Raw genomic sequence first — 55,769 nt, 5'->3', positions numbered from 1 at the left:
GATGAAATGAACGGTCATTGTCTTTTCTTGTCGTAGCCGCGCGGCGTGTAGACGAAGCGCCGGCCGTCCTGCAGTTCGATGGCGCGGCTGGCGCCGCTGCCGACCAGCACCACGGTCAGCATGTCGACTTTTTCGACATCCAGCTCGCCCAGCGTGGTCAGCGTAATCCGCTCGCCTTCGCGGCCCAGATTGCGTGCCAGCACCACCGGCGTCTCGGCCGCGCGATGCTGCAGCAGGATGTCTTTCGCCATGGCAAGCTGCGTGCGCCGCCGCTGCGATACCGGATTGTAGAAGGCTATGACGAAATCCGCTTCCGCCGCGCTTTTCACCCGCTGCAGGATCGTCTCGATTGGCGTGAGCAGATCGGACAGCGAGATGGTGCAGAAATCATGGCCCAGCGGCGCGCCAGACCGCGCCGCCGCGGCCTGCATGGCGGACAGTCCGGGCATCACCTGCACGGCAACGCGCTGCCAGTCCTTGCGCGCGGGCTCTGCCTCCAGCAGTTCGAAGACCAGCGTCGCCATCGCATAGATGCCGGGATCGCCCGAGCAGACCAGCGCCACCCGCTTTCCCTGCGCCGCCAGGTCGAGGGCTGCGCGCACGCGGACTTCCTCCTCGCCGAGATCGTAGCGATGCAGCGTCTTCTCGACCGCCAGTTCCGGATAGAGATCGAGATAAAGGCCATAGCCGACCCAGTCGGTCGCCTCCGACAGCGCAATCCGCACCTCCGGCGTCAGCCAGGCTGAATCGCCCGGACCCGTGCCGACGACATGCAGTTCGCCGCGTGCCACGCCCCGCAATGCGCCGTCAAAAGGCGCGGGCGCCAGCGCGATGGCGCAGGTGGCGCGCTGGGATTTCACCTTCGGCACGATCAGTTCAGCCGCTTCGCCTGCTGCCGCCAGCGCCGCGCCTTCAGATACGCCATGGCAGCCGACTTCGGCAAAGACAGTCGCGGACGGATTTTTCAGCCGCGGTGTTTCACGCTCCAAGGTCGCCGCATCGAAGAAACGGATAGGCACGTCGAGCCACCGCGCCAGTTCATGCATGGCGGCTTCGTCGGCCTTCAGATCGAGCGAATAGATGCCGGCAATCGCTTCCCGCGCCAGGCCATGCTCGTCCATGGTCGATTGCACCAGCCGGATCAGTTCCACCGGCGAGGTGCCGCGCTCGCAGCCGATGCCGATGCTGAGAACGCGCGGATGATAGACGAGCTTCGTTTCGCCGCCGTCTTCCGCCTGATGCGTCACGGCGATGGTCAGCGCAGCATTCTCCTGATCGACGGGCAGATTGCTTAGCTTAAGCCAGGGTGCTTGGCCTTCGATGCGCAGCTTTTCGCCGCGCAGCAACGCCGCCATGAAGGGCTTTGCATCTTCGGGATTGGCCAATTCATAGCCTTCCGGCGGCTCGTCCAGGCCAAGGCCGAAAGCCAGATCGCCCGCTGTGGTGATCGCCGCCTGTCCCTGCAGAACATGGGCAATGCGCCGCGCCAGCAGATTGGCGCCGTGATGCCCGCCCAGCAGCGGCACAACGCTCGATCCGTCTGAAGCAACGGCAATCACCGGCGGCTCGCTGTGCTTGTCGCGCAGATGCGGCGCTACCGCGCGGATCAGGATGCCGGCTGCGCAGATGCCGATTACGGGACGGCCATCGGCAAACAGCCGCGCGATGGTCACGGCCGCTTTGCCAACCGGCAGGGTATGCGGCAGGGCCACGTCGTCGGGCGCATAGACTTCCCAGGCAGGGAAGGCGGCCATCAGCAACTGCGCGGCGGGCCTAGCCTGCGGCGTCAGCAGGATGAGGGCTGGTTTGCCGCTCATATGCCCTTCTCCATGAAATGGGCCTCGCCCTTCTTGTGGATCAGGATCATGGCAAAATAGGGGATGCTGGCGGGATCGATCTCGGCAAGCGGCAGAACGCGCTGCGCCGCCATGGTGGCGCGTTCGATATATTGTGCGCGCGATGCCAGCCCCAGCCGCTGCAGCAGCGCAACGATGCGCGGCCCGTGACGGCCAAGCTTCATGATCGCGGCGGCATCGGTCTGCTGCAGTTTTGCGGCGATCTCATCATCCGGCAGCGGCGCGGGAATAATGCTCAGCACATCGTTGCGCGCGGCCAGCGGATGCCCTGAAGCTGCGGCGCAGGCGGTCAGTGATGACACGCCCGGCACGACCTTTACCAAAAAGCGTTCGGCCAGGCGGCCGAACAGATACATGAACGAGCCGTAGAAAAACGGATCGCCCTCGCAGAGCACGGCTACATCGCGGCCTGCATTCAGATGCGCGCCCAGTTCTTCGGCCGCCTTGTCATAAACCGCCTGAGCCGGAAATCGCTCGACCGTCAGCGGCATGCGGATGGCGAGTTCGATCTGCCCGCCCGGCAGATGCGGGGCAACGATGCTGCGCGCGAGGCTGTCGCCTTCTTCCGGCGCCGGATAGGCCACCACCTGCGCCGCGCGCAACAGCCGCAGCGCTTTCACCGTGATCAGTTCGGGATCGCCGGGGCCGATCCCGAGGCCATAAAGCCTGCCGGTCATTCCTTGATTACGCTCCACTGCGTGACCGGCATCATGCCATGCCAGCCATGATAACGGCCGACGGGTTGGGCGCGCTGCACATTCAGCCGCACCAGATCGCCGCCATAGGCGCGCCGCGCCTGGCTGACGACTTCTTCGCCTTCCGTCGTGACGACATTGGCCACCAGCCGTCCGCCGGGCTTCAGCGCATCCCAGCAGCGCAGCACCATATCCTCGGCAAGAATGCCGCCGCCGATGAAAATCGCATCCGGCGCCGGCAGGCCATGGAGCGCGGCCGGCGCGACGCCGCTGCGGATGTCGAGCCCCGGCACGCCAAGCGCCGCCGCATTCTGCGCCATCATGGCGCGCCGGCCGTCATTCTGCTCGATCGCAATAGCGCGGTTGCGCGAATGACTGCGCATCCATTCGATGGCGATCGAGCCCGAGCCCGCGCCGATATCCCACAGCAGCTCGCCCGGAAAGGGCGCAAGGCGAGACAGCGTCACGGCCCGCACTTCACGCTTGGTAATCTGACCGTCATGCAGATAGAGATCGTCGTCCAGCCCGGGCAGGCGGCTGATGCCAGGGCCATCATGCAGTTGAACGGCGATGGTGTTCAGATCGGCGCAGTGCGCATGCGGCCAGGCATCGGCGCGGCCGCTGCGGATCGCCTGCTGCGGCCCGCCCAGATGTTCCAGCACGGTCACTTCTGCCGAACCAAAGCCGCGCTTGGCAAGATAGGCGGCAACCTGCGCTGGTGTTTCGCCATTCTCGCTCAGGATCAGCAGCCGCGCATTCGGATAGAGATAAAGCCCAAGCTGATCGAGCGGTCGGCCGTGCAGAGTAATGCATTCGACAGAATCAAGCGGCCAGAGCATCTGCGCCGCGGCCAGCGAAAACGCGCCGGGATGCGGCAGGATCAGCATGTCCTCAGGCGAGACATGGCGCGTCAAGGTCGCGCCGATGCCGCACCACATCGGATCGCCGCTCGCCAGCACCACCACGCGCCGGCCCTTATGCTCGCCGATCCGCTCCAGTGCGGACAGCAGAGGCTTGGGCCAGACGACGCGCTGCTGGCCTGGCTTTTCGGGCACCATCGCCAGATGGCGTTCGCCGCCGATCAGAAGTTCGGCTGTGTCGATCAGCGTACGCGCCGCCGGGCTTACGCCGTTCAGGCCATCCTCTCCAATGCCAATAACATTGAGCCATTTCATCGTGGCGGCTCCCAGCTTGCGAGTGCGTTGATCGCTGCGGCTGCGATGGCGCTGCCGCCGCGCCGGCCTTTCAGGGTCGCATAGGGCACGCCTTGCGCATCCTCGATCAGCGCCTGTTTCGATTCCGCCGCGCCGACGAAGCCGACGGGAAATCCTAGGATCGCTGCCGGTTTCGGTGCACCGTCATGCAGCAGCTCCAGCAGGCGGAACAGCGCGGTCGGCGCATTGCCGATCACCACCACCGCATTCTCCAGATGCGGCAGCCACAACTCGACGGCTGCGGCCGAACGGGTGATCTGCTTGCTTTTGCCGATCTCGCGCGCTTGTGGCGTATTGAGGAAGCTCAGCACCGGATTGCTTGCCGGCAAGCGCGAGCGGATCACGCCATAGGCGACCATGTCGACATCGCTCAGGATCGGCCTTCCGGCCTGCAGGGCGTCATGCACGGCGCGCGGCAGGTCCGGCGTCCAGACGAGATCGGGCAGGATGTCGGGCATGGCGCAGGCATGAATGAGCCGCAGCGCCAGCTCATCGATGCCCGGCGGCAGGGCCGAAAGATCGACCTCGCGCCGGATCATATCGAACGAAAGCCGGTAGATCGCGTCCGGATCGCGCAAGTAGTCGTAGTGCTTCATCCCGCTAACGTCTTCGGTCCCAGGGGATGATCGGCATGGGGATAGGGATGATGGCCGTGATTGTGGTCATGCCCATGATGATCATGGTGATGATCCTGGCCATGATGATGGTGATGGTGATGGCGGGTGCCGATCCCTTCCACATGATGATGATGGCTTGCCTGCGCAAGCCCAACCTCGTCCTCGAAGCCCAGCACCTGCGCCCGGTATTTGCACATCTGGCAGTTCATGTTGTTGCTGCCGTTAAGAATCTCCTGCAGGCGATCCTCGAGGACCTCCAGCACCAGCGGGTGATCGTTCAGGTAGTCCGCCTTGACGAATTCGATCTCCGGATGCTCGGTGGCGACCTTATCGGTATGCTCGTAGATGCGCTCGACCAGCACGCCGGTGAACAAAAAATACGGAAACACGATGACGCGCTTGTAGCCCAGCTTGGCGACATGGCGCAAAGACGGCGCCACCAGCGGGAAGGTCACGCCCGAATAGGCCGTCTCGCCCCAGCCGAAGCCGAAGCCCTCCCACAGCATTCGCATCACCTTGGCGATGTTGGAATTGGCATCCGGATCGGAAGTGCCGCGGCCGACCACGACCAGCGCCGTATCGTGCCGCGCCACATGCTCGCCGGCTGCATCGATCGCCTGCTGCACGCGGTCGCCGGCGGCACGCAGCATTTTCAGATCAATGCCAAGATCGCGGCCGTAAGCAATCGTCACATCCGCATGCTCAGCCTGATAGCGGTTCAGGACGCTCGGGATGTCGTTCTTGGCATGACCGGCCGCGAACAGCATGCCGGGCAGGGCGAGGATTCTGGTATTGCCCTTTGCCCGCAACGCATCCAGGCCGTCGCGGATGATCGGGGTGGCAAATTCCAGAAAGCCGTAATCGACATCGTATTGCGGCAGGCGCCGCTTCATATGCTCGGCGAGTGCCCGAAACTCCGCGACGGCGCGCTCGTCGCGGCTGCCATGGCCACACAGCATGATGCCGGTTTTCTCCAGCTTGAACGCGGCGCTCGCAGAAGCGGGGACGGCAAAGGCGGGATTGTGCAAGGTCTTCATGTCAGAATTCGATGCCTTTCTGCGCCTTCACGCCGGCCTGGAAGGGATGCTTGATCTCGGTCATCTCGGTCACCAGATCGGCGGCCTCGATCAGCTCCGGCTTGGCATTGCGGCCGGTGACCACGACATGCGTCATCGCGGGGCGCTGGCTGAGCGCGCGCACGACTTCAGCGATATCCAGATAGTCATAGCGCAGCACGATGTTCAGCTCATCGAAGATCAGCAGATCGTAGGCCGGCTGCGGCCCGCGGCAAGCCTCGATCATGCGCTGCGCTTCCGCCCAGGCGGCTTTCGCGGCGGCGATGTCGCGGGCGCGGTCCTGCGTCTCCCAGGTAAAACCTTCCCCCATGGTCCTGATCGTCACCTGATCGGGGAATTTCTCCAGCACCACGCGCTCGCCGGTCGACCATTTGCCTTTGACGAACTGCACGATGCCGACCTTCATGCCGTTGCCGAGCGCGCGGATCGCAAGGCCGAAGGCAGCCGTCGATTTTCCCTTGCCCTTGCCGGTATGGACGATCAGCAGGCCCTTCTCGATGGTCTTGGTCGCCAGCATGCGCTCGCGCACTTCCTTGCGCTTGCGTGCCTTCTCATTGGCGCGGGCGTTGATCTCGTCTTCGCTTAAGCCCGGGTCCTTGATCTTCATGCGGCACTCATTTTGTCGAGCAGTTCGGCCACCGAATTGGCGCGCGGCCGCCACAGATTGCGCTGGATCGCCTCGCGGAAGCGCTCGGCGATTTCGCGCGCGGCAGCGGGATTGTTCTTCTCGATGAAGGCGCGCGTCTCGGCATCGCCGAGATAGGCATCATACAGAAGATCGAAATGATGATCGCCCACCAGCCGCGTGGTGGCGGCGAAGGCAAACAGGTAATCCAAGGTCGCGGCGATCTCAAAAGCGCCCTTATAGCCATGGCGCTTGACGCCATTGATCCATTTCGGATTGGCCGCGCGGCCGCGCACGATGCGGGCGATTTCTTCCTCCAGGCGGCGGATGCGCGGATTCTCTGGCCGCGAATGATCGTTGTGATAAGCCACCGGTGCCTGGCCAGACGCATAGGTCACGGCAGCGACAGCGCCGCCTTCGAACTGATAGTAATCGTCCGAATCCAGCAGATCGTGCTCGCGGTTATCCTGATTCTGCACCACCGTATCGATCTGGCGCAGCCGGTCGGTGAAGGCATCGCGGTCCTCCACGCCCTCTTCCTCAACGCCATAGGCATAGGCGCCCCAGGCGATATAGGCGCGGGCGAAATCGTCGGCCGTCTCCCAGCCCTTCTCGTCGATCAGGGCCTGCAGGCCGGCACCGTAGGCGCCCGGCTTGGCGCCGAAGATGCGATAACCGGCGCGGCGCTTGGCTTCCGCCGGCGCCATGCCCTGCGCGATGAGCCGCGCCGCTTCCGACTTGGCGCGCGCAGCCAGCGGATTGAGGTAATCCGGTTCGTCCAGGGCTTGCACGGCGCGCACCGCGGCATCGAACAGGGCGACCTGCGCGGGGAAGGCATCGCGGAAGAAACCGCTCACCTTCAGCGTCACGTCGATGCGCGGGCGATCTAAAAGATCCAGCGGCACGATCTCAAAGCCGGTGACGCGGCCGGATGCACCTTCCCAGGTCGGGCGCGCGCCGATCAGCGCCAGCGCCTGGGCGATATCGTCGCCGCCGGTGCGCATATTCGCCGTACCCCAGGCATTGAGCAGGATCGCGCGCGGCCATTCGCCATGCTCCTGGCGATGGCGCTGCAGCAGCGCATCCGCCGAACGCCAGCCCAGGGTCCAGGCCGCCGGCGTCGGCAGGCTGCGCGCATCCAGCGAGAAGAAATTGCGTCCTGTCGGCAGCACGTCGGGCCGGCCGCGGGTCGGCGCGCCGCTCGGGCCCGGCGGCACGAAACGGCCATCGAGGCCGCGCAGCAGATTCTGCATCTCCTCGCGGCCGCAGCGCAGCACGGCGGGACGCAGGCGGTAATCCACCTCCCGCAGCACGGCACGCGTCGCCGTCCAGGCATCGTCCGGCAGGCGGCGGTCGCTGATCAGCTGCTTGGCCAGCACCTCCAGCCGCTCGAGCGTGTCGCCAAAATTGCGCCAGGGCGAGGGCAGCAGATCGTCCATCAGGGCCGGCCGCGGCCCCGTCCAGGGTGCGGCGTAATCGATGTCCAGCGGATCGCAGCCCAGTTTCAGATCCTGGCTCAGCGCGCGCAGGATCGACTGATTGCCGTCCTTGCCATCGCCGCGCGGCAGCCGCACCAGCGACACCAGCAGGTCGATCAGCGGCTCGCCATGCGGCTTCTGGCCGAAGACATGCAGGCCATCGCGGATCTGCAGTTCCTTCAGATCGCATAGATGATTGTCGAGCTTCAGCAGGGCCGCCTCAGGCGGCTCGTCGCCGGTAATGCCGCAATCGGCATCCAGCCCGATGCGCCGCGCTTCCGCCAGGATGCGGTCGGTCAGCAGCGGCAGGCGCCGGCGATCCAAGCCGGCAGCTTCGTAATATTCATCGACCAGCTGCTCCAGCGCGGCGAGATCGCCGTAGATCTCCGCCCGCGTCAAAGGCGGCGTCAGATGATCGATGATCACCGCCGCCGTGCGCCGCTTGGCCTGGCTGCCCTCACCGGGATCGTTGACGATGAAGGGATAAAGCTGCGGCAGGGGGCCCAGCACGGCTTCCGGGATGCAGCCGGCCGACAAGGCCAGGGCCTTGCCCGGCAGCCATTCGAGATTGCCATGCTTGCCGCAATGGATCACCGCATCGGCCCTGAAGCCCTCGCGCAGCCAGGCATAGGCGGCGAGATAGCTGTGCGGCGGCACCAGATCGGGATCGTGATAGGTCTTGACCGGATCGATATTGTAGCCGCGCGCGGGCTGGATCATCACCACCACATTGCCAAGCACTAAGGCGGGCAGGGCAAAGCCATTGTCGCGCAGATGCGGATCGTCCTCCGGCTTGCCCCAGCGCGCTTCGATGGCGGCTTGCACATCCGGCGGCAGTGCCGTGAAGAAGCGGCGGTAGTCTTCCAGCGGATAAACCACGCGCGCCTGGCGCTGCGGCAAAGCGGCGAGATCGTTGGTGACGCCCTCGCGCAGGGTTTCGATCAGGCGGTTGCCGCTGACCGGAATGGCGTTCAGCACATAACCGGCGTCCTTGAGGTCGCGCAGGATGCGCACCACGCTTTGCGGCGTGTCCAGGCCGACGCCATTGCCGATGCGGCCGTCACGGTTCGGATAATTCGCCATCACGATGGCAATGCGGCGTTCCGGCGGCGACAGACGCGCCAGCCGCGACCAGCGTGCGGCAAGCTGCGCCACGAAGCGCGCGCGCTCCATATCGGGCTGCAGACGCACGATGCTGCATTCGGTGCGCGGATCGAAGGCGGCTTTTGCCTTGAAGGCAATCGCGCGGGTCAGGATGCGGCCATCGATCTCGGGCAAAGCCACGGCAATCGCCAGGTCGCGCGCATTCAGGCCGCGCATGCCCTCCTGCCACTGCTCCTTCGGATTGCTGGCAAAGACGACCTGCAGTACCGGACAATCGGCAGCCGAGAGCGGATCGTCGCTTTCCCGATCATCGACATCGCGGTTCGGGCTGCCGACGGCAAAGCTGGTGGCGTTGATCACCACATCCGGCGGCGCCTGTTCCAGCAAGGCGGCGACGATATCGGCCGAAAGGCGATCCTTCAGGCTTGTCACATAGATCGGCAGCGGATTGAGCCCGGCTTCTCGCAGCACATCGATCAGCGCATCCACCGGCGCCACATCGCCTGCCTGCAATAGCGCGCGGTAGAAGACGATGGCGGTCACCGGCTGCGGTCTGCCCCAGAGGCGGCGCAGGCCTTGCAGATCGGGATCGCTCTGTCCGGGCCAGTAAAGTCCGGCCGGCGGCAGCGGCCTGGCCGGCGCGTAATCCACCGCATGGCCGATCAGAGCGGCGCAAAAGCGTAAAGCCTGGCCCAGATTGCTCACGCCGCCTTCGCGGAAATAGGCAAAAAGCTGTTCGCGGGCGAGATCGTCGATGGTGGAGAAGCCATCCAGTCCCGGATCGGCCTGGCGGTCGCCCGGCAGCATGGCGAGCGCAATGCCCCTGCTGCGGCACAGATCGCTCAGCCGCTCGACGCCATAGGCCCAGTAGCTTTGTCCGCCCAGCAGGCGGACGATCACCAGCTTGGCCTGGCTCAAGGTCTGCTCGACATAGAGATCGACCGAGAATGGATGCGACAGCTGCAGCAGATTGGCGATCCGCAGGCTCGGCATGTCGTCCGGCAGGGTGGCATAGGCTGCGCTCAAGGCCGCCAGTTCGCTGTCGGCGGCACTCAACACCACGATATCGCCGGGCGATTGCCTCAGGTCGACGGCGCCTTCTGCCGACACCTGGCCGCCTGGTATGGCATTGAGCAGATGCAAGCGCGCCCCCGCTTCGTGTTTAAGCCGCGAGCGCGGCGCGGATCGCCGCTTCGTCCAGGCCGGCGCGGCCGATCAGCACGAGCCTTGTGGCGCGCTTCTCGTCCTGCCGCCAGTCGCGGTCGTAATAATGGCTGATCCGCGCGCCGACGCCCTGCAGCACCAGCCGCATGGTCTTTCCCGCCACCGCGGCAAAACCTTTGACGCGCAGGATGTCATGCTGGGCGATCACCGGCGCAAGCCTGGCCAGCAGCGCATCGGGCGAGGGAAGTTCAGGCAAGGTCACCGCAAAGCTCGCGAAATCCTCGTGGTCGTGTTCCTCTTCCTGATCGTGATGCGATTTGCGCGCGGCGAGATCGTCTTCCGCCGCTGCGCTCAGGCCCAGCAGGATTTCCGGCGCGATCTCGCCGTGGCGCACCGGCAGCATCTTCACGCCGGGCCGCATATGCGGCGCGATGTCCGCCTGCACGCGGGCGGCGGCCGCGGCATCCAGCAGGTCGGCCTTGCTCAGCAGCACCAGATCTGCGCAGGCAAGCTGATCCTCGAACAATTCCTCCAGCGGATTGTCGTGATCGAGATTGGGATCGGCTGCGCGCTGCGCCGCCAGCGTTGCCTCATTGTCGGCAAAGCGGCCTTCGGCGACGGCCGCGCCATCGACGACGGTGATCACGCCATCCACCGTGGTGCGGTTCTTGATGCCGGGCCAGGCGAAGGCCTGCACAAGCGGCTTTGGCAAGGCCAGGCCCGAGGTTTCGATGACGATGTGATCGGGCGGCTGCGGCCGGTCGAGCAGTTTGTGCAAGGTCGGCAGGAAATCGTCAGCGACCGTGCAGCACAGGCAGCCATTGGCAAGCTCGACGATATCGTCTTCCGTGCAGCCGGGCGCGCCGCAGCTTTTCAAAAGGTCGCCATCGACGCCGACCTCACCGAATTCGTTGACGATCAGGGCGATGCGCCGGCCATTGGCATTGCTGATCAGATGACGGATCAGCGTGGTCTTGCCGGCGCCGAGAAAGCCGGTCACCACGGTTGCCGGTATCTTCGTGGCGGAGTTTGTGCGGGAAGAAGTCGTCTGCATGACTTGCGAGCGCCTGTTTGCATGACGCCGTTGCGGAAAGGTCGGCCATTCCCTTAAGCGGCGGGACAGAATGGCACAGACCGGGCGCCGACACACCCCGTTCGGCGTTTCCGCTTCGACTAAAGGTGATGGCAGGTCTCCGGGCTCGCGGGTCATCGCGGATCGCGCGCCTTCCCGGGTCCATGCGAGATGGAATGCCAGTGGCTTGATGCGCGCCGCTCGCCGCCTACCGTAGCGGGGGCTGCCGCGGCCTTGGCGCCTGATGATGCATGCGCCGCACCGCGTTCCCTTTTCATCGCCGCATTCCGCTGAGGGATGGGCGAACCATCGCGCTGGACGGTAAGCCGAGGCCGGAAGCTTGTCAAACCGGGCTGGCTTGGGCACAAAGAGAGAAGGTGGGGACGAAACATGCCGCAAAGAGGTTTATTGTCATGCCGTTGATCCGCACGATGTTGTCGAACCGCGCGTTGCGCATGTCCGCCCGTATTGCGGCTTCGGCCGCGGCGCCGCTTGCGATGCTGGCCGCCGGCGCGGCTTTCGCGCATCCCGGCCATCCGGGCGGCGAACACCAGGCCGGTTTTGCCGCCGGTTTCGCGCATCCCTTCGGCGGCCTCGATCACCTTCTCGCCATGCTCGCCGTCGGCCTCTGGGCCGTGCAGCAGGCCGCCAGGAGCGGCACGCGCCGCGCCCTGTGGCTGCTGCCGGCCGCTTTCGTGGCCGCGATGGCGCTGGGCTTTGCACTTGCCGATGTCGCGCTGGAAGGCGTTGAAACCGGCATCGCCTTATCGGTGCTGATCCTTGGGCTGATCGTTGCTTTCGCCGTGCGGCTGCCGCTGGTCGTTGCGATGGCGCTTACCGCTGGTTTTGCGCTGTTCCACGGCCATGCCCATGGCACCGAAATGGCGGATGCGTCGATGGCGCTCAGCTATGGCCTCGGCATGGTGCTGGCCACGGCGCTGCTGCATGGCCTTGGCCTTGTTGCCGCCGCGGCATCGCAGCGCATCGCGCTGCCCGTGCTGACCCGTGCCGCCGGTGCGGCCACGGCGCTGGCCGGCATCGTTATTCTGGTCGGCTGAGCCAGGCCCAAACCGCTTTTCTGTCCAAGCCGCGCTGAGCGGGCTGTGACGGCCTGCAGCGCGGCTTTTTTGCGGCTTTCTTTACATGGAGTATTCCGGATGGCGGTGCTCGGCGCGCAGCCGTCCGGTCTGGGCCTTGATCACGCTCATGGCCGCGGTCGGGCCGAGCACGCGCTCGACCGTTTCCGCGTTGAGCAGGAAGCGGTTGATGCCGCGGCCCTGGAAGCGGCGGATGCCCAGGCGCAGGCCGCGCTCGACCACATCGCTGTGATCGCAGCGGATCAGCACGATCTTGTTGCTGCCCACGCGCTCCAGCGTCGTGATCATCGTTTCCGCATCTTCGGTGCCAGCGATCGCCGTCATCTGCGCGGCCACGGACGGCCAGAGCAGCTTCAGATAGGCGGCATGCTGCGTGATCGTCTCGGGCAGGGTCTCAAGGTCCTTCCATTCCATCCGGTCGATGGCGAGGCCGATCTCCTGGTCTTCCAGGATTTCAACCGCTGCCGCGAAGGCATCCGGATACTGGCGGCATTCCTCCGCCGATAGCTCCACGATCACCTCGGGCCGCCGTTTCATGCCCGTCAGCTGCTTGGACCGCGCCGTATTCAGGCTGGTGACGAAGCGGCGGAAATCGCCGGTGAAGATCGTCGCCAGATGCAGGTTGATGTTGTAGGGCAGCGGGAAGGGCCGGCTGACATGCTGCATGTAATTCAGCACGCGGTGGTCGGCATACTGGGTCATGCGGTCGAACAGCCACGGATCCCGCCCGATCCGGATATGCAGCAGGGACTCTATGGCGTTCACCGACAGCCAGAATTCGCGGCCGATGGTCACCGGCGAGGCATCCGGCGGGAAGAACCAGATATCCTGGTTGCGCAGCAGCATCGAGATATCGGCCTGGCCGAAGGTGCGGCCGATGCTGATCAGCTGATCCAGCGCCTCGATGCTGGGTGGCGCCTCCTCCTTCAGGCACAGGCTCCGGTCCGGCGGGGGGACGGGCCGCTGCTCCATCAGCTTGCGGCAGGTCTCCCCGAACTGGCGGTGCTCGCGCCGCAGGTCGAAGCAGGTGACCTGGAAAGTGCCATGCCGCCGGTAGCGCAGGAAGCTCGACAGCTTCCTCATCTCGCTGAGGATCTTGCGGGCGTTGTCGGGATCGGTGATCAGCACCACGCAATTTTTGGCAATCGGCGTGGCAGGATGCCGCCGCTCGCTGGTCCGCTCTTCGACGAACCGGGTGATGGCGCGGAAGAACAGACGGTTGGTGATCTCCGGTATCCCTGAGAAATCGAACAGCAGGGCGGTACGGGAATTGTCGCTGCGCGCCATTTCTTCGGCGAGGCGAAGCAATGCCTGGCGGGTGTCGTCTTCAGCAATGACGCGGCGCGCCAGGGCTGTGATGTGAAATCCGGCCATTGAGCTTCCAGTCCTTTGTTGGTGTTCCCGTTCGAAACACTGCGACTTAGGGGGTACTTTCAAGCACTGACCTGGAACCGAATCACCCTTAGGTAGCTTGTGGATTTGTGGATTTGTCAATCAAATAAAATCGTTAATTTGAAAAATTGACCTACTTCAATTTACATTTTTGCTTCACGATTACACCTGCACGGGAAATTTCCGTTCAACCTGTTGATGAAAGCCCCATGGGAAATATCGAGTCCAAATTATGCGGATTGTATTGTTAAATCAGTATATTCAATAACTTATGATGATTATCCGCTGCCGGACGGCCCTGTCGCCGCCAAGTGCATCATGTATAGGCAGCAAAAATAATCGGCATGCGCCCTTTGCATATCCTATCGCAAAGGTTGTGGATATTTTTTGCGAAAAGACCGCTTAAGAGCGGAATCAAAACGGGCTTAGAAGCGGGCGCGGCTGCCTTTATGGCGCGCGGTGGCCTGCCGCAGGGCATCCAGCAGGGCCCTTTCGGTGCGTCCGCCGGAGCCTTGGAGATGTTTGGCCAGGACCACATAAAGCGCATCGATCTGCGCCGCGATGATGTCGAGCTGGACCGGCGTGGGGTAATCGATGCTGTTGGTGAAATCGTTCAGCGATTTGGCGAAGGCGGTGAGCAGCGGATACTTGAACATGCCGCCCATGCCCTTGATGTCGAGCGAAAGCGAGCGGATCGCGCGCATGGCCTGATCGGCGCGGTCGCCTTTGGCGACATCGTTCAAGGCGGCCCGCAGCAGACGCAGCTTCTCGGCGGTTTCCTTGTGCAGTGCATCGGCTGCCCGTTCGATGACGGATTCCAGGCGGCGCAGTTCTGCCGGCTCAAGCTTGAGGGGATAGCCCTTCTTGAGATTGACCGCTTTAAGGCGCAGATCCTGCGCCGGCGGCAAAAACACTGGTTTTTGTCTCTTAGCCATGAACAGCGATAACGCTACGGAAGATCAATTCGGCTCGGCCGGGATGCGCCGCTCGGGGCCGTCATAGGTATCGCTGCTGCGGCGCCGGCGGTCGGGGCCGAAATAGTCTTCCACCCGCACGAAGCGGCGCGGCCGCGCGATGGCTGCCGCCAGCCGGGTATAGAAGCCCTGCACCGTATAGGGCTTGGCGACGAATTCGGACACGCCGGCATCGCGCGCGCGGCAGACATATTCCTCTTCCGAATTCGCGGTCATCATCACAATGGGCATGAAGGGGTTGGGCGAGGCCGGGTCGTTGCGGACCCAGTGGACGATATCCATCCCGTTCTTGCCGGTGACCTCGTGGCTCAGGGCCCATTCGGTGATCATCACATCGATGCGGCCGACTTTGAGCAGCTGGATCGCGCTCTGATAGTCGCGCGCGCGGTCGATGTACTGGGCGTCGAGCATCAGCAGGACATCGCGGACCATCTGGCCCATCAGACGATTTGGCTCGACGACAAGGAAACTGATCTTCGAGAAATCGATGCGCTCGAGGTCTGCCATGGGGGCGTTGCTCATGAAGGGTCCTTCCCCGCCAAGGGTGCAGGAGCAAACTGTACTAGAACGGGACGCAATCAAAAATACGCAAAAGTAGTATTCCTGAGAATAGCCAGCCCAAGGATTCCATTGCTTCCAGAGGATCTCCCAGAGGATGAGGGGATCAGTTGACCGGCGGCTGGAAACTGGCCGGCGCCGGATCGATGACGCGGCTGCCGCGGCGCTGGATTTCCAGCACGGCCAGGCCGCGATCCACCAGGCCGTCGCTGCGGAAGCGGAAAATGCCGTCATATCCGGCAAATCCGTCGGGGTTCGTCAGCATCTCTTCGCTGAACATAGTCCCGTCTTCCTGCTTGGCGAGGATGCCGGCCAAAGCGGTTGCATCATAGGCCAGGCTGGCAAGCCGGGGCGGCCGGCGGCCGAAAGCCTGCTCAAAGCGGCGGGCGAAATCGGCAAAGCCCTCCGGCGACGGGCCGGCATACCAGCCACCCACCAGGGCGGGCTCGGATCCCAGGCCGGCATCATCCCACAGGCCGGTGCCAAGGAATTTCACCGCGCGCGGATCGATATCGAAAAAGGGCAGCAGCGGCGCCAGGGCGCGCAGCCGCGCACCGCCTTCAGGCAGCAGCACGGCATCCACCGGGCGGCTCAGACCCTCAGGGTCGGCAGGAGGTGTGGCACCAGAAGCAGCGCCTGGGGCGGAGCCAGTGCCGGGCAATCCAGGGCCAGGCAATCCAGTACCCGGCAATATTGCGGGATTCGCTGCGCCGGCGGCATGCGGCAGGGCGCGCAGGCCATTGGCAAACCGCCGCACCACCGGCGTCAGATCGGCGGTATCGGAGGCATAGCGGTCCTGACGCAGCAGCGACAGGCCGGTTTCCGCTGCAGTGGCTGCGGCGGCCTGCGCGACGGCATCGCCATAAGGGGAATCCGGCGCCAGCAGGGCAAAGCGCGTCATGCCCTGGTTGCGCGCATAGGTCATCACCCGCCGCACCTGCTGATCCGGCATGAAGCCCAGCAGATAAACGCCATTGCCGGCGACGCTGCGGTCGGTGGAGAAGCTCAGCACCTTGACGCCGCGCATCTGCGCCACCGGGCGGACGGCGGCTGCCTCGCTGGAGAAAAGCGGCCCGATGATCAGTTGCGCGCCTTCTGCGATCACTTCGGCCGCAGCATTGGCGGCTTTTTCCGGCATGCCTTCAGTGTCGCGCGGCAGCAGCACGATGCGGTCGTCGGCCAGATCAAACAGCGCCATCTGCGCCGCCTCGAACAGGGCGCGGCCCAGCCCCGCATGGGGGCCGGACAGCGGCGCAAGGAAGCCGATGCGCACCACGGCGGCGCCATCGGGCGCCATCAGGGTCGGCGCGGCAATGCCCGGCAGCGGCATGGTTTCGATGCTGTCGGATGGCATGGCTGGGCGCGGCGCCTGCAAAAGCGGCGGGATGGCACCGGGTGGCGTATTCACCTGTGCCGCAGCGGTGCCGGCCCCGGGGCCGGGCGCAATGCGCTGCGGCGCGCCGCCGAACAGGCCGGGCAATCCGCCGCGTGTCTGCGGGCCGCTTTGGCAGCCGGTCAATGCCAGCAGCAGGAGCAATAAGACGGGCAGCCACCATCCCGCCGCCATGGACTTTGCGGAACGCCCCGCACTAAGGTAACTGACGCTGCACATTCCGATGCCCATGACAGACCCGATCCAGCCGCCGCCCGATGCAATCCTGACCGGGCCGGATGCGGCGCAATTCACTCCCGGCTTATATCTGGTGGCCACCCCCATCGGCAACGCCGCCGACATCACGCTGCGCGCTCTGGCGCTGCTCAAGCGTGCCGATCTGGTCGCCTGCGAGGATAGCCGCGTGACCGGGCCGTTTCTGAAACGCTACGGCATTCAGGCGACCCTGTTTCCATACCACGAACACAATGCGGCGAAAGTGCGGCCCCAGCTGCTGCACAAGCTGCAGTCCGGCGCCATTGTCGCGCTGGTCTCCGATGCCGGCACGCCGCTGATTTCCGATCCCGGCTACAAGCTGGTGCGCGACTGCGTTGCCGCCGGCATTCATGTCACGGCCCTGCCCGGCGCCTCTGCCGTGCTGACGGGCCTGAGCCTGTCCGGCCTGCCCAGCGACCGTTTTCTGTTTGCGGGCTTTCCACCGCCCAAGGCCGCCGCGCGCGAAAAATGGCTGGCCGAGCTGAAACCGCTGCGCGCCACGCTGGTGCTGCTGGAAAGCGCGCAGCGCCTGCCCGAAAGCCTGGCCAGCATGGCCAGGGTGCTGGGAGAGGCGCGCGAAGCCGCGGTGACGCGCGAATTGACGAAGAAATTCGAAGAGGTGCGGCGCGGCAGCCTGGCCGACCTGGCAGCTTATTATGACGAGCATGGCCCGCCGAAGGGCGAGGTCACGCTGGTGATCGGCCCGCCGGCAGAGGATGCTGCTGCGACGGCGGCGGATCTGGACGATGCCTTACGCGCCGCCATGCAGGATGCGCCGTTGCGTCAGGCGGTCGATGAGGTCGCCGGTGCGCTTGGCCTGCCGCGCAAGCAGGTCTATGCCCGCGCCCTGCAATTGCGCGACGCCGGCGATCAGGATTCCGGCCCTGGTGCAGGAGGGGACTAGGGTCGAACGGCTGCGGCGGCCGGCGCGGCGAAGCGCTTGCCGCGTTGTGGCTGTGGTTGTGGCTGAAAAGGCTATCGCATCCTGACCCGCAACTGGGCGCCATCCGGCTGGCAAAATCGATCTGCTGGCGCGCCGCGGCCGCGTGCTGGCGGCGGTCAGGGTGAAATGCCGCGCGGGTTTAGCTGCCGCAGCCGAGGCGGCTCAGCCGCTGCAACGCCGTCGCATTGCCGGCGCGTCTGCGGTATTCTTGAGCCGTCAGCCCGATGCAGGCAGCCTGGCGCTCCGGTTTGATGCGGCTTTGTTGGTTCCTGGCCGTTTTCCGCGCCATATTCCGGATGCGTGGCGGCTCGATCTGGCTTGAAGGTCCATCACAGGGAGTTCTTGCGTGCGTCCTATCCGTTCCGCCCACCGGTCCTGCTCTCGGCCGGCGACCCAGATTTTTGCACTTGTGCTTCTTCTCGCCGCTGCGCCGGTCCTAAGCGGCTGCTGGGGTGTTGCTATCGGTGCCGGCGCCGCCGCCGGCATTGCCGCCGCCGAGGAGCGCGGCGCGAAGAACGCGGCGAATGACAAGGGCATCCAGTTGCTGATCAACGATAAGCTGCTCAAGGAGAACCAATATCTTTGGCGCAAGCTGTCGGTCACCGTCTATGAGGGCCGCGTGCTGCTGACCGGCGTGGTCGGCACCGAATTCTCGCGCGATGAGGCGACACGGCTTGCCTGGGCGGCATCCGACCGCATCCAGGAAGTGATCAACGAAGTGCAGGTTACAGCCTCGGGCGATGTGCTCGATTACGCCAATGATACTTGGATTTCCAGCCAGTTGCGCTTCAAGATCGCCGGCGACCGCGACATCGTCGACATCAATTACTCGATCGAGACGGTGAATGGCGTGGTCTATCTGATCGGCTTGGCGCAGGACGAAGAGGAACTGACCCGGGTGACCGATTATGCGCGCACCATCAGTGGCGTCCGCCGCGTCGTCAGTCATGTCTGGCTGAAGACCGATCCGCGCCGCCGCCCCGTGTAATCCCGCAGGCGCGCATGACGGATCAGGCGGCGATCGAAACGGCTCTCAAGGCTTTCGGCGCCGCCCCCGACGATGGCATCGATGTCGGCGAGGCGGCCTTGCTGCTCGCTGCCCTCGATCGGCCGAATCTCGATCTGGCACCCTATCGCCGCCATCTGAACGAAATCGCCGCGGCGCTCAGCCGCATCGATGCCGGCCCCGAAGTGGTGCCGCGCGCCATGGCGATGGCGGCGGTGCTCGGCGTCGAATTCGGCTATCGCGGCGACAGCGAAACCTATGACGATCCGCAGAATGCCGATCTGGTCAGCGTCATCGACCGCCGCCTCGGCCTGCCGGTCAGCTTAGGCATCCTCTACATCTATGCCGCCAAGGCGCAATCCTGGCCGGTCGCCGGCCTCGATTTTCCCGGCCATTTCCTGATCCGCATCGAAGGCGAGGATGGCGCGCTGGTGCTCGATCCCTTCCATGGCGGCCGCATCGCGGCGCCACCGGAGATGAACGAACTGCTGCGCCAGCTCGGCCAGGGCGATCAGGTGCTGCCCGAGCATCTGCGGCCGATTTCCGGCCGCGAGGTGCTGCTGCGCCTGCAGAACAACATCAAGGCGCGCGCCTGGCGCGCCGGACAGATCGAGCGCGCGGCTGAGATCCTGCGCCGCATGCTGCTGGTGGCGCCCAATTTTGCTGCTGCGTGGCGTGAATTGGGCGTCGTCGAAGGGCGGCTCGGCCGCATCCGCCAGTCCATCGCCGCCACCGAGCGTTTTCTCATGCTGGCGGGCAATGAGGCGGCAAGCCTTGAGGCCGAGGCGTTCCTGCGGCACATTCGGCGCCAATTGAATTAGGCCTCACCATAGCACGAGAAGGACTGCGCCATGGTTCTCAAGGTGGCGATCCAGATGGACCCCATCGAGCATATCGATTTCGACGGCGACAGTTCCTTCATGCTCGGCCTTGAGGCGCAGCGCCGCGGCAACGTGCTGTGGCATTACCTGCCCAAGGATCTCAGCTTTCGCGATGGCCGCGTGCTGGCGCGCGCGCGCGCCATGCAGCTGCGGCTCGAGCGCGGCAATCACTACACGCTGGGCGAGGCCGAGCTGATCGATCTGGCGGAGATGGACGTGGTGCTGATGCGCCAGGATCCGCCCTTCGACATGGCCTACATCACTGCCACGCATATCCTGCAGCATATCCATCCCAAGACTTTGGTGGTGAACAACCCGGTTGCCGTGCGCAACGCGCCGGAGAAGCTGTATGTGACGCATTTCGACGGCGTGATGCCGCCGACGCTGATCTCGTCTGACATGGAAGCGATCAAGGCCTTCCGCGCCGAGCATCAGGACATCATTCTCAAGCCGCTGTTCGGCAATGGCGGCGCCGGCGTGTTCCATCTCAAGCCCGATGACGAGAATCTCGGCTCGCTGCTGGAGATGTTCACCAAGCTGTCGCGCGAGCCGGTGATCGTGCAGAAATACCTGCCCGAGGTGCGCGAGGGCGACAAGCGCATCATCCTGATCGACGGCCGCCCGGCCGGCGCGGTCAACCGCGTGCCGGCCAAGGGCGAGGCGCGCTCCAACATGCATGTCGGCGGCCGCCCGGAGAAGGCCACGCTGACCGCCCGCGAGCAGGAGATCTGCGAGATCATCGGCCCGCATCTGAAGCGCGAGGGCCTGATCTTCGTCGGCATCGACGTGATCGGCGGCTATCTTACCGAGATCAACGTCACCTCGCCGACCGGTATCCAGCAGATCAACCGCTTTGACGGCGTGCAGCTCGAAGCCGAAATCTGGGACGCCATCGAAGACGCGCTGTCGCGCCGGGTGATGGCGTAAGCAGCGATGGCGCAAGGCGGCTCCTCCCGCCTTCAAGCTTGCAGGAATTGATCAGAATCTGCGCAGCCGCCGCAGGGTAAACGCTGCCGCTGCGGCATGCGACTGCTGTTGGTTGCCGCTTGTATAGGCAGGTGATGCATACCGCTGTGCGCATCGCATGGTTAATTCCGCCGCGCCGCATCGATGGTTGCGGCGGCGCGCAACTCTTTACGTGACATTTCGAATTGCGGTGCTATTGTCCGCCGCCAGCGCGAAGGGGGACGGAGCTTCGTGTCCGGGGCATTTCTCAGCATTCAGGATGTCGAGCGGCTGCTGGCGGATCCATCGCCCGCGGCCCGTGCCGACACGGCCGCGAAAGTCGCCCATGCCTTCACCGGCCAGAAGCTGACCGCCACCGAACGTCAGCTCGCCCATGCCATCATCGCCGCCCTGGCGCGCGATGCCGAGCAGATGGTGCGCCAGCAGCTCGCCGAGCACCTGAAGGACTCCCCCGATTTGCCGCGCGACATCGCCCTGCGGCTGGCGCGCGATGTGGCAACGGTCGCCATGCCGGTGCTGCAGTATTCGCCGGTCTTTTCCGATGCCGATCTGATCCAGATGCTGCAGGCTGTCTCGCCGCAGCATCAGACCGCCATCGCCAGCCGCGCGCGGGTTTCCGCGCCGCTGGCCGATGCGCTGGTCACCCATGGGGCTGAGCCCGCCGTGGCCCGCCTGCTCGGCAATCCCGGCGCCGCCGTGAATGCCATGATGATGGAGCGCGCGCTGGACCGCTTCAGCGACAGCCGCGCCGTCGGCGAGGCGCTGGCGCGGCATCCGCGCATGCCGCCCAAGATCGCCGCCCGCCTGATCGCGCAGGTCTCCGATGCAATGCGTGAGGCGCTGATCGCGCGTTATCAGATTCCGCCTTCCATGGCCGCCGACATGATGATGCAGCTGCGCGAGCGCGCGCTGCTCGGCATGCTGGGCGAGGGCGCGGCGCCGCCAGCATTGGCCGATCTCGTCGCCGATCTGCACCGGCGCAACCAGCTCACCGTCTCGCTCGTGCTGCGCGCCATCGCCGGTGGCGATCTTGCCTTCTTCGAACAGGCACTGGCGCAGATCTGCTCCATCCCGCTGCGCAATGCGCAATTGCTGATTCACGATCCGGGCGGCCGCGGCCTGCGCGCAATCTATCAGCGCGCCGCCCTGCCGCCGGACTATTTCGCCATGGTGGCCGCCGTGGTGGAGATGTCGCGCGGCTATCAGCTTGGTGTTTCGGCGGCGGACCGCGCCTTCTATGTCGAAGCGGTGGTCGACCGTATTCTCTCCGAATTCCCTGAGCTGTGGGACAAGCAGGAACAGCGCTGGCTGGAACGCCGCCGCTCACGCGCCCAGGCGGCGCAACGAATGGCGGCCTGAGCGCTGGATAAGGCGCGGCATGACGGCTCCGTCGATAGCATTGCCGGCGGATGTGTTGCTGGGGGAGACGCTGCTGATCCCCAGCCATGTGCAGTGCGAAGCCCTCGGCCGCCCGTTCAATCTGACCGCATCCTTCTACCGGCCGTTCGGCATCGAACGCCCGCCGCTCATCATCTTCAATCACGGCTCCACCGGCCCCGGCGCGATTCCGCCGCGACTGGTGCAGACATTCGATATCCAGGCGCGCTTCTTTCTGGCACGCGGCTTCGCCTTCCTGGCGCCGATGCGGCGCGGACGCGGCGCATCGGAAGGCGATTATGTCGAAGGCTACGACCGCGATCCGCTGAAGCTGGCCGGCGGCCTGCGCCATGCGCTCGATGATCTCGATGCGGTGGTTTCCTACATGCGCCGGCGCGAAGACGTCGATGGCGGCCGCATCCTGGTGGCGGGCCAGTCGCGCGGCGGCATCCTCAGCATCGCCTATGCGGGCCAGCAGCCGCATGGCGTGGTCGGTGGCATCAATTTCTCCGGCGGCTGGATCGCCGAATGCGGCATGATCGAGGACTTCAATCGCGAGGTCTTCGCCCGCGCAGGCGGCAGCGCGGTTGCGCCAACACTCTGGCTCTATGCCGAGAATGACAGCATCTTAGATCCGGCTGCGATCCGCCGCTGGCATGACAGCTTTACAGGCGCGGGCGGCGAGGCGCAGCTCTATCTCTTCGCGCCGCTGGACAACGGCGATGGCCATCACCTGTTCGACCATCCGGCGGTGTGGCAATCGGCGGTCGACGCCTTTTTGCATCAGCTTGGCTTTAGCTGGTAGGCGCTTAAGCTAAAGCGTGCGCCCGGCCGGGAAGGTGGCGATGAAGCAGGTGCCGCGGCCAAGCGCGCTTTCGACGGCCACGCGGCCCTGATGGGCGGAGACGAAGGCGCGCACCAGCGACAGGCCAAGCCCGATGCCGCCATATTTGCGGCTGAGCTGCATGTCGGCCTGCTCGAACGGCTCGAAGATGCGGGCCTGATCGGCCGGCGCAATGCCGATGCCATGATCGCGTACCCACAATTCGATCTCGTTCTTTTCGTTGCGCCTGGCGCCAGCCTCGATCGGCATGCCGGCCGGCGAGAATTTCACCGCATTGGCCATCAGGTTCAGCAGGATCTGGCGGATCAGCCGCGCATCCGCCTTGAGCTGCGGCAGGTCGGAGGCCAGGTCGATCAGGATGGTGCCCGGCCCGCGGCCGAATTGCTGCGAGACCAGCCGCATGCAGGTGGCGATCTCCTCGTCCAGATCCACCGGCGTCTCGTTGAGCACGATCTGGTTTGCTTCGATGCGGGCCAGATCGAGAATGTCGTTGATGATCGACAGCAGATGCTGCGCGCTTTCGTTGATGTCGCGCACGTATTCGTCATATTTCGGCGAGTTCGGCCCGAACATCTTCTGCTGCACGATGTCGGAAAAGCCGATGATGGCGTTCAGCGGCGTGCGCAGTTCATGGCTCATATTGGCGAGGAAGGTGGTCTTCGCCTGATTGGCGCGCAAAGCCGTGTCGCGCGCATGCGACACTTCGCGGAACAGCTCTTCCAGCCGCGCATTCTGCGCCTGCAGGCGCATGCTGGCGATATGCTGGTCCGTGATGTCCAGCAGCACCACGCGATAGCCGCCCTGCGGGGTCCGGGTCAGGCGGCTGCGCAGCCACCGCTCGCTGGGCAGCGCAATGGGACCATCGCTGTCTGGCGGCGGCTGCAGGATCGTCTCCGGCAGGCCGGCCTTGGCCAGTATCTCTGCCAAAGGCAGGCCGCGCTGCAGCTTGTCCTCCGGCAATCCCAGCAGATCAGGGAAGCGGCGGTTCCACATCTGCAGCCGGCCGTCGGCATCGCAGAAGGCAAAGGCCTCGCTGCTTTCGGCGATGTCCAGCAATTCGCGCTGGGCTGCGCGGATGCGCTCGTAGAGTTCGGTATTCTCCTGCCGCAGGCTTCTGCTGCGCCGGATCACGGCATGGACGATGCGGTTGGTCATCAGCATCGCGCCGATGAAGATGATGCCCAGCAGCGCAGTGATGACATTATGCGTGCCGCCTTCCAGCAGCATGAAGCCGATATAGGGCAGGCCGGTGCCCAGGATGTAGAAGACGGCAGCATACGGTATCGTCGCCAGCGTCGCCGAAGACCCGGCCACCATGCCGGCGGCGATCATCAGCAGCAGCACCTGATGCTGCTGGCTCAGATGCGGCAGGAACAGCGCGCCCGCCCCCCAGATCAGGCCGGAGAGGGTCGAGATGACGAAGTCGACGCCGGGCCATCGCCAGTTTCGCCGCCAGCGCAGCACCATCAGGATGGTGACGGCCATATGGGCGCCCCACCACAGCGCAATCCATGGCCCCGGCAAGGCCGGCAGCAGCAGCAGGGTTGCGAGGCTGGAAACTCCTACCGTGACGGCCATGTTGATGGGCAACACATGGCGGAAGCTGCCCAGCGCAGATTTGTGGCCGTCTGGCGAGGCTGTAAGCGCCGCGGCGCCGCCCGGCTGTAGTGAAAGGTCGTCCTGCATAACCCCGTTATCCCCCACCGACTAATCAACCTGAAACGGCGGCGGGTATGCAGGTAAATTTCCGATTACCAGCCGTTAATGCGGTCCCATTCCGCTACGACAGCCACACGGCCATCCTGCCCGTATTCGGTGACGTAATAGCGGTCATACATTGCTGCCGTCATGCAGGAATGGTTCGGCAGGATGCGCAGGCGCCCACCCGGCGGGAAAGCATTGAAATCAAGCACCGCGCTGTCCGGGCCGCCGATCAGGCCATGCTCCTGATGCACGTCGTAAACTGACAGCGCGGGCAGCGGCAGCGGCTCCTCCGCCCGGCAGACCAGACCATAACCGGTACCCGGCCGGTGCTCATTGGCGCCGACATCCTTCGACAGCGCCAGGCCGCCCGCATCGATCAGCAGATGATTGCGGCCGCGATGATGCCCGACCACGCTGGCCAGCACGGAGACGGCGACATCCTCCATGCGGCAGGAGCCGACGCCGACCTGAAACACATCGAAGAAAACGAAATTCCCCGGCCGCATCTCGGTGACGCCATCCAGATGCTCGGCATGCAAGGCTGTTGGCGTTGAGCCGACGCTGACGATGGGACAGGCATAACCTGCTTCGCGCAGCCGCGTGGCGGCTTTGACCACGCCTGCGCGTTCAAGCTCGGCGATGGCGCGGATCTCTGGGATGCTTTTGGCATGATAGGAATGGCCGGCATGGGTCAGCACGCCGGCAAGCTCCGCGCCCGGCTGCGACAGTGCGTCCGCAAGCGGCAGCAATTCCGGCGCGTCCGGCGCGATGCCGGCGCGGCCAAGCCCGGTATCGATCTTGATCAGCACGCGAAATGTCACGCCCACAGCCGTGCCCTTGGCGGCGATCGCGCGCGCCACATCGACATGGTCGGTGATCAGCTTCAGATCGGCGCCGTCGCGGATCAGTGCTGCGGCCTGCTCCAGCTTGCTGGGCGAAACCGGCACCGCATAGGTGATGTCGCGAAAGCCATGGCGCAGGAAATAGGCGGCTTCGGCCAGGGTAGAGACGGTGACCGGTCCGCCGGCGCCGACGGCAAGCTCGGCCACCTTGGCCGATTTCGCCGTCTTCATATGCGGACGCAAGGTCACGCCCAGTTCTTTTGCCCGCCCCTGCATGCGGGCGATGTTGCCCAGCAGCCGCTGGCGGTCCAGCAGCAGGACGGGGGTCGGCAGATCGGCAAGAGTCGTGGCGGGCGTCGTCATGGCAGCCTTCATACACTCACCGCGCAGGCAGCACCATCTGCGTCTGCGTGACGATGGCGCAGAGCTTGCCGTCGCCGCGGCTGATCTTGGTCTGCCAGACCATGGTGGTGCGGCCGCGATGCAGTGGGGTGCATTCCGCCTTCGCCACATCGCCCTGCGGGATCGCGGCGAAGAAGTTGGTCTTGCTTTCGATCGTGGTCGTGCTGGCGCCGTCCCTGAGATTGGCCACCGTGCCGATGGCGCCCAAAGTGTCGGCGAAGGCCATCATCGCGCCGCCATGCAGAACGGCGGGGCGGGTGCAAAGCTCGGCCCGCACCGGCAGTTCGGCCACCACCCGCTCGGGCGTGACCTCCACCAGCTTCAGGCCCATCAGCTCGGAAAACGGCAGGGCATATTGCTGCATCGGTTATCGCAGCGTTGCAAAATATTGAGATGAAGCAAGTGAACGGATCACAAGCCTGTTGGGTCCATTGCACATCAAATTTGAGCTAGGCGGGGCTTAGTCGCTAACTCTTCTTTTCACCGGTATAGCCGCCCTTCACTACGGTTTGAGTTTCAGGAGCTGTTGGCTTGGTCGGTGTTATAGGCGTTGTGGAGGTGGCAGGCTGCGCTGGTTGCGGCTTCTCGCTTTTTTCCGCGAGGGAGTATTCTCCCTTGTCATCACGGCGCAGAATCTTCTCGTTCCAGCCCCACGCCCCTTTCTCGACGAGCCGCATTGCCGGCGGCATCGGCTTTCGGGATTGTAGCATTTGGCGCCTCCGGCGGGTCTATAGGTACCTCAGCCCCTTCACCAAGGGGCGAATGCTCGAATATTCCAGTCTTGTTAATCAAAATAGCGCCAATGAGAATAAATGCGAGCGCAATTCCGACGATAAGGGCTGAGGCAGCGCGTCCCCTGTCGAGGGACCGCTCGGAATTGATTATGCGATTATTCTCCGTCGACGTGGCGTATTGCTTGATGAGATTTTCTCGAAGATCCCCGATGACGGCGTCATCGATCGTCTGTCCGGAAGGAGGGCAATTCGTATAGTACTCTTCCAGCCGAATAGAATATTCGACGAGTTCAGATTCTTGGAGAGATACTTAAAAGATCTTGGGCGAACGGCTTGGTACAGATGAAACAGAACAAATCCTATGGCGACGAATATCAGCGCTATGAGGATCCAAAAGACTAAGGATTCCCTTGTGATATCCAGAGGAGGCGCTTCAGTTCGAATGGCGCCGAGCGTGGCGGCCAGCAGTGCCAGAGATGCTGCAAAGAAGGGCAGGCTGCGCGCGACATTCTCCTCTCCGTCATTCTCTTTTTTGTAGGAGTCGGCCAGCAGCTTCTCGAGGTATTCTTTCCGGGTTACCATCTTGCCACCATATATATTTACTATACAGGACAATATATATTTTTGCGAGCAATTCTTGGTTGCGGTCCTGCTGTCTTTAGGGCAGGGGTGCATTTTAATTATGGAATTTGTCGCAGATTCAGGGGCACCCCCTCCTTGACACTGCCCCCTCCCGTGCTTAGGTGTCTGGCGCTCTCCTCCCGGGAGTGCTAACAACTCGCCGCGATCAGGGGGTAAGTCTTTGATTTTGGCGGGTTTCCCCGAATTTCCTATCTACTCTATGCGACAGAACTTATGGAGGATCGCATGAAGTTTCGTCCGCTGCATGACCGCGTGGTGGTGAAGCGCGTGGCTGAAGAAGAGCGCACCGCTGGCGGCATCATCATCCCGGATACCGCCAAGGAGAAGCCGATGCAGGGTGAAGTCATCGCCGTCGGCCCGGGCGCCCGGGATGAGACCGGCAAGGTTCAGCCGCTGGATGTGAAGGTCGGCGACCGCGTCCTGTTCGGCAAGTGGTCCGGCACCGAAGTGAAGCTCGATGGCGAAGAGCTCCTGATCATGAAGGAGTCCGATATCATGGGCGTCATCGAGGGCGCCGCCAAGAAGTCGAAGGCTGCCTGATAGAGCCAGCCTCTTAACAGTTTCCGTTTAGCCAAGGAGAAGAAGAAATGGCTGCGAAAGACGTCAAGTTCGGCGCCGATGCCCGCACCCGCATGCTGCGCGGCGTCGACATCCTCGCCGATGCCGTCAAGGTCACGCTTGGCCCGAAGGGCCGCAACGTCGTGATCGACAAGTCCTTCGGCGCCCCCCGCATCACCAAGGACGGTGTGACGGTCGCCAAGGAAATCGAGCTTGGCGACAAGTTCGAGAACATGGGCGCCCAGATGGTGCGCGAGGTTGCCTCGAAGGCCAATGACCAGGCCGGCGACGGCACCACCACCGCCACCGTGCTGGCCCAGGCCATCGTCCGCGAGGGCGCCAAGGCCGTTGCCGCGGGCATGAACCCGATGGATCTGAAGCGCGGCATCGATCTGGCCGTCGAGAAGGTCGTCGAGGACATCAAGGCCCGCGCCAAGAAGATCGCCGGCTCGAAGGAAGTGGCCCAGGTCGGCACCATCTCCGCCAACGGCGACACCGAGATCGGTGAGATGATCGCCAAGGCGATGGAGAAGGTCGGCAACGAAGGCGTCATCACGGTGGAAGAGGCGAAGAGCCTGGAGACCGAGCTGGACGTCGTCGAAGGCATGCAGTTCGACCGCGGCTACCTGTCGCCGTACTTCATCACCAACGCAGAGAAGATGATCTGCGAGATGGAGAACCCCTACATCCTGCTGCATGAGAAGAAGCTGTCGGGCCTGCAGTCGATGCTGCCGGTGCTCGAAGCCGTCGTGCAGACGGGCCGTCCGCTGCTGATCATCGCGGAAGACGTCGAAGGCGAAGCGCTGGCCACGCTCGTGGTCAACAAGCTGCGCGGCGGCCTGAAGGTCGCTGCCGTCAAGGCGCCTGGCTTTGGCGACCGCCGCAAGGCCATGCTGGAAGACATCGCCATCCTCACTGGCGGCCAGCTGATCTCGGAAGACCTCGGCATCAAGCTGGAGAGCGTCACGCTCCAGATGCTGGGCTCGGCCAAGAAGGTCACCATCGACAAGGAAAACACCACCATCGTCGGCGGCGTTGGCAAGAAGAAGGACATCGACGCCCGCTGCGCCCAGATCAAGGCGCAGATCGAGGAGACCACCTCGGACTACGACCGTGAGAAGCTGCAGGAGCGTCTGGCCAAGCTGGCTGGCGGCGTTGCCGTCATCCGCGTCGGCGGCGCCACCGAGGTTGAGGTGAAGGAGCGCAAGGATCGCGTTGACGACGCGCTGCATGCGACCCGCGCCGCGGTCGAGGAAGGCATCGTTCCGGGCGGCGGAACCGCTCTGCTCTATGCCACCCGCGCCATCGACAAGGTGCGTTGCGAGAACAGCGACCAGAAGCATGGCGTGGAAATCATCCGCCGCGCCCTGCAGGCTCCGGTCCGTCAGATCGCCGAGAATGCCGGCGTCGACGGCGCCGTGGTGGCCGGCAAGCTGCTCGAGTCGAAGGACACCAACTGGGGCTTCAACGCCCAGACCGAAGAGTACACCGACCTGGTCAAGGCCGGCGTGATCGATCCGGCCAAGGTTGTCCGCGTGGCTCTGCAGGGTGCCGCTTCGGTGGCCGGCCTGCTGATCACCACCGAGGCCATGGTTGCCGACAAGCCCGAGCCGAAGACCCCCGCTGCCGGTGCGCCGGGCGGCATGGGCGGCATGGGCGGCATGGACTTCTAAGTCCGTCCTCCATTCCTGGAGACAGGAGAGGCCCGGGAGCGATCCCGGGCCTTTTTCTTTTTGGCCGTTTTTCAGGCCGCGCCGCGTAGTCCCTGCTGGCTGGGGCTGGCGCATCGCTTTCAGAGGCTGCTCCGGCTTTGTCGGGGGTTTTTGCTCTCGATCAATGCCGGGGTTGAGTAATGCGGCCACGAATGCCCGCCACGAATAACGCCGGCGGGCGGATTTTCAGCATTGATCCGTATGCCGCTACAACTTCAAGGGGAGTAGCCATGAGACGGCCAGTGCCAACGCAGCGCGAGCGCACCTTCCAGGCGGACGAGATCATTGTCAGCAAGACCGACAGCCGCGGCTGGATGACCTATGTGAACGACGTTTTCTGCCGCGTCAGCCTCTACAGCGAGGCCGAACTGCTCGGCCAGCCGCACAGCCTGATCCGCCACCCCGACATGCCGCGCGCCGTCTTTCATCTTCTCTGGCAGCGCATCCAAGAGGGCAAGGAGATCTTCGCCTATGTGAAGAACTTGGCGCGCAACGGCGACTACTACTGGGTGCTGGCGCATGTCACGCCCAGCTTCGACGGCCAGGGCCGCATCGACGGCTATCATTCCAACCGCCGCTGCCCGGCGCGCGAAGCAATCGCCACCGTCGAGCCGCTGTATCACAAGATCCGCGCCGAAGAAGAGCGCCATGACGACCGCAAGGCAGGCCTGCAGGCCGGCATTGCCGTACTGGAGGATGCGCTGGCTGGGCTTGGTCTCGATTACGACCGCTTCGTGCTCGGGCTGGCGGCGTCGCACATGGAGACCGCGGCATGATTTTCTCCGCCCGCCGTCACCGCGACGCCTTGCGGGAGATCGACGCGCTCTGCGCCCAGGCCGCGCGCGGCGATCTTTCCGGCCGCATCCTGCATCTGGAACGCTACGGCGATCTGGCGCCGACGCTGACGGCGTTCAACCGGCTGCTCGATCTGACCGACGCTTATATCCGTGAATCCAGCGCCGCCATGGCCTATGCGGCGGAAGGCAAATACTACCGGCCGTTCCTGCTGACCGGCATGGCGGGGCAGTTCCGCGCCGGCGCGGTGGCGATCAATGGCGCGCGCGACGTGATGGCGCGCAATGCCGAAGCGGCCGAGAAGCTGCAGGCGGAAACCACCGCGCTGGTGGAAGCCGCCGCCGCCGGCAATCTCGACGGCCGCCTGTCGCTGATGGGCCGCGAGGGCGCGATGCGCCAGTTGGCTGAGAGCGTGAACACGCTGATCGCGCGCAGTGGCAGCGTGATCGCCAAGGTCGCTGCCGCGATCAGTGCGCTGGCCCATGGCGAGATCAGAACGCAGATCGACGGCGATTATGGCGGCATCTTCGGCGAGCTGAAGCGCAACACCAACCGCACGATTGAGATCATGCGCGACGTTGCCCATGCCCTGGCGCGCAACGTCGCCATCGTGCGCCAGACCTCGCAGGAGATTTCTACCGGCAGCCGCGATCTGGCGGTGCGCACCGAAAGCCAGGCCACCGCGCTGGAGCAGACCGCCGCCTCGATGCACCAAGTCACCGTCGCGGTGAAGCAGAATGCCGACAATGCGCAGGAAGCAACGCGTCTCGCAGTGGCGGCGCGCGACATCGCGGCCACCGGCGGCAGCGTCGTGCGCGAGGCCATTGCGGCGATGGAGCAGATCGAAGCCAGCGCCAGCAAGATCGCCGACATCGTTACGCTGATCGACGAGATCGCGTTCCAGACCAACCTGCTCGCGTTGAATGCAAGCGTTGAAGCGGCGCGGGCGGGCGAGGCGGGCAAGGGCTTTGCCGTTGTTGCGCAGGAAGTGCGCGCGCTGGCCCAGCGTTCGGCCAAGGCGTCCAAAGACATCAAGGGGCTGATCGAGGAATCCGACCGCCAGGTCCGTTTCGGCGCCGGGCTTGTGAAGCAGACCGGCGGCTCGCTGGACGAGATCGTCGCCGCCGTGGACAAGGTGCAGGACATCGTCGCCGACATCGCCACCGCCAGCCAGCAGCAATCGGCTGGCCTGGACGAGATCAATATCGCGGTGGCGCAGCTCGATGAGATGACGCAGCGCAACGGCAGTCTGGTCGAGCAGACCGCGACCCTGGCGCAGCAGCTTGCCGATCAGGCCGAGGAACTGTCGAAGGTGGTTGCCTTCTTCCGCCTCGATGCGCTGGCGGCTTCAGAGCAGACACTGCCGGAGCAGGCCGCGCTCCAATCGCCCGCGCTCCAATCAGCCGTGCCGCAATCACCCGTGCCCAGTCCCGCGCAGTGACACGCGTCTTGTGAGTCAGCTTCCCAAATGATCGGCCCTTCCGGTAAGGCCCATCCGGAAATGCACTACTGCTGCGGGTGCTCTCCGCCTGCGGAGCAAAACTCCATATATGATCGGGTCGATAACGTTATTTCCAGAAAATTGCATTGAGTTTCAATTTCTTAATTGTGACCATCGGCACTTTTTGTTTGTCAGTCTGCGAAAAACCCGGTCATATGAATGCAACTAAGAAGGGTTTTGAATTCCCCGATGAACGAGATGATCACCGCTTCTCCCCTGCCTCCGACCTGCCAGCGCTGCGGACAGGAGGGCCGCGCCTGCCGGATGCAGCTCGTGCACCTGCATCATTACTGGTCGCAGAAGCGGGGCGGCCGGCGCTTCCCCTCGCGCAGGGACATCGATCCGATCGAGCTGGGGCCGATGCTGCCCAACATCTATCTGGTCGACGTGCTGCCCGGGCCGCAATTCCGCTACCGCCTGGCCGGCAGCGACGTGGAGGAGATTCACGGCCAGAGCCTGACCGGCAAGACGCCCGCCGACATCCGCACGCCTGAAGTCGCGCGCCTGATCGAGCAGCAATATGTCGAGGCGCTGAAGGAACGCGCGCCGCGCTGCGACCATCTCACGCTGATCGGCGAGGACGGCAGCTACTGGCATTTCGAACGCCTGATCCTGCCGCTCTCCGATACCGGCGAGGACATCAACATGTTCCTGTGCGGCATCTACCGCACCTGATTTCAGTTTCGCGCGCTGAATCTGGCGACACGCTGATGCGGCGACGCGCCACCTGTTTCATGCGGCCGAGCGCACAGCACACCGCATCGCTCAACAGCGCCGCTTCGTCCGGCCGCCGTCACTCATACATTTGCTATTCCAATATCTTCATCGTCCCCCCGGGGCTTGGCCCGGGGGGCTCACGCAAAAAGGGCGCCCATCGCGGCGCCCTTTTTTGTCGTCTGTCGGAGATCTTCAACGCTTCACGGTGTGGCCTTTTAGCTGCCGCTTGATAAATGTTCCCGGTCGGCATAATGCCGTATGCAATCATTGCGGGCTCACGCTAGAATTCTACTACCCTTAGGGGTTATTCTCCGAAGATAGGGGCAGAGGGAGCAGACCCGCGTTGAGAGAGGTTTAATGCTTCGCGGCGCATGAAAGCGTGGTGAAGCAATTTTAAGCGCGGAAATAATCATGGCTGAGACGCAAATTGAGTGGACCGACGCAACTTGGAATCCAGTTGCTGGTTGTTCGATCATCACTGCGGGGTGCACGAACTGCTACGCTATAGAAATGGCGAGGCGGCTAGAGGCTATGAATGTTCAGAAATACTCTGGCCTAGTTCGCAAAAGCGTATCAGAAGTCTGATCCCAATGCGGTGGCGAAGCAGTTAAGACACTTAGATTTCTCCACCAAAGACCTTGAATCTTTAAATGAGCATATGAGCCGTAATTCATGGTTGGGGGCAGCGGAGAAATTGGTGTTCGAGGCGTTTAAAGGGGGTGCGCCTTTTGTAAGCCCATTCTCAATCAATAATCCCGATGGGTGGAGATATTGGCTAATACATTTTGCGAATTCATATAGAGCCCGCCAAGTCTACAATAACGTTTTGCATGACAACGCTAGTAGTCAAGCGCACTTTGGTCGTTCTGGGTTAAATATGCTCGCATACGACCCGGAGCACGAAAATGGTTCTTTGTACTTGTTTGATGTCTCTGGAAGAGAGGCGGCTAAACGACAGTTACTCGATGATATTCCACGTTTAGTAACTGATCTCGGAGACGCCGTAGGTGTCGAAGCATTTTATGAAGAGATTTATAACGCGACGCCTGCTCATGCAGACGATGTTCATACTGCAATTATAGAGAACCCGGATTTAGAGGTCATTACATCTATGGGCGGTGTTCGACGCAAGGCCAATACTATAACAGTTGGGGATACGATCCGGATGAAAATGCAAAAAAGTTTTTTTCCCTCTGTTTCTTGGAAAAAGAAAAGACGAATAACTGTCACAAACGACTGTACGATCACCTATCCACCAGCAGTACCTTTACTCCTCACCCGCACCTCCCCCTCCAGCGTCCGGTGCACTGGGCAGTTGTCGGCAATCTCCAGCACCCGCGCGCGCTGCTCATCGGTCAGCGCGCCGTCCAGCGTGATCGCCACGCGGAACTCGTCGATATGGCCGTCTTTGGTTTCGCAATCGGCGCAGTCCTTCGCATGAATGCGGTCGTGCACCACATGCACCCGCGTCCGGGTCAGCGGCAGATTCTTGCGGTTGGCATAAAGCCGCATGGTCATCGCCTTGCAGGCGCCAAGCGCCGCCGCCAGCAGATCATACGGCGCCGGGCCTGAATCGAGGCCGCCCATGCTCTGCGGCTCGTCGGCCATGATCACATGGCGGCCAATGCGGATGCGCTGCTGAAACAGGCCCTGGCCGGTTTCCTCCACCACAACGCCCGACTCGGTCGCGGCCCCTGTGTCTTCGGCTGCGCGCGCCACTGCTTTCGCGTCTCTCATCGCGGCCGAGGCCGCATCGGGCAGGTAACGCGAGGCCCAGGCGGCAATCACATGCGCCGCATAGTCCGCATCCGCCGCGCGGCTTAGGAAATGATCGGCATTGTCCAGCGAGACGAAGCTTTTCGGATGCTTCGCCGTGGTGAAAATCTGTGCCGCATTGTCGATGCCCACCACGCCATCCGCCGGCGCATGCATCACCAAGAGCGCGCGGCGAAGCTGCGCGATGCGGTCCTTCTGCTTCTGCTGGCGCAGATCCTCCAGCATCTGTTTGCGGATGGTGAACTGCCGCCCGCCCAGTGTGGCTGTGGCCTCGCCCTTCTGCTCGATCTCGGGCAGGGCATCGAGGAAGTGATGCTCCACATGGGCTGCATCGAAGGGCGCGCCAATGGTCACCACGGCCCTGGCCTCTTCGATATGTCCTGCGGCGGCCAGCACGGCTGCCCCGCCCAGGCTATGCCCGATCAGCAGGCTCGGCGCCCGATGCGTTTGCCGCAGGTAATCCGCCGCGGCGATCAGGTCGGCCACGTTGGAGGAAAAATTCGTGCTGGCGAAATCGCCGCCGCTGCCGCCTAAACCTGTGAAGTCGAAGCGCAGCACGGCGATGCCGCGCGCGGCCAAGGCGCGCGAGACTTTCACCGCCGCCGGCGTGTCCTTGCTGCAGGTAAAGCAATGGGCGAACAGCGCAAAGGCAACCGGCGCGGAATCGCCTTCCGGCATTTCCAGCCGCGCGGTCAGCTTCGCGCCCAGCGATCCTTCGAAATCGACCTTGCGGCTTTCCATGACGCTTCCTCCCCTGACGTGCGACCCAAGCCAATTATCAAGCCAACTATAACGGCCGCTGCAGTGCGAAATGAGCGGAAAAACGCGGGCGCTGGTTTTGTCTGAAGACAGAGAAACGACGATGGTGTGAGAAAACGGCGACGCCGGCTTAAACCGCTTCCAGCGCACAATGCTGCGTTGCTTCGGTAGCGCCGTCTTACGAGGAATTGAGCGAAATCGCGGGTATTTCCGCATTCCGCCACGGCATCGCCCTGATAATCCCGGCCTGCCGCCCTATATAAAGAAAACAGGACGGCGCATTATCTCACTTCGCGTGCGGCAGGGGAGATCGCCCCGGCATTGTTAAGCACCGCGCCATCCGCGCCTGACACCGGATATTCAAAGCCATGTCCAGCCCGCACCCATGGACGCGCGTGGCCGGAAATGGCGGGCGATTCATCCAGTTTCCAGAGTTCATTCCATTCAAGAGGAGCATTCCGTGGCTCAGAACATATCCACCGACGAGGCCCGCCGACGCGCGGAAGCGCGTTTCGAAAAGATCACCCAGCGTGAGAAGGAAGCCGCCGAATCCATGGCGGCCGAGCAGGCACGGCAGAAAGCGGTGGCGGCAAAAATCGAACGGCTGCGCAGCCTGCGTCTGGCCAAGGAAGCCGAAGACCAGGCGGCCGCAGCCCTCGAACTCGCCTATGCGCCGCCCGCACCGCCCAAGCGCAAACGCAGGACCGCCGCCAAGGGCTGATTCTTTTGCTCCAGTGAGGGTGGCGAGGAACAGGGCGGTCCCACCTGTCTTGACCCCAGCTTAAATGTACTCTATATGTTCTTGTGCCGTGGCCCGGTTTCCGGGGCGCGGCTTTTGGCATGTCCGCTGGCTTAAGCCGCGGGAAGAGCTGGGAAATCGGGAAGCAGCCGGAGCGGACGGGAAGCTTTGCGAAGCCTAGCGGATGAAAATGGATGAAAATGGATTGAAATGAACTGAAACGGATCGAAACGGATTAAAGGAACCCGAACGAATTCAGATGGTCCCGGATGGCTCCGGACAGACCGCAATGGCGCACAGCGGGCAAAAAAACGAAGAGTGTAAGAAGAGTAATAATAATAAGAAGAGTAATAAGGAGTAAGCCGTCACCCCGGGCTTGCCCCGGGTCCCATTAAGTAATGCGTCCCCGGGTTTTGCCGTTTTCGCCCAGCCAGCGCCCCGGCCTCAGCCGAACCGTTCGCGGGCCAGTCTGGCGCCCTCGCCGAGTGCGTTGAGCTTCTTGCGGGCCACCTCGAAATCCAGCGGAGCGAGGCCGCAATTGGTGCAGGGGATGATCTTCTCCTTGGGCACGAACTGCATCGCCGTCTTGATCGTGTCGGCGATGTCCTCGGGCGTTTCGATCTGATCGGTGGCGACGTCGATCACGCCGACCATCACCTCCTTGTCGCCCAAAAGGCTCATCAGGCTCGGCGGCACTTTCGAGTTGCGGCATTCCAGCGACACCTGGTCGATGCGGCTTTTCGCCAGCGCCGGGAAGAAGTCTTCATACTGACGCCATTCGCTGCCCAGCATTTTCTTCCATTCGATATTGGCCTGGATGCCGTAGCCGTAGCAGATATGCACCGCTGTCTTGGTTTTCAGACCGTCGATGGCGCGGTGCAGGGCCTCGATGCCCCAGCCTGCGGCCGCGGTGGTATAGGCGTTGAAGGCCGGCTCGTCGAACTGGATGATGTCCACGCCGTCCTTCTCCAGCGCGCGGGCCTCCTGGTTCAGCAGATCGGCGAAGGCCATCGCCATCTTGATGCGGTCGCCGTAATGCTCGTCGGCAATCGTGTCGATGATGGTCATCGGACCGGGCAGGGTGAACTTCACCTTGCGCTTGGTATGCGCGCGCAACAGTTTCGCTTCCGCCTCATGCGCCCGGCCTTTTAAGGTCAGCGCGCCAACGACGCGCGGTACCATGGCCTTGTAGCGATTGTCGCGGATGCCCATCTCCACCTTGTTCTGGAAGTCGATGCCGTCGACGAATTCCAGAAAGCCATGCACGAAATGCTGGCGCGACTGTTCTCCGTCGCCAATCGTGTCCAGCCCGGCATCTTCCTGCAGCTTGATCCACAGCAGCGTCGCATCGCGCTTGGCTGTTTCAAGCTCCCCGCCTTCGGCCTTCCATTTCGGCCACAGCTTGTGCGTCTCGGCCAGCCAGCCGGGTTTCGGCAGGCTGCCGGCGACGGCGGTGGGAAACAGGATCTGTGCGGCCATGGATTTTCCTCCCCAATGCAAGAAGCCGGGAGATTAGCAGGCCGCCTGCGAAACCAAAACCGTCATGCCGTTTGCTGCTGCCGATCGGGGAACCGGGCAGCGAAGACGTCCTTGGCCGCGAACAGCCCGTTGAGCGCTGCGGGAAAGCCGGCATAGACGGCCATCTGAATGATCGTTTCGATGATTTCCTCCCGGGTCAGCCCGACATTCAGGCCGGCCTCGATATGGACCTTCAATTGCGGAGCCGCGGTTCCCATCGCCGTCAGCGCCGCGATGGCTGCTATTTCGCGGGAGCGCAGATCGAGGCCGGGGCGACTGTAAATGTCGCCGAACGAAAACTCGAATATGTAGTCCGCGAAGTCGGGGGCGATGTCGGCCAGAGCGGCAATAACATTATGGCCTGCCTCGCCATCGATTTCAGCAAGCGCCCGCTTTCCGCGTTCCAGCCGGCTTTCGCCTGTATTGGAGGAGTGATGCGTCATAATCCTTCAGCCTCTGTTCCTTGCCGGCATATCCGGCAATCTTGGTGTCGAGGACGAGAAGGCAGGCTTGCAGTTCGGCCACACGGGCACGGACGCGCTCGCGATGCTGTTCAAGCAACAGGCGGCGCTCTTCTTCCGTGCTGGCGCCGCGCTCCCGTAACGCCGCATAGCGCAGCATTTCCCGGATGGGCATCCCGGTCGTTTTGAGGCGGTCGAGAAACTCTATCCAGGTCAGGATCGATGCGTCGTAGTCGCGTTGGCCCGATTGGTTCCGGTCGGCATGCGGCAGCAGCCCGATCCGCTCATAGTAGCGGATCGTGTGGGCCGACAGTCCGGAACGCCTCGCCAGTTCGCCAATCTTCATGCAAGCCTTTCCTTCGTCACGACGCCCGGAAAGCTACCGGTTAGAGCGCGCTCTAAGTCAAGAGGTAATTCGCCGTCTCCTACCGCCACTCCTCCTTGGGGATGACGGTGATGTGACCGTTGGCTTCCAGCACGGCGTATTTTACCTGCGCGAGTGTCTCCAGGCCCCACAGCTCGCGCGCGGCCTCCAGAACGTCGTCTTCGCTGATCCGGGCGCGCTCCAGCCGCTGTTTCAGCACGCGGCCATTCTCCACCACGATCATCGGCACGCCTTCCACCATGCGATCCAGCTTCGGAAACCGGTTCTTGGCCAGCGAGAAGACAATGTCGATGGCAATCAGGCTGACGATGATGATCAGCGCATTGGTGACGGAGAAATCGTCGCCCAGCAAAGCCTGCTGCGTCGCCTCGCCGATTACCAGCAGCAACACGAAATCGAAGCTGGTCATCTGGGAAAAGGTGCGCCGTCCAGCGATGCGGAACACCACCAGGAGGAAGATGTACATGGCAGCAGCGCGAAGAACGATGTCCATGGCGGCCTCACTGGATGTCAGGGATAAATGAAAATGTTCAGTTTCACGGGCGCAGCGCTGCCAGCCAGGCCAATCCGGGCCGTCAGCCATCCAGTCTGCTCAGAGCGCAAAGTGACATGCACCAGCAGCGGAGATGCGGCATCGCTGCCGGCGCGGAACAGCCATTCCAGACCGCCGGTCTGCATGCGGCTTTCGGCCGGTGCGGGCTGCACGGTTTCGATGGTGAAGTTGCGCGGCAGCGCTTCATCGAGGCGGATGACGACATCGCCCGCCACCGGCGGGGAGACGCCGATGGTCAGCCGCGTCATCGCGCCATTGCGGGCGAAGCGGTGGTATTCGACAGTCAGCCGGCCATCGCCATCCTGCGCCGTGGCCGCGCTCAGCAGGCCATGGCCGAACAGCCCGGCCGCGGACAGCAGCAGCAGCACGACCAGAACCACCCAACCGATGCGCTCCGCCCTCCAGGTCTTGCGCTGAAACGCCATATCCTCGGTGATCGGATGCTGGCGGTCGGACCATTCATCTGAATGTGGGGGCTTTTGCGGGGGGATTTTGCTCACGGCGCTGAAACACCGTGAGAAGAGGCGAAGTTCCTCTCGCGTCTTCAGCCGGTCACGTCTTCAGTTGGTTACCGGGCGAGCTCGGGCTGCTTTGCCGCTTCAGGCAGCGCGTAAGAGGGAATCTGGAATTGCCGCCGGTAATGGCCGGGTGATGCGCCGGTCAGCCGCTTGAACAGGCGGCGGAAGAAGGCGGGATCTTCATAGCCGACCTGCCAGCCGATCTCGTCGACCGGATCATTGCTGCTTTCCAGCCGGCGCTTGGCTTCCTCGATCCGCAGATGCTGCACATAGACAAGCGGCGCGTAACCTGTCGCATTGGTGAAGCGGCGCTTGAAGGTGCGTTCGGCCAGACCTGATCGCCGCACCATTTCTTCCACTGGGTCCGCCACCGAAAAATGCGTGGTCAGCCAGGTCTGCGCGTCCAGGACGGCGGCATCGCCATGATCGCGCCGGCCCTCGAAGGCAATGAAAGGCGCCAGGCCGTCGCGGTGCCATTGCAGGGCATAGAATTTCGCCACCGCCCGCGCCGTCGCTTCGCCGCTGTAGCGCGCAACCAGATACAGCGCGAGATCGTGCCAGGACATCGACGCGCCGCAGGAGACGAACTGGCCGCGGTCGCCGGCAATCACCAAAGTCTGCTCTGGGTTCACCGGCACGTTCGGAAACAGCTTGCGGAAATGCGGCCCGTAAGACCAGTGCACCGTGCTGCGCCGGCCATCAAGCAATCCGGTCTCGGCGATTAGAAAGATTCCAGAGCAGGCCGAGCAGAGTATCGCGCCGCTCTCGTCATGCTGCCGTGCCAGCCAGTCGACCAGCGCGTTATAGCGGCCGGTCTTCCAGGCGTTCATGACCAGCGCCGGCACGATGACAATATCGGTGTGATCCACATCACGGAAACGGCGATGCACCTGGATCGGCGTTCCGCCAGCCACCGTTAGCTGTCCGGGCATCTCGCCAATCACCTCCACCTGAAACGGCGTCGCGTCGGGCAGGCCGGGGATGATGTCCTGCATCTGCGGAAAAGCGTTCAGCAGGTCATACATGCCGAACATGACTGAAGCAGAAGCTTCGGGTATCGCGATCAGGCTGACATGGAGCGGGCCGTTGGCAGGCGGCTGGGTGGCGGTCATGGCGGCGTCTCGATGGCACGATTGGACCGGTATTGACAGGTTACGCTCTCGTTACCGGCAGTGGCAATCGCCATTCTGCGCAGCCCCCGTCCCGGGATTATCCGGGACTGCCCCCCAAACGGAATGGTGTCAGTCATGAACATTCATCAGCATGCGAATATCGATCCCCAGAAGCTGGAAAACCTGGTCGGCATGGCGATCCGCGATCTTTCAGGCAGCAATGGCGGCGTGATGATCACGCTCGGCCACAGGCTCGGCCTGTACAAGGCGCTGGCGCATGGCGGACCGCTCAGCGCAAGTGAAGTCGCGAAGCGCGCCGGCTGCGCCGAACGTTACGTGCGCGAATGGCTGAACTCGCAAGTTGCGGCCGGCTATCTGCTCTATCATCCGGCGACGCAGCGCTACGAGATGACGTCCGAGCAGGCGATGATGCTGGCCGACGAATCCAGTCCCGTCTTCATGCCCAATGCCTGGATGATCGCAGCCTCGCTCTGGGCCGATGAGGACAAGGCGGCGGAAGCCTTCCGCACCGGCAAGGGCGTGCCCTGGGGCGATCATGACGGCCGCCTCTATTGCGGCGTCGCCGCCTTCTTCCGCAACGGCTATCAGGCGCATCTGGTGCAGGACTGGCTGTCGGCGCTGGATGGCGTGACGGCCAAGCTGGAGAAGGGCGCCAAGGTAGCCGATATCGGCTGCGGCTATGGTCATTCCACCATCATCATGGCGCAGGCCTTCCCGAATTCGCATTTCTGGGGCTTCGATGCGCATGAAGGCTCGATCTGCGAAGCGCGCCGCCACGCCGAAGAGGCCGGCGTTGCCGACCGCATCACCTTCGAGGTGGCCAGGGCGACCGATTACGCGCCGCGGGATTTCGACCTGATCTGCTTCTTCGACTGCCTGCACGACATGGGGCATCCCGACAAGGCGCTCCAGCATGCGGCAAAAAGCCTGGCGAAGGACGGCACCGTGATGCTGGTCGAGCCGTTTGCCAACGATCATGTGGAGGACAACATCAATCCGATCTCGCGCATGTATTACGGCGCGTCATCGATGCTGTGCTGTGCCCACGCGATCTCGGAAAAGGGCAATTACGTGCTCGGCGCCCAGGCCGGCGAGGCGCAGCTCGCGCAGGTCGCCAAGGCGAGCGGCTTCAGCCATGTCCGCCGCGCCACCGCAACGCCTTTCAATCTGATCCTCGAAATGAGGCGCTGAAATGATCAGCCTGATAAACGTCGTCCATTTCCGGCAGGACGAAGGTCGTCACGTCCTCGATAGCCTGGGCCGGTTCGCCGACCGCGTGCGGGTCTGGCGGCGGCGCAGCCGGGCCCGGCGGCAGCTGGCGCAGCTCGACCGGCGCATGTTGCGTGACCTCGGGATCGATCCGGTGGCCGTGCAATATGAAATCGCCCAGCCCTTCTGGGTGGGCGAGCAGCCGTTGCGCGATTGAAGTGGATGCGGCAGCCCGGTTGCTCCGGGCTGCCGTCTTGTCCGAAGCCGTGACACTTACGGGACAGGCGACAATATTTTTTGACCGCCCGATGAGGACGGCCCTAGAGTTTCGGGACAGAAAACAAAAACATCGGAGGAAACCATGTCGCTGTCCCGGATATCGCTGTCTCGAGTATCACTGTCCCGAATCCTGACCGGCTTATCGGCCGCGATCCTGTTCTCGATGTCCTTGACGGCAGGGGCTTGGGCACAAAGCAAGCCGGCGGTGAAGGATCTCGGCGCCGCGCCGGCATCCGTCATCTATATCGGCAACAGCTTTTTCTACTACAACAACTCCATGCACGGGCATATCGCCCGCATGGTCAGCGAAGGCCTGAAGGGCCATAAATACCGCGGCTCATCGGTGACGATCAGCGGCTCGGGCCTCGACTGGCATGACGTCGCCTCGTATTTCCGGCCCGACGGCATCGGCAAGTATTCCTTCGTCGGCGACAACGAGGTCGTGTTCAACCCGCCGACCGACAAGCTGTTCGAAGCTGCCGTGATGATGGATTGCAGCCAATGCCCGGTGCATCCGACGCTCAGCAAGATCTTCTGGGAATATACCAAGAAGCATGCCGATACCGTGCGCCAGCATGGCGCCAAGCCGGTCTTCTTCATGTCCTGGGCCTATCAGGACAAGCCGGAGATGACCGAGTTGCTGGCCGAGGCCTATACCAAGGCCGGTAACGACAACAATGCGCTGGTGATCCCGGCCGGCCTTGCCTTTGCGCGCTCCATCGCGGCGCGGCCCGACCTCAACCTTTATGTGCCGGACAAGCGGCATCCCAGCCTGGCCGGCACTTATCTGGCCGCTGCGACGACCTATGCGACGCTGTTCAACCAGTCGCCGGTCGGCCTGAAATACGATGCCGGGCTTGGTGCCGACATTGCCGCGCATCTGCAGAAGGTCGCGGACGAAACCGTGAAGCAGTATCTCGGCCGCTGATAACCGGAACCGGCCCAATAAAAAGGCGGCGGAGACAACTCCGCCGCCTTCTTCTTTTGCTCTGCTGTTTCTTATTCTGCCGCGACAGCCTCGCGCTGGGCTGACAGCACGCGCTCGGTCGGCGTTGTGTTCATGAACAACTGCATGATGCCCGCTGCAGCGCCGATGGCCGCCGCCAACTGCCAGGCCAGCGTATACGAGCCAAGCGCATCATAGATCACGCCGCCGGCCCAGGCGCCGAGGAAGCTGCCGACCTGATGGCTGAAGAAGGCAATGCCGGTCAGCGTCGCCAGATAGCGGATGCCGAAGATCTGCGCCACCAGGCCGTTGACCAGCGGAATGACGCCCAGCCACAGCGTGCCCATCACGGCAGCAAAAAGCAGCGTCGAGAACTGGCTGACCGGCAGCATGAAATACAGCGCGATGGCGGCCGAGCGGACCAGATAGATGATGCCCAGCAGCCAATGCTTGTGCCAGCGGTCGCCCAGCCAGCCGAACAGCCAGGAGCCGAAGACGTTGAACGCGCCGATGACGGCCAGCGCCTGCGCGCTCAGCATCGGATCGGCACCGCAATCGGCCAGGAAGGTGGGCAGGTGCGTGGTGAGGAAGACAAGCTGCAGGCCGCAGACGAAGAAGGCGCTGGCCATGATGATATAGCCGCCATGGCTGGCCGCTTCGCCCAAAGCCGTGCGCATCGTCTCGTTGCTGCCATGAGATTCAATCGGCACGGCATCGGCGCGGCCGCCCATCAGGGCCGCCGGCAGCATCGCCGCGGCAAGGCCGACGAAGACGAACATCGCCATCTGCCAGCCGCTGCTCTGGATCACGCCCTGCGCCAGCGGCGCGGCGAAGAAGGTGCCGATGGAGCCTGCCGCCGACACCAGGCCGAAGGCGAGGCTGCGGCGCTCGGGGCGCACGACTTTGGCGGCGATCTTGGCGGCGATGCCCGACGTCGTGCAGGCCAAAGCTACGCCGATCATCACGCCCGAGCCCAGGGTCACCATCCAGGCGGCCGTCGCATAGGCGGTCAGGATCAGGGCGCCGGCATACATCACGCCGCCGAACAGGGCGATCAGGCGGGTGCCGAAGCGGTCGACCAGCGCGCCGGAAAACGGCTGCGCGATGCCCCAGACGATGTTCTGCACCGCCAGCGCGAAGGCGAAATCGGCGGCCGAAATGCCGATATCCTTGGTGATCGGCTGCATGAACAGGCCAAGGCTCTGGCGCATGCCCATGGCAAGCGACAGCATGACGGCTGCGCCGGCCAGGATCGACACGCTCTGGGTCATGTTCAGGGATGGGTGATGGAAGGGGATGCGGGCCTGGGAGGCGGACATGACGTTATCTCTGTTTCACATCGCTATTTTACAGTCTCGGGCGGGCAGATCATGCTGCGCGACGGCGACGAAGTCCAGTCCGGGCTTCATGCGGCGCTTGACCGCCAAGTGGATCGAATTGCTTCGATTCTTGCCCTCAGATTAGGAAACCGGCGGGCGCCGGGGAGATGGCAATTGCGCCCAGCCTCTGGGTATATTTGCACAGAGCGCTGCGTTATCTGGGGATCGCTGCCATGATGGACTGGGACGATATCCGGGTCTTTCTCGAACTGGGCCGGCAGGCATCGCTGTCGGCGGCGGCCCGGCGGCTGAAGGTCGACCATTCCACCGTGGCGCGCCGCATCGCCGCGCTGGAGCAGCGCCTGGGGCTGAAGCTGTTCGACCGCCTGCCGCGCGGCTATGCGCTCACGCCTGAAGGCGAGGAGCTGATGGCCACGGCGGCGCGGATGGAGGCCGAGGCGCTGGCCCTGCAGCGCCAGGCCAGCGGCGCCGTCACCCTGCATGGACAGGTGCGCATCAGCGCGCCGCCCTTGCTGGCCAGCCATTTCCTGGCGCCGCATTTCATCGATCTGCGCCGCTCGCATCCCGATATCCAGATCGATCTGTCTGGCGATGTGCATAACGTCGATCTCGCCCGCCGCGAGGCGGATATCGCCCTGCGCATGATCAAGCCCGGCGGCGACGGGCTGGTGGCAAGGCGGATCGGCGCAATCGGCTTCGGTCTGTATGGTGCGCGCGCGTATCTGCGGAAAACCAAGCCGAAGGACTGGAGCTATATCGGCTATAACGACCGCTTCGCCCATCTCGACCTGCATGGTTTTCTGCGTGCGCAGGCGAAGGGACAGCCGCTGGCCTTTGTGTCCAACGACATGGGCAGCCTTTATCAGGCGGCGCGGGTCGGCATGGGGATCGCAGTCCTGCCGCATTACATTGGCAGTCGCGATCCGCTGCTGCGCCGGGTGCCGAGCGAAACCAGCGCGACTGACCGCGAAATGTGGCTGGTGGTGCATCCCGATCTGCGCCGCGCGCCGCGCATCCGCACGGTGATGGATTTCCTGGTCGGGCTGTTTGAACGGGAACGCCGGCTGCTGCAGGGCGAAGTGGCCGCGGCGCCGCGGCCCGCCCTTGCCAAGCTCCGCGCATAATGCTGAGGTAAGGCAACCTCCCTACAGATCTCAAAACGAAGAGCAGACATGAGCAAAGACCTCCTGCGCGAGCTTGCTGCCTATCGCGACGAACTGACGGCAATCCGCCACGACATCCACCGCCATCCCGAAACCGCTTTTGAGGAGAACCGCACGGCCGACATCGTCGCCGCCAAGCTCACCGAATGGGGGATTGCCGTCCATCGCGGCCTGGCCAAGACCGGCGTGGTCGGCACGCTGAAGGGCAAGCGGCCGGGGCAGCGCGCCATCGGGCTGCGCGCCGATATGGATGCGCTGAACCTGCAGGAGAAGAACACCTTCGCGCATCGCTCCGTCTATGACGGCAAGATGCATGCCTGCGGCCATGATGGCCACACCACCATGCTGCTCGGCGCCGCCAAGCATCTGGCGAAGAATCCCGATTTCGCCGGCACGCTGCATTTCATCTTCCAGCCCGCGGAAGAGGGCGAAGGCGGCGCGCGGGTGATGATCGAAGAAGGCCTGTTTGAGAAGTTTCCCTGCGATGCCGTCTATGGCATGCACAACATGCCGGGCATTCCGGCCGGCAAGTTCGCCATCCGCCAGGGCCCGATGATGGCTGCCTCCGATACCTGGACGGCGATCTTCCGCGGCACCGGCGGCCATGGCGCGATGCCGCATATGGGCACCGATCCGGTGATGCCCTCTGCCGCCTTCATCACGGCGACGCAAAGCATCATCGGCCGCAATGTCTCGCCGCAGCATGCGGCGGTGGTCAGCGTCGGCCATGTCGCCGCCGGCTCTTTTGGTTCGCCCAACGTGATCCCGTCGCAGGTCACCATTCGCGGCACGGCGCGCAGCTACACGCCAGCCGATCGTGATCTGCTGGAGCGCCGCCTGGGCGAACTGGTGCAGGGCATCGCCGCCGCCCATGGCTGCACCGGCGAATACGATTACCTGCGGCGCTATCCGCCGCTGATCAATGCGCCCGAGCAGACGGCCGTCGCCATCAAGGCGGCGCAGGCCACGGTGGGCGCGGATCTGGTGGATGGCGAGACCGAGCCGCTCACGGGCGCGGAGGATTTTGCCTTCATGCTGGAGAAGAAGCCCGGCGCCTATATCCTGCTTGGCAATGGCGGCAGCGTCGAGGACGGCTCCTGCCATTACGTGCATACGCCGCATTACGACTTCAACGACGAAGTCACGCTGACCGGCGTCGCCTATTGGGTCAATCTGGTGCAGGCGGAACTGGGTGCGCCCTGACCGGGTGCGCTTGCTAGATCATTTTCCGGTGCCGAAACTGTAGCCAATGCTCAAGCCCACGCGGCCCTGGGTGGCCGAGCCGGCCTGATCGACGATGGGCGAATCCGCTGCATCGCCTTCCAGGCGGTCGACGCCGGCAAAGCCGCCGAGCGCCCAGCCATCGCCGAGCTGATAGGTGAGCGATGCGCCAAGGCCGTAGGAGACGAACACGCCGTCTGCCTCGTAACGCTGATAGCCTGAGCGCGCCGCCTGATTGGCATCGATGCCGAAATAGCTTTCGGTGAAATCGCGGCTGCCCAGCGACAGCTTCGGACCCAGGCTGAGCTGCGTACGGTCGTTGAACAGCGTCGTCCAGGTAAAGAACAGATCGCCGATCACGCCATCGTGGCCGCCGAAACCCTGGCGGATTTCCGCGCCCATGGTGAAGGGCCGCAGGTCGTAATGCACGAAGCCGCCGATCTCGCCGGCCGGATCGACATCGCCCAGTCCATGAAGCGCTGCATCGTCATCCTGATCGCGGCCGCGGCGGTATTTCAGCACCGGGCCGGCGCGCCAGTTGCTGCCGGAGAGCAGATTGATCCCTAGGCCATCGCGGGTGGATAGAAACAGGCGATCGCGATAGCGGATGTCGATAAGCGGCAGCGGATCGAGATCGTAATTGTTCGATCCGAGATAGGTCGGCGCATAAAGCCCGCCGACGCCAAGGCTGAAGCGCCATTCGTCGCTTGCGCGATGGCCAGAATGCAGTTGCAGAACCGGCTCGCTGATCGGCGCCTGATCCTGCGGCGCGACAGGCACGGTCTGGGCCACCTGCGGCTGCGCCTCATGCGGTTGGGCGGCAGCGGGCAGGGCAGGGAGGCAGAGGATCGCAATCCCCATATGCAACAAAGACCAGAAACGGCGCATGGCTGTCCTGAAAGCTAGGGCTTCCACACCGGCGATCAAACACTGCATCAGGCAACACCGCTGAAGTGTGGTGATGCTGTGGCCAAAGGCGCCTCCGGTTTTACCCAAGCTGCTGATGTGGGCCCTGGGTGCCGCATTTCATTTAGCCTAGGAACGCCCAGGCCTGATGGTCAAACTATAATCTGATTATTTTCAGGTAGAATCAGGTTTTATTCTGATATTGATTTATCTATAATCATATTATATCCTGATTTCTAAAAGGGAAAATCAGGATATAATATGAAAAAGGACGCCAGGAAGAAAGCGCGTGAGCGCTTGGATGAGCGGCTCAGGGTGCTCAAACCTGTGGACCGGCTGCGCCCGCCGCCAAAAGGCTGGATACGGGCAATCAGGGATGCGATCGGCATGACCGGCGTACAGCTTGCTGTGCGGCTGGACGTCCGTCCGCAGACAGTCGAGGCTATCGAGAAATCAGAAGCGAGAGGCTCGATCCAGCTCAGCACGTTGCGCAGGGCGGCGGAAGCGCTCGACTGCACATTGGTTTATGCCCTTGTGCCAAACAGCTCCCTGGAGGAAGTGGTCAACGCGCGGGCCCGGAAGATCGCGCTGCGCGCGCTGACCCGCGTCGCCCACACCATGAAGCTGGAAGCGCAGGACACCGGTGACGCTGAGATGGAAGCACGTATCGAGGCCTATATCCGCGATCACATCAAGGGGCGTGATCTGTGGGAGGAGGCGTGAACGACGTCTTTGCGGAACCGGACGGTGCGACGCCGCTGGAGCCGGAGGAGCGCGACGGACTCCTGCAAAGCTGGATCACCCATCGGCGCGACCTCAACGAGGCGGAGGAGGAGAATATCCTGGCGTGTGCTGTGTGGGCACAAAGACTCCTTGGCCGAAAAAAAACGAAGGACATTCTGAGTATCAAATTTGCGCTGGACCTGCATAAGCGCATGTTCGGCAATGTATGGAAATGGGCGGGAACTTGCCGTACGACGGCGCGCAATATCGGGGTCGACGCCTACCGCATCCACGCCGAAATGGCGGCGCTGTTTGGTGATGTGTGCTACTGGGTGGAGCACAAAACCTATCCAACCGATGAAATCGCCGTTCGGTTGCACCATCGGCTCGTCGCAATCCATCCATTTCCAAATGGTAACGGTCGGCACGCGCGCCTGATGGCTGATCTTCTGGTCGAATGGCTTGGCGGTCAGCCTTTCAGCTGGGGCAGCGGCAGCCTTGCCGATGTCGGTGAACTACGTACCAAATATATCGAAGCCCTGCGCGCCGCTGACCGTCATGACATCAGACCGCTGCTTGCCTTTGCGCGGTCATAGCATTTTTCACGATCGATATGCTTGAAGTGTCCAGTCGAGTTACATTTTTCCGCAAGGCGTGAGTGAATTAATGCCCCAGCTTCGCGTAGCGGTTACGCATCGCATCGGCCAGCGTGCGGTCCCGCCCGGTGGCGCTGTGGCCGGTCTGCGTTTCCTTCACCGGCCGCAAATCGCCGTTCAGCGGGCGCAGCAGCAGGCCCTCGGGCCTGTCTTCGATGGAGAATTCGGTGCCGGCCTGCCAGCGATGGATCTCAAGCATGTCGCTCGGCAGACAGATCTTGCCATTTTTCTCAAGTTTCGCGGTCGCCATGGGTCCTCGCATCGGTGAGCGGCGCGGCCAGCAAAGCTGGCCGGGCGGTTGCGTTCAGGGGCGGTCCGAAGGCGGCCAGTGGAGCGCGAACCGCGCTGGCACACAAGAGGGTAGGAGTGCTAACCCGCGCGTGCCAGTTATCCCGCCTGCTGTCGCCCGGCCTGTCTTCTTGGCTGGCGCTCGACGCGGATATTCAGCGCCTTGATCCGTGAGGCGAGCGTCGTCGGCTTGACGTCCAGCAGCTCAGCCGCGCCGCCCGGGCCAAAGATCTTGCCGTTGCAGGCCTGCAGGGCGGCGATGATGTTGGCGCGGTCGCGCGCCCGCCTTTCTTCTTCGGTCAGCAAAGCCGGACGGGTCTGGTCGCTGACGGGCGCGGCGTGATCCTGCGGCGCGCTGCTGCTCTCGGGCAGCACGATGCGCAGGCGGCCATCGCGCGCCAGGATCGCGGCGCGCTCGATCACGTTTTCCAGTTCGCGCACATTGCCCGGCCAGTCGTATTGCATCAGGCGGCGCACATCGCCTTCGGTCAGCCGCAGATGATCGGTCTTCAGCTTGCGGTTGGCGCCCTGCAGGAAATGCTGCGCCAGCAAGGGAATGTCCTCGCGCCGCTCGCGCAAGGCCACGGATTCGATCGGCACGACATTGAGGCGGAAATACAGATCCTCGCGGAAACGGCCAAGCCGCACTTCCTGCTTCAGGTCGCGGTTGGTGGCGGCGATGACGCGGACATCGACTTTGCGCGTGCGCTCCTCGCCAACGCGCTCGAATTGTCCCTCCTGCAGCACGCGCAGCAGCTTGCCCTGCAGCTCGGGCGGAATCTCGCCGACTTCATCGAGGAACAGCGTGCCGCCATCGGCCAGCTCAAAACGGCCGACGCGGTCGCGCAGCGCCCCGGTAAAGGCGCCACGCACATGGCCAAAGAATTCGCTTTCGAACAATTCGCGCGGGATGGCGGCGCAGTTGACGCGGATCAGCGGGCGGCTGGAGCGGCTGCTGGCCTCGTGAATGGCGCGCGCAATCAGTTCCTTGCCGGTGCCGGATTCGCCGGTGACCAGCACGGTGGCATCGGTCGGCGCCACCAGTTCGATCTGGCGCAGGATGCTTTGAATGGCCGCAGACCGCCCGATGATGCCGCGATGCTTGCCTTCCAGGCGGATCTCTTCCTGCAGATAAGCGTTTTCCAGCTCCAGCCGCTGGCGCAGGTTTTCGACCTCTTCCAGGGCAGCGCGCAGTTTTTCTTCCGCCTCGCGCTTGTGGCTGACATCGCGGAACACCACCACGGCGCCGACCACGGCGCCGCGGTCGTGGATCGGCGTGGAGGTATATTCGACCCAGAAAGGCTTGCCGTCCTTGCGCCAGAAAACCTCGTTCTCAACGGTATGCACGCGCCCGTCGCGGAAGGCGCCGTAGATCGGGCAGTCATGGCCCGGATAGGGACGGCCATCCGCATGGGTGTGATGCACCATCGAGTGGATGTCCTTGCCGACCAGCTCTTCCGCCTTCCAGCCCAGCATGCGTTCGGCGGCGGGATTGACGAAGGTGGTCTTGCCTTCGGCATTGACGCCGTAGATGCCTTCGCCGGCGGCGCGCAGGATGAGCTGGTTCTCGCGCTCCACATCGCGGAAGAAGCGCTCGACCTGCTGCCATTCGGCGATGCCGCCGCGCACGTAAGCGTCGGCCTCGGTATCGACGTCATGGCGCCGCCGCTCTTCCAGATCGATGATGGTCAGCAATAGCCGCACCGGATCGCCGGGCAGCAGCGCGCCCTGATATTCGATCTGCAATTCGCGGCCTGTGGCATGGCGCGGGATCAGGCTGCGGGTCCAGTAGCGGCCCTTGGTCAGTACGGCCTCGGTGAAGACGATCAGCGCCGGCAGCTGCCCCGGATGCAGCGCGCTCATCGCCATCTCGCGCAAGGCTTCGCGGTCATAGCCCAGCAGCCGGCAGGCCGGCAGATTGGCGTCCAGCACCCGGTCGCTCTGCGGATCCAGCACCAGCATGCCCAGCGGGCTGGCCTCGAAGGCAGCGCCGTAAGCATGCGCCGCGGCGGACATCACCGATGTCGCGGGAAGCTCTGAATGAGCAGGAATTGGTGCGGCGTCCATCGGCCTCTCCGGTGGCCTCTCGATCAATAACTACGATCTATCGTAATCATAATTACGGAATTTCGTATACTACGAATTATCGTAATATGCCTCCGACGGCCTTACGGCGTGTAACGCTCGATTACCGCTGTAACCACACGCGCCCACAGCCTCTGGCACGGTCCTTGCTGCACTGCAACCAGGCAGCCACAGCAATCGGGGGAGAGACCGCGCCATGTCCTTGTTCAAGAATCCGTTCGATGCCGGCACGTCGCTCGGCGCCTGCCCCTGCGGGGCGCACCGCAGCCTGGCCGAGCACAATGCCGAATACGCCGCGCTGCAGCGGCAGGCCGAGCTTGAGACGGCCGCCGATGAGGAAAAGCGTCTGACCAATGCGGTCGATCAGGCCGTCATCCGCGCCATCCTGCCTGACGACATGACGCGCCGGCGCGTGCTGCATGCCATCGGCGCGGGTACCCTGCTGGCCGCTCTGGAGCAGGCCTTCCCGCTGGCCACCGCGCGCGAGGTGTTCGCGCAGGGCAAGAGCGGTCCGCTGGAGAAGAAGGATCTCAAGGTCGGCTTCATTCCGATCACCTGCGCCACGCCGATCATCATGGCCCATCCGATGGGCTTCTACTCCAAGCACGGCCTGAATGTCGAAGTGATCAAGACCGCCGGCTGGGCGGTGATCCGCGACAAGACGCTGAACAAGGAATACGACGCGGCGCATATGCTTTCGCCCATGCCGCTGGCGATCACCACCGGCACCGGCTCCAACCCGATCCCCTACACGATGCCGGCGGTGGAGAACATCAACGGCCAGGCGATCACGCTGTCGATGAAGCACAAGGACAAGCGCGATCCGAAATCCTGGAAGGGCTTCAAGCTCGCGGTGCCCTTCGACTATTCGATGCACAATTATCTGCTGCGCTACTATCTGGCCGAACATGGCGTCGATCCGGATACCGATGTGCAGATCCGCGCCGTGCCGCCGCCGGAGATGGTCGCCAACCTGCGCGCCGACAATATCGACGGTTTCCTGGCGCCCGATCCGGTCAACCAGCGCGCCGTCTATGACGGGGTGGGCTTCATCCACATCCTGTCGAAGGAAATCTGGGACGGCCATCCCTGCTGCGCCTTCGCGGCGTCTGAGGAATTCGTCAAGACGATGCCGAACACCTATCAGGCATTGCTCAAGGCGATCATCGAGGCGACCGCTTTCGCCACCAAGGCGGAGAACCGCAAGCAGATCGCCGAAGCCATCGCGCCGGCCAACTACCTGAACCAGCCGGTGACCGTGGTCGAGCAGGTGCTGACCGGCACCTTCGCCGACGGCCTCGGCAAGGTGCAGAAGGTGCCTGATCGCATCGACTTCGCGCCCTTCCCCTGGCACAGCTTCGCGGTCTGGATCCTCACCCAGATGAAGCGCTGGGGCCAGCTCAAGGGCGATGTCGATTACAAGAAGGTGGCCGAGCAGGTCTTTTTGGCGACCGACGCGGCCAAGCTGATGAAGGAGGTCGGTCTGACCCCGCCTTCGGCGACCTATGCGCCGGCGACGGTGATGGGCAAGACCTTCGATCCGGCGAAGCCTGAGGAATACATCGCCTCCTTCAAGATCAAGCGCGTCTAAGGCAGGACTGGTTCCATGCGTCTGTCGTTCCGATTACGCGCTGCGATCCTGTCGGTCGCGCTGCTCGCCGCCTTCCTGGCGGCGTGGCAGCTCGGCACGATGGGCGGCGGCGCTGCCAGCGATATCGATCCCGAATATGCCAAGCTGATGGGGCAGACGGCGGTCACCGGCAAATCCGCGATGCCCGGGCCGCTCGATGTCGGCAAGGTGTTGTGGAATCACATCGCCGATCCCTTCTACTACAAGGGACCGAACGACCAGGGCATCGGAACCCAGCTTGCCTATTCCATTCTGCGGGTCGGCATCGGCTTCGGTCTCGCGGTGATCGTTGCCGTGCCGCTCGGCTTCCTGATCGGCCTGTCGCCTTTGTTCCGCAAGGCGCTCGATCCGTTCATCCAGGTGATGCGCCCGGTATCGCCGCTGGCCTGGATGCCGCTTGCGCTCTATACGATCAAGGACAGCAACATCTCGGCGGTCTTCGTCATCTTCATCTGCTCGATCTGGCCGATGCTGGTGAACACCGCCTTCGCCGTCGCCAATGTGCGCAAGGAATGGCTCAATGTCGCGCGCACGCTGGAAGTCGGCACCTTCCGCAAGATCTTCCGCGTCATCCTGCCGGCTGCGGCGCCGACCATTCTCACCGGCATGCGCATTTCGGTCTCGATCGCCTGGCTGGTGATCGTCGCCGCCGAAATGCTCGTGGGCGGCACCGGCATCGGCTACTTCGTGTGGAACGAGTGGAACAATCTCTCGATTGCCAACGTGATCAACGCCATCCTGTTCATCGGCGTGATCGGCATGCTGCTCGATCAGCTGCTCGGCTTCCTTACCCGTCTTGTGACCTATCCGGAGTGAGGCAGCCATGAGTCAGCATTTCATTTCGGTCGAAGGCCTGAAGCGGCAATTCCCCGGCACCGACAAGGCGGTGTTCGAGGATCTGTGGTTCGGGATGGAGAAGGGCGAGTTCGTCTGCATCATCGGCCATTCCGGCTGCGGCAAGACCACCGTGCTCAACATCCTCGCCGGCTTGGACAAGCCCAGCGCCGGCGCCATCATCTTCGACGGCAAGGCGGTCGAAGGCCCCTCGCTGGACCGCGCCGTGGTGTTTCAGAGCCATGCGCTGATGCCGTGGATGAGCGTGCTCGACAACGTGCTCTTCGCCGTGCAGTCGCGCTGGCCGGACTGGCCGAAGGCAAAGGCGGTCGAGCATGCGCGCAAATACATCGCCATGGTCGGCCTGTCCGGCGCCGAGGCGAAAAAGCCCTCGCAGCTTTCCGGCGGCATGAAGCAGCGCGTTGGCATTGCCCGCGCGCTGTCCATCGAGCCGAAGACGCTGCTGATGGACGAGCCCTTCTCGGCGCTCGATGCGCTCACCCGCGGCACCTTGCAGGACGAAGTGCTGCGCATCCGCGCCGCCACCAATCTGACCGTCTTCATGATCACCCATGACGTGGACGAGGCCATTCTGCTGGCCGACCGCATCGTGCTGATGACCAACGGTCCGGGCGCGCGCATTGCTGAAATCCTGGTCAACACCTTGCCCAAGGATCGCACCCGCGAAACCCTGCACCAGCAGGCGGATTACTATCCGATCCGCAACCACCTGCTGGATTTCCTGGTGCGCCGCTCGAAAGCCTTCACGCCGCCTGCCGGCTGGGATGCGCGCAAGCCGCCGCATGTCCAGGTCGGCGGAACCGCCGGCGCCGCCTATAGCCGCTCCGTCGCCGCCGCCGGCGCGGAGTGATCGCCCGCACCGATTTTTATCGCGTGGTTGTTTGCACCCTAGTCCACTCGCCCAACTAGAAAGCACAGGAGAGAGATACGTGAAGCGCAGTGACGTCACCGAGAAGATTCTCGATATCAAACGGATGAAAGGCTGGAGCTGGAAGGAGATCACCAAGAAGATCGATCCCAAGCAGTCGCCTGTCTTCCTTACCGCCGGTCTGCTCGGCCAGATGAAGCTCGAACCCGCGCAGGCCGCCAAGGCCGCCAAGCTGTTCGGCCTGACCAAGATGGAGCAGAAGCTGCTGTCGGAGATTCCGTATCGCGGCTCGCTGCCGCCGGGTCCGCCGACCGATCCGCTGATCTATCGCTTCTACGAGCTGGTGCAGGTCTACGGCACCACCTGGAAGGAACTGATCCAGGAGGAATTCGGCGACGGCATCATGTCAGCCATCGATTTCAACATGACGATGGAACGCCTGCCCGATCCGAAGGGCGACCGCGTGAAGATCGTCATGACCGGCAAGTTCCTCGATTACAAGCGCTACTGATGACGGCTTGCGGCCCGTCTTCAGGCGGGCCGCTTCTCCTCTTTTCGCGCCATCTTTTGCGGCGTGGCGCACAAAAAACCGGCAGTGATTTTCAATTCTCCTGCTGATAGTGCGAAGGCATACCACCGATAGGGTATAGAGGCCGATTCATCGGCACGTTTTCTGGCATGGTTGATGCTTCGCTGCGCTTAGGGAAGTTTTGCCGCCTCGGCGGCGAAGAGTGAAAAGAGGTAGCGCATGTCAGAAGCCGTGCCGCATGACCCATTTGCCACGCTCGGGTTTCTCAGTTTCGCAACAACGCATTTATGGGAAGACCGGCAGAAGGCAGCCGAAGCGCCCATCGCCGACAAAGCCATCCAATATGCCATTGCCGCCGGCAGGCTGCTGCATGAATTGCAGCGCGAGCGCGGCTCCAGCGCGCTTTATCTCGGCAGCCGCGGCCAGCAATTCCGCGCGGAACTCCAGGCCGCGCGCGGCGGGCTGGATCAGGCCATCGAGGCCTTGCGCGCAGCCATTGCCGAATGCCGGCCGCTCGCGCCGCTGGCGGCTGTGGTGCAGGCGGCCGATCAGCTCAGCGCAACGCTTGATCAGGCGCGGCTGGCGCGACCGGTGATCGACAGGCTGGAATTCACCGCGCAGCAATCCTTTGCCAACTGGACCAATCCGATCCGGCTGGCCCTGACCTCGATCCGCGATATCGGGCTGCTGCTGCGCAATCCCGATCTCATTCAGGGGCTGGATGCCTATCTCGCCATCCTGGAAGGCCTGGAGAAGTCGGCGCAGGAACGCGCCACCGGCTCCGGCGCCCTGGCCGCTGGCGGATTCGAACTGGCGGTCTATCAGCGCTTCCTCATTCTCGGGGCCTTGCAGGAAGCGGATTTCGCCACCTTCCGCAGCCGCGCCACGGCCGGGCAGGCGGCTTTCTTCGATACCGTGCTGCGCGAGCCGGTCTTTGCCGAAGTCGCGCGGTTGCGGCAGATCATCTATGACGGCTTCGCACAGCAAAGCGACAGCGGCCGCACCGGCGGCATCGCCGCGCCCGACTGGTTCCGC

General features: G+C 63.4%; 55 protein-coding genes, 2 pseudogenes and 1 riboswitch (2 of these 58 running past the window's edge). Of the genes and pseudogenes, 28 read left to right on the top strand and 29 right to left on the bottom strand.

Annotated elements, in window-relative coordinates:
* The 9 genes in view from cobM to cobW are tightly spaced (at most 19 nt apart) and all read right to left on the bottom strand, a layout consistent with a single transcriptional unit that may run on beyond the window.
* Positions 1-18, bottom strand: partial view of a precorrin-4 C(11)-methyltransferase gene (gene cobM, locus Q0603_RS00835; protein WP_298720586.1) — the 5' end (the start) only. 768 nt of this gene lie to the left of the window's left edge; the window shows 18 of its 786 coding nt (coding positions 1-18); its start codon is at positions 16-18; its stop codon lies beyond the left edge, outside the window.
* Positions 15-1,817 carry a precorrin-3B C(17)-methyltransferase gene (cobJ, locus tag Q0603_RS00830; protein WP_298720584.1) on the bottom strand — a complete coding sequence of 601 codons (1,803 nt, stop codon included), beginning with the start codon at positions 1,815-1,817 and terminating at the stop codon, positions 15-17. Before cobJ ends, cobM begins: the two co-directional genes overlap by 4 nt.
* A complete protein-coding gene (locus tag Q0603_RS00825) occupies positions 1,814-2,533 on the bottom strand; it encodes a precorrin-2 C(20)-methyltransferase (RefSeq protein WP_298720582.1) in 720 nt (239 codons plus the stop codon). Before Q0603_RS00825 ends, cobJ begins: the two co-directional genes overlap by 4 nt.
* A complete protein-coding gene (cbiE, locus tag Q0603_RS00820; RefSeq protein WP_298720580.1) occupies positions 2,530-3,726 on the bottom strand; it encodes a precorrin-6y C5,15-methyltransferase (decarboxylating) subunit CbiE in 1,197 nt (398 codons plus the stop codon). The genes Q0603_RS00825 and cbiE overlap by 4 nt, the downstream gene beginning before the upstream one ends.
* The gene (locus Q0603_RS00815; protein WP_298720578.1) at positions 3,723-4,361 is read right to left on the bottom strand and encodes a precorrin-8X methylmutase; all 639 of its coding nucleotides are present in this window, start codon (positions 4,359-4,361) and stop codon (positions 3,723-3,725) included. The genes cbiE and Q0603_RS00815 overlap by 4 nt, the downstream gene beginning before the upstream one ends.
* Positions 4,358-5,419: a sirohydrochlorin chelatase gene (locus tag Q0603_RS00810; RefSeq protein WP_366132431.1), complete on the bottom strand. Its 1,062-nt coding sequence runs from the start codon at positions 5,417-5,419 to the stop codon at positions 4,358-4,360. The genes Q0603_RS00815 and Q0603_RS00810 overlap by 4 nt, the downstream gene beginning before the upstream one ends.
* Position 5,420: 1 nt before the next feature.
* Positions 5,421-6,065, bottom strand: a complete 645-nt coding sequence (gene cobO / locus Q0603_RS00805) for a cob(I)yrinic acid a,c-diamide adenosyltransferase (RefSeq protein ID WP_298720576.1) — start codon at positions 6,063-6,065, stop codon at positions 5,421-5,423.
* Positions 6,062-9,808, bottom strand: coding sequence for a cobaltochelatase subunit CobN (cobN, locus tag Q0603_RS00800; RefSeq protein WP_298720573.1), 3,747 nt, complete (start codon positions 9,806-9,808; stop codon positions 6,062-6,064). Before cobN ends, cobO begins: the two co-directional genes overlap by 4 nt.
* A gap of 19 nt (positions 9,809-9,827) precedes the next feature.
* Complete coding sequence (gene cobW, locus Q0603_RS00795; protein ID WP_298720571.1) at positions 9,828-10,883, bottom strand: cobalamin biosynthesis protein CobW; 1,056 nt, start codon at positions 10,881-10,883, stop codon at positions 9,828-9,830.
* Between the two features lie 112 nt (positions 10,884-10,995).
* A riboswitch (cobalamin riboswitch) is annotated at positions 10,996-11,227 on the bottom strand.
* An 87-nt stretch (positions 11,228-11,314) separates the two neighbouring features.
* On the opposite strand from cobW, the gene Q0603_RS00790 reads away from it, so the two are divergent.
* A complete protein-coding gene (locus tag Q0603_RS00790) occupies positions 11,315-11,959 on the top strand; it encodes a HupE/UreJ family protein (RefSeq protein WP_298720569.1) in 645 nt (214 codons plus the stop codon).
* Between the two features lie 81 nt (positions 11,960-12,040).
* Here Q0603_RS00790 and Q0603_RS00785 read toward each other — a convergent pair whose 3' ends face one another.
* From Q0603_RS00785 to Q0603_RS00770, 4 genes are all read right to left on the bottom strand, one after another.
* Complete coding sequence (locus Q0603_RS00785) at positions 12,041-13,372, bottom strand: hypothetical protein (protein WP_298720567.1); 1,332 nt, start codon at positions 13,370-13,372, stop codon at positions 12,041-12,043.
* 443 nt (positions 13,373-13,815) lie between these two features.
* The gene (locus Q0603_RS00780) at positions 13,816-14,304 is read right to left on the bottom strand and encodes a hypothetical protein (RefSeq protein WP_298720566.1); all 489 of its coding nucleotides are present in this window, start codon (positions 14,302-14,304) and stop codon (positions 13,816-13,818) included.
* 45 nt (positions 14,305-14,349) lie between these two features.
* A complete protein-coding gene (locus Q0603_RS00775) occupies positions 14,350-14,886 on the bottom strand; it encodes a response regulator (protein WP_298720564.1) in 537 nt (178 codons plus the stop codon).
* Positions 14,887-15,028: 142 nt separating this feature from the next.
* Positions 15,029-16,489 (bottom strand): penicillin-binding protein activator, encoded by a 1,461-nt coding sequence (locus tag Q0603_RS00770; protein ID WP_298720561.1) that lies wholly within the window; start codon positions 16,487-16,489, stop codon positions 15,029-15,031.
* A 49-nt stretch (positions 16,490-16,538) separates the two neighbouring features.
* Between Q0603_RS00770 and rsmI the strand changes: the two genes are divergently transcribed.
* The 7 genes and pseudogenes from rsmI (at position 16,539) to Q0603_RS00735 (ending at position 22,548) form a co-directional block, all read left to right on the top strand.
* Entirely contained in the window at positions 16,539-17,474 is a 936-nt protein-coding gene (rsmI, locus tag Q0603_RS00765; RefSeq protein WP_298720559.1) for a 16S rRNA (cytidine(1402)-2'-O)-methyltransferase, read from the top strand.
* A gap of 20 nt (positions 17,475-17,494) precedes the next feature.
* Positions 17,495-17,835 (top strand): annotated as a pseudogene (locus Q0603_RS00760) (YraN family protein); the annotation flags it as partial.
* A gap of 87 nt (positions 17,836-17,922) precedes the next feature.
* The gene (locus Q0603_RS00755; RefSeq protein ID WP_298720557.1) at positions 17,923-18,501 is read left to right on the top strand and encodes a BON domain-containing protein; all 579 of its coding nucleotides are present in this window, start codon (positions 17,923-17,925) and stop codon (positions 18,499-18,501) included.
* 14 nt (positions 18,502-18,515) lie between these two features.
* Positions 18,516-19,340, top strand: a complete 825-nt coding sequence (locus Q0603_RS00750; protein ID WP_298720554.1) for a transglutaminase-like domain-containing protein — start codon at positions 18,516-18,518, stop codon at positions 19,338-19,340.
* Positions 19,341-19,370: 30 nt separating this feature from the next.
* Complete coding sequence (gene gshB, locus Q0603_RS00745) at positions 19,371-20,327, top strand: glutathione synthase (protein ID WP_298720552.1); 957 nt, start codon at positions 19,371-19,373, stop codon at positions 20,325-20,327.
* A 270-nt stretch (positions 20,328-20,597) separates the two neighbouring features.
* Positions 20,598-21,725 (top strand): DUF2336 domain-containing protein, encoded by a 1,128-nt coding sequence (locus Q0603_RS00740; protein WP_298720549.1) that lies wholly within the window; start codon positions 20,598-20,600, stop codon positions 21,723-21,725.
* Positions 21,726-21,744: 19 nt separating this feature from the next.
* Positions 21,745-22,548: a CocE/NonD family hydrolase gene (locus tag Q0603_RS00735; protein ID WP_298720546.1), complete on the top strand. Its 804-nt coding sequence runs from the start codon at positions 21,745-21,747 to the stop codon at positions 22,546-22,548.
* Between the two features lie 9 nt (positions 22,549-22,557).
* Here the strand turns inward: Q0603_RS00735 and Q0603_RS00730 are convergent, their stop codons facing one another.
* The 5 genes from Q0603_RS00730 to Q0603_RS00710 form a co-directional block, all read right to left on the bottom strand.
* Positions 22,558-24,273, bottom strand: a complete 1,716-nt coding sequence (locus Q0603_RS00730) for a PAS domain-containing sensor histidine kinase (protein ID WP_298720543.1) — start codon at positions 24,271-24,273, stop codon at positions 22,558-22,560.
* A 65-nt stretch (positions 24,274-24,338) separates the two neighbouring features.
* Positions 24,339-25,496 carry an alanine racemase gene (locus Q0603_RS00725; RefSeq protein ID WP_298720540.1) on the bottom strand — a complete coding sequence of 386 codons (1,158 nt, stop codon included), beginning with the start codon at positions 25,494-25,496 and terminating at the stop codon, positions 24,339-24,341.
* A gap of 16 nt (positions 25,497-25,512) precedes the next feature.
* Positions 25,513-25,899 carry a PaaI family thioesterase gene (locus tag Q0603_RS00720; protein WP_298720537.1) on the bottom strand — a complete coding sequence of 129 codons (387 nt, stop codon included), beginning with the start codon at positions 25,897-25,899 and terminating at the stop codon, positions 25,513-25,515.
* Between the two features lie 103 nt (positions 25,900-26,002).
* Positions 26,003-26,245, bottom strand: a complete 243-nt coding sequence (locus tag Q0603_RS00715; protein ID WP_298720535.1) for a hypothetical protein — start codon at positions 26,243-26,245, stop codon at positions 26,003-26,005.
* A 171-nt stretch (positions 26,246-26,416) separates the two neighbouring features.
* Positions 26,417-26,851, bottom strand: a complete 435-nt coding sequence (locus tag Q0603_RS00710; protein ID WP_298720532.1) for a hypothetical protein — start codon at positions 26,849-26,851, stop codon at positions 26,417-26,419.
* Positions 26,852-27,136: 285 nt separating this feature from the next.
* Between Q0603_RS00710 and groES the strand changes: the two genes are divergently transcribed.
* From groES to Q0603_RS19295, 7 genes and pseudogenes are all read left to right on the top strand, one after another.
* The gene (gene groES / locus Q0603_RS00705) at positions 27,137-27,451 is read left to right on the top strand and encodes a co-chaperone GroES (RefSeq protein WP_298720529.1); all 315 of its coding nucleotides are present in this window, start codon (positions 27,137-27,139) and stop codon (positions 27,449-27,451) included.
* A 47-nt stretch (positions 27,452-27,498) separates the two neighbouring features.
* A complete protein-coding gene (groL, locus tag Q0603_RS00700) occupies positions 27,499-29,142 on the top strand; it encodes a chaperonin GroEL (protein ID WP_298720526.1) in 1,644 nt (547 codons plus the stop codon).
* 269 nt (positions 29,143-29,411) lie between these two features.
* Complete coding sequence (locus Q0603_RS00695) at positions 29,412-29,957, top strand: PAS domain-containing protein (RefSeq protein ID WP_298720523.1); 546 nt, start codon at positions 29,412-29,414, stop codon at positions 29,955-29,957.
* Complete coding sequence (locus Q0603_RS00690) at positions 29,954-31,417, top strand: methyl-accepting chemotaxis protein (protein ID WP_298720520.1); 1,464 nt, start codon at positions 29,954-29,956, stop codon at positions 31,415-31,417. The genes Q0603_RS00695 and Q0603_RS00690 overlap by 4 nt, the downstream gene beginning before the upstream one ends.
* 249 nt (positions 31,418-31,666) lie before the next feature.
* The gene (locus Q0603_RS00685) at positions 31,667-32,152 is read left to right on the top strand and encodes a PAS domain-containing protein (protein WP_298720517.1); all 486 of its coding nucleotides are present in this window, start codon (positions 31,667-31,669) and stop codon (positions 32,150-32,152) included.
* A gap of 453 nt (positions 32,153-32,605) precedes the next feature.
* A complete protein-coding gene (locus tag Q0603_RS19300; protein WP_366132430.1) occupies positions 32,606-32,779 on the top strand; it encodes a DUF5131 family protein in 174 nt (57 codons plus the stop codon).
* 10 nt (positions 32,780-32,789) lie between these two features.
* Positions 32,790-32,972, top strand: a pseudogene (locus Q0603_RS19295) (hypothetical protein); the annotation flags it as partial.
* 470 nt (positions 32,973-33,442) lie between these two features.
* Here Q0603_RS19295 and Q0603_RS00680 read toward each other — a convergent pair.
* Complete coding sequence (locus Q0603_RS00680) at positions 33,443-34,711, bottom strand: alpha/beta fold hydrolase (RefSeq protein ID WP_298720514.1); 1,269 nt, start codon at positions 34,709-34,711, stop codon at positions 33,443-33,445.
* Between the two features lie 478 nt (positions 34,712-35,189).
* Here Q0603_RS00680 and Q0603_RS00675 point away from each other — a divergent pair, with 478 nt between their 5' ends.
* Positions 35,190-35,450 carry a hypothetical protein gene (locus Q0603_RS00675; protein ID WP_298720512.1) on the top strand — a complete coding sequence of 87 codons (261 nt, stop codon included), beginning with the start codon at positions 35,190-35,192 and terminating at the stop codon, positions 35,448-35,450.
* A 462-nt stretch (positions 35,451-35,912) separates the two neighbouring features.
* On the opposite strand, the gene Q0603_RS00670 is transcribed toward Q0603_RS00675, so the two are convergent.
* From Q0603_RS00670 to Q0603_RS00645, 6 genes are all read right to left on the bottom strand, one after another.
* Entirely contained in the window at positions 35,913-36,947 is a 1,035-nt protein-coding gene (locus tag Q0603_RS00670) for a methionine synthase (protein ID WP_298720509.1), read from the bottom strand.
* Between the two features lie 62 nt (positions 36,948-37,009).
* Positions 37,010-37,429 carry a carboxymuconolactone decarboxylase family protein gene (locus Q0603_RS00665; RefSeq protein WP_298720506.1) on the bottom strand — a complete coding sequence of 140 codons (420 nt, stop codon included), beginning with the start codon at positions 37,427-37,429 and terminating at the stop codon, positions 37,010-37,012.
* Entirely contained in the window at positions 37,365-37,793 is a 429-nt protein-coding gene (locus Q0603_RS00660; RefSeq protein ID WP_298720503.1) for a MerR family transcriptional regulator, read from the bottom strand. The genes Q0603_RS00665 and Q0603_RS00660 overlap by 65 nt, the downstream gene beginning before the upstream one ends.
* A 79-nt stretch (positions 37,794-37,872) precedes the next feature.
* The gene (locus Q0603_RS00655) at positions 37,873-38,325 is read right to left on the bottom strand and encodes a YetF domain-containing protein (protein WP_298720498.1); all 453 of its coding nucleotides are present in this window, start codon (positions 38,323-38,325) and stop codon (positions 37,873-37,875) included.
* A 17-nt stretch (positions 38,326-38,342) separates the two neighbouring features.
* Complete coding sequence (locus tag Q0603_RS00650; protein ID WP_298720495.1) at positions 38,343-38,885, bottom strand: hypothetical protein; 543 nt, start codon at positions 38,883-38,885, stop codon at positions 38,343-38,345.
* 68 nt (positions 38,886-38,953) lie between these two features.
* The gene (locus Q0603_RS00645; protein ID WP_298720490.1) at positions 38,954-40,015 is read right to left on the bottom strand and encodes a helix-turn-helix domain-containing protein; all 1,062 of its coding nucleotides are present in this window, start codon (positions 40,013-40,015) and stop codon (positions 38,954-38,956) included.
* Between the two features lie 135 nt (positions 40,016-40,150).
* On the opposite strand from Q0603_RS00645, the gene Q0603_RS00640 reads away from it, so the two are divergent.
* From Q0603_RS00640 to Q0603_RS00630, 3 genes are all read left to right on the top strand, one after another.
* On the top strand, positions 40,151-41,227 hold the full coding sequence (locus tag Q0603_RS00640) for a class I SAM-dependent methyltransferase (RefSeq protein WP_298720487.1): 1,077 nt from the start codon (positions 40,151-40,153) through the stop codon (positions 41,225-41,227).
* Position 41,228: 1 nt separating this feature from the next.
* The gene (locus Q0603_RS00635) at positions 41,229-41,462 is read left to right on the top strand and encodes a DUF1127 domain-containing protein (RefSeq protein WP_298720484.1); all 234 of its coding nucleotides are present in this window, start codon (positions 41,229-41,231) and stop codon (positions 41,460-41,462) included.
* 144 nt (positions 41,463-41,606) lie between these two features.
* Positions 41,607-42,452 (top strand): hypothetical protein, encoded by an 846-nt coding sequence (locus Q0603_RS00630; RefSeq protein ID WP_298720481.1) that lies wholly within the window; start codon positions 41,607-41,609, stop codon positions 42,450-42,452.
* 71 nt (positions 42,453-42,523) lie between these two features.
* On the opposite strand, the gene Q0603_RS00625 is transcribed toward Q0603_RS00630, so the two are convergent.
* Positions 42,524-43,789, bottom strand: coding sequence for an MFS transporter (locus Q0603_RS00625; protein ID WP_298720478.1), 1,266 nt, complete (start codon positions 43,787-43,789; stop codon positions 42,524-42,526).
* Between the two features lie 233 nt (positions 43,790-44,022).
* On the opposite strand from Q0603_RS00625, the gene Q0603_RS00620 reads away from it, so the two are divergent.
* Entirely contained in the window at positions 44,023-44,934 is a 912-nt protein-coding gene (locus tag Q0603_RS00620) for a LysR family transcriptional regulator (protein WP_298720475.1), read from the top strand.
* Between the two features lie 48 nt (positions 44,935-44,982).
* Positions 44,983-46,176 carry a M20 aminoacylase family protein gene (locus Q0603_RS00615; protein ID WP_298720472.1) on the top strand — a complete coding sequence of 398 codons (1,194 nt, stop codon included), beginning with the start codon at positions 44,983-44,985 and terminating at the stop codon, positions 46,174-46,176.
* 18 nt (positions 46,177-46,194) lie between these two features.
* On the opposite strand, the gene Q0603_RS00610 is transcribed toward Q0603_RS00615, so the two are convergent.
* Positions 46,195-47,082: a MipA/OmpV family protein gene (locus tag Q0603_RS00610; protein WP_298720413.1), complete on the bottom strand. Its 888-nt coding sequence runs from the start codon at positions 47,080-47,082 to the stop codon at positions 46,195-46,197.
* A gap of 279 nt (positions 47,083-47,361) precedes the next feature.
* Between Q0603_RS00610 and Q0603_RS00605 the strand changes: the two genes are divergently transcribed.
* Together Q0603_RS00605 and Q0603_RS00600 are read left to right on the top strand one after the other, a co-directional pair.
* On the top strand, positions 47,362-47,823 hold the full coding sequence (locus Q0603_RS00605; protein ID WP_298720410.1) for a mobile mystery protein A: 462 nt from the start codon (positions 47,362-47,364) through the stop codon (positions 47,821-47,823).
* Positions 47,820-48,419 carry a mobile mystery protein B gene (locus Q0603_RS00600; protein ID WP_298720407.1) on the top strand — a complete coding sequence of 200 codons (600 nt, stop codon included), beginning with the start codon at positions 47,820-47,822 and terminating at the stop codon, positions 48,417-48,419. The genes Q0603_RS00605 and Q0603_RS00600 overlap by 4 nt, the downstream gene beginning before the upstream one ends.
* A 67-nt stretch (positions 48,420-48,486) precedes the next feature.
* On the opposite strand, the gene Q0603_RS00595 is transcribed toward Q0603_RS00600, so the two are convergent.
* Both Q0603_RS00595 and Q0603_RS00590 read right to left on the bottom strand, forming a co-directional pair.
* Complete coding sequence (locus tag Q0603_RS00595; protein WP_298720404.1) at positions 48,487-48,729, bottom strand: AbrB/MazE/SpoVT family DNA-binding domain-containing protein; 243 nt, start codon at positions 48,727-48,729, stop codon at positions 48,487-48,489.
* 137 nt (positions 48,730-48,866) lie between these two features.
* On the bottom strand, positions 48,867-50,834 hold the full coding sequence (locus Q0603_RS00590) for a sigma 54-interacting transcriptional regulator (protein WP_298720401.1): 1,968 nt from the start codon (positions 50,832-50,834) through the stop codon (positions 48,867-48,869).
* 214 nt (positions 50,835-51,048) lie between these two features.
* Here Q0603_RS00590 and Q0603_RS00585 point away from each other — a divergent pair, with 214 nt between their 5' ends.
* The 5 genes from Q0603_RS00585 to Q0603_RS00565 all read left to right on the top strand — a co-directional run.
* Complete coding sequence (locus Q0603_RS00585) at positions 51,049-52,443, top strand: CmpA/NrtA family ABC transporter substrate-binding protein (RefSeq protein WP_298720398.1); 1,395 nt, start codon at positions 51,049-51,051, stop codon at positions 52,441-52,443.
* 15 nt (positions 52,444-52,458) lie between these two features.
* Complete coding sequence (ntrB, locus tag Q0603_RS00580; protein WP_298720395.1) at positions 52,459-53,298, top strand: nitrate ABC transporter permease; 840 nt, start codon at positions 52,459-52,461, stop codon at positions 53,296-53,298.
* Between the two features lie 7 nt (positions 53,299-53,305).
* Complete coding sequence (locus tag Q0603_RS00575; RefSeq protein ID WP_298720392.1) at positions 53,306-54,187, top strand: ABC transporter ATP-binding protein; 882 nt, start codon at positions 53,306-53,308, stop codon at positions 54,185-54,187.
* Between the two features lie 79 nt (positions 54,188-54,266).
* Positions 54,267-54,716, top strand: a complete 450-nt coding sequence (gene cynS, locus Q0603_RS00570) for a cyanase (RefSeq protein ID WP_298720389.1) — start codon at positions 54,267-54,269, stop codon at positions 54,714-54,716.
* A 237-nt stretch (positions 54,717-54,953) separates the two neighbouring features.
* Positions 54,954-55,769, top strand: partial view of a methyl-accepting chemotaxis protein gene (locus Q0603_RS00565; RefSeq protein WP_298720386.1) — the start only. 1,392 nt of this gene lie beyond the right edge of the window; 816 of the gene's 2,208 nt are visible here — the first part of the coding sequence; it begins with the start codon at positions 54,954-54,956; its stop codon lies beyond the right edge, outside the window.

This window comes from uncultured Ferrovibrio sp., from assembly GCF_937960835.1.
In the GTDB taxonomy this organism is placed as follows: domain Bacteria; phylum Pseudomonadota; class Alphaproteobacteria; order Ferrovibrionales; family Ferrovibrionaceae; genus Ferrovibrio.
Note: the sequence above shows the minus strand (reverse complement) of the source record. Positions and strands in the feature narration are given on the sequence as shown.

Bases quoted from the DNA above. Each gene is read 5' to 3' on its own strand.
- Q0603_RS00815 (WP_298720578.1), bottom strand. From the start codon at position 4,361: ATGAAGCACTACGACTACTTGCGCGATCCGGACGCGATCTACCGGCTT.
- Q0603_RS00720 (WP_298720537.1), bottom strand. From the start codon at position 25,899: ATGCAGCAATATGCCCTGCCGTTTTCCGAGCTGATGGGCCTGAAGCTG.
- rsmI (WP_298720559.1), top strand. From the start codon at position 16,539: ATGCCCATGACAGACCCGATCCAGCCGCCGCCCGATGCAATCCTGACC.
- Q0603_RS00785 (WP_298720567.1), bottom strand. From the start codon at position 13,372: ATGGCCGGATTTCACATCACAGCCCTGGCGCGCCGCGTCATTGCTGAA.
- cobO (WP_298720576.1), bottom strand. From the start codon at position 6,065: ATGAAGATCAAGGACCCGGGCTTAAGCGAAGACGAGATCAACGCCCGC.
- Q0603_RS00730 (WP_298720543.1), bottom strand. From the start codon at position 24,273: ATGCAGGACGACCTTTCACTACAGCCGGGCGGCGCCGCGGCGCTTACA.
- Q0603_RS00645 (WP_298720490.1), bottom strand. From the start codon at position 40,015: ATGACCGCCACCCAGCCGCCTGCCAACGGCCCGCTCCATGTCAGCCTG.
- Q0603_RS00735 (WP_298720546.1), top strand. From the start codon at position 21,745: ATGACGGCTCCGTCGATAGCATTGCCGGCGGATGTGTTGCTGGGGGAG.
- Q0603_RS00690 (WP_298720520.1), top strand. From the start codon at position 29,954: ATGATTTTCTCCGCCCGCCGTCACCGCGACGCCTTGCGGGAGATCGAC.
- Q0603_RS00665 (WP_298720506.1), bottom strand. From the start codon at position 37,429: ATGACGCATCACTCCTCCAATACAGGCGAAAGCCGGCTGGAACGCGGA.
- Q0603_RS00615 (WP_298720472.1), top strand. From the start codon at position 44,983: ATGAGCAAAGACCTCCTGCGCGAGCTTGCTGCCTATCGCGACGAACTG.
- Q0603_RS00660 (WP_298720503.1), bottom strand. From the start codon at position 37,793: ATGAAGATTGGCGAACTGGCGAGGCGTTCCGGACTGTCGGCCCACACG.
- groES (WP_298720529.1), top strand. From the start codon at position 27,137: ATGAAGTTTCGTCCGCTGCATGACCGCGTGGTGGTGAAGCGCGTGGCT.
- gshB (WP_298720552.1), top strand. From the start codon at position 19,371: ATGGTTCTCAAGGTGGCGATCCAGATGGACCCCATCGAGCATATCGAT.
- Q0603_RS00635 (WP_298720484.1), top strand. From the start codon at position 41,229: ATGATCAGCCTGATAAACGTCGTCCATTTCCGGCAGGACGAAGGTCGT.
- Q0603_RS00670 (WP_298720509.1), bottom strand. From the start codon at position 36,947: ATGGCCGCACAGATCCTGTTTCCCACCGCCGTCGCCGGCAGCCTGCCG.
- Q0603_RS00695 (WP_298720523.1), top strand. From the start codon at position 29,412: ATGAGACGGCCAGTGCCAACGCAGCGCGAGCGCACCTTCCAGGCGGAC.
- Q0603_RS00630 (WP_298720481.1), top strand. From the start codon at position 41,607: ATGTCGCTGTCCCGGATATCGCTGTCTCGAGTATCACTGTCCCGAATC.
- Q0603_RS19300 (WP_366132430.1), top strand. From the start codon at position 32,606: ATGGCTGAGACGCAAATTGAGTGGACCGACGCAACTTGGAATCCAGTT.
- Q0603_RS00725 (WP_298720540.1), bottom strand. From the start codon at position 25,496: ATGACGACGCCCGCCACGACTCTTGCCGATCTGCCGACCCCCGTCCTG.
- Q0603_RS00585 (WP_298720398.1), top strand. From the start codon at position 51,049: ATGTCCTTGTTCAAGAATCCGTTCGATGCCGGCACGTCGCTCGGCGCC.
- cobJ (WP_298720584.1), bottom strand. From the start codon at position 1,817: ATGAGCGGCAAACCAGCCCTCATCCTGCTGACGCCGCAGGCTAGGCCC.
- Q0603_RS00625 (WP_298720478.1), bottom strand. From the start codon at position 43,789: ATGTCCGCCTCCCAGGCCCGCATCCCCTTCCATCACCCATCCCTGAAC.
- Q0603_RS00610 (WP_298720413.1), bottom strand. From the start codon at position 47,082: ATGCGCCGTTTCTGGTCTTTGTTGCATATGGGGATTGCGATCCTCTGC.
- groL (WP_298720526.1), top strand. From the start codon at position 27,499: ATGGCTGCGAAAGACGTCAAGTTCGGCGCCGATGCCCGCACCCGCATG.
- Q0603_RS00685 (WP_298720517.1), top strand. From the start codon at position 31,667: ATGAACGAGATGATCACCGCTTCTCCCCTGCCTCCGACCTGCCAGCGC.
- Q0603_RS00825 (WP_298720582.1), bottom strand. From the start codon at position 2,533: ATGACCGGCAGGCTTTATGGCCTCGGGATCGGCCCCGGCGATCCCGAA.
- Q0603_RS00790 (WP_298720569.1), top strand. From the start codon at position 11,315: ATGCCGTTGATCCGCACGATGTTGTCGAACCGCGCGTTGCGCATGTCC.
- Q0603_RS00620 (WP_298720475.1), top strand. From the start codon at position 44,023: ATGATGGACTGGGACGATATCCGGGTCTTTCTCGAACTGGGCCGGCAG.
- Q0603_RS00590 (WP_298720401.1), bottom strand. From the start codon at position 50,834: ATGGACGCCGCACCAATTCCTGCTCATTCAGAGCTTCCCGCGACATCG.
- Q0603_RS00575 (WP_298720392.1), top strand. From the start codon at position 53,306: ATGAGTCAGCATTTCATTTCGGTCGAAGGCCTGAAGCGGCAATTCCCC.
- Q0603_RS00770 (WP_298720561.1), bottom strand. From the start codon at position 16,489: ATGGCGGCGGGATGGTGGCTGCCCGTCTTATTGCTCCTGCTGCTGGCA.
- Q0603_RS00605 (WP_298720410.1), top strand. From the start codon at position 47,362: ATGAAAAAGGACGCCAGGAAGAAAGCGCGTGAGCGCTTGGATGAGCGG.
- cbiE (WP_298720580.1), bottom strand. From the start codon at position 3,726: ATGAAATGGCTCAATGTTATTGGCATTGGAGAGGATGGCCTGAACGGC.
- Q0603_RS00680 (WP_298720514.1), bottom strand. From the start codon at position 34,711: ATGGAAAGCCGCAAGGTCGATTTCGAAGGATCGCTGGGCGCGAAGCTG.
- Q0603_RS00715 (WP_298720535.1), bottom strand. From the start codon at position 26,245: ATGCTACAATCCCGAAAGCCGATGCCGCCGGCAATGCGGCTCGTCGAG.
- Q0603_RS00775 (WP_298720564.1), bottom strand. From the start codon at position 14,886: ATGAGCAACGCCCCCATGGCAGACCTCGAGCGCATCGATTTCTCGAAG.
- Q0603_RS00595 (WP_298720404.1), bottom strand. From the start codon at position 48,729: ATGGCGACCGCGAAACTTGAGAAAAATGGCAAGATCTGTCTGCCGAGC.
- cobW (WP_298720571.1), bottom strand. From the start codon at position 10,883: ATGCAGACGACTTCTTCCCGCACAAACTCCGCCACGAAGATACCGGCA.
- Q0603_RS00810 (WP_366132431.1), bottom strand. From the start codon at position 5,419: ATGAAGACCTTGCACAATCCCGCCTTTGCCGTCCCCGCTTCTGCGAGC.
- Q0603_RS00750 (WP_298720554.1), top strand. From the start codon at position 18,516: ATGACGGATCAGGCGGCGATCGAAACGGCTCTCAAGGCTTTCGGCGCC.
- Q0603_RS00710 (WP_298720532.1), bottom strand. From the start codon at position 26,851: ATGGTAACCCGGAAAGAATACCTCGAGAAGCTGCTGGCCGACTCCTAC.
- Q0603_RS00655 (WP_298720498.1), bottom strand. From the start codon at position 38,325: ATGGACATCGTTCTTCGCGCTGCTGCCATGTACATCTTCCTCCTGGTG.
- Q0603_RS00640 (WP_298720487.1), top strand. From the start codon at position 40,151: ATGAACATTCATCAGCATGCGAATATCGATCCCCAGAAGCTGGAAAAC.
- ntrB (WP_298720395.1), top strand. From the start codon at position 52,459: ATGCGTCTGTCGTTCCGATTACGCGCTGCGATCCTGTCGGTCGCGCTG.